The organism is Micromonospora matsumotoense (genome assembly GCF_050951065.1).
GTDB lineage: Bacteria > Actinomycetota > Actinomycetes > Mycobacteriales > Micromonosporaceae > Micromonospora > Micromonospora matsumotoensis.
In genome coordinates this window covers 1,543,856-1,599,648 of the sequence record NZ_CP192025.1, presented here as the reverse complement: position 1 = coordinate 1,599,648, position 55,793 = coordinate 1,543,856, and the positions used below count along the sequence as shown (strand labels likewise).

Below are 55,793 nucleotides of genomic sequence, written 5' to 3'. Positions count from 1 at the left end.
CCGACGCCGAGCCCGAGCCGGACCCAGGCGGCGTCCCGGCAGACCACCCGGGGCGGTGCCATTCCCACCGCGGCGACCACCACCCGGGCCGCGACCAGCGGGGGCGGGGGCAGTCAGGCCCAGCAGGTCGTCGACCTGGTCAACGCCGAGCGGGCCAAGGCCGGCTGCGCCGCCGTCACGGTGGACGACAAGTTGACCCTCGCCGCCCAGCAGCACAGCCAGGACCAGGCCGACCACAAGAGCATGACGCACACCGGCAGCGACGGCAGCAACGCCGGGCAGCGGCTGGACCGGGCCGGCTACTCCTGGCGCACCTACGGCGAGAACGTCGCCTGGAACCAGCAGACCCCGGCGGCGGTGATGAACGCCTGGATGAACAGCTCCGGTCACCGGGCCAACATCCTCAACTGCGCGTTCACCGAGATCGGCGTGGGCGTGGCCAGCAGCAACGGGCCGTACTGGACGCAGAACTTCGCCGCCCCGCGCTGAGCGGGGACGACCTGGCCCCCCGGTGACGACGCGACCGCGTCGTCACCGGGGGGCGTTCGTTTGACCGGGTGAGGCGTGCGGCGGGCACCGCACGGGACCCGGGAGCTGCCGATGCGGATCCGGCTGCCAGCGTCCGCGACGCGCGGTGGACGCTCCGCTGCGCCCGCCCGGCCACCGGGCCGCCGGGTGCTGCCGGCCGCCGTGGCACTCGCCCTGCTGACCCCGGTGTACGCCTGCCGTCCCGACCTCGGGCCACCCGGCGCACCGACCCCCTGGCCGCCCGGCGCGGCCCGGCAGTGGCGGTGGCAGTGGCAGCTCACCGGGCCGGTCGACACCACCGTCGAGGCCGACGTCTTCCTCCTCGACCCGGTCCGGGTGAGCGCTGCCGAGACGGGCGCGCTGCGGCGACGGGACCGGCGGTTGATCTGTCACGTGCCGGTCGGGACGTACGCCGGGAGCGACCCGGACGCCGACCGCTACCCGGCGGCGGTCCGCGGCGGTGTGGCCGGGCGGCCCGGGAGTCGTTGGGTGGACGTCCGGCGGTGGGACCTGCTGCGTCCCGTCCTGGCCGACCGGTTCCGGCTCTGCCGGGGCAAGGGTTTCGGCGCGGTGGCCCTCGTCGACGCCGACGGGTACGCCCACCGGTCGGGCTTCCCGCTCGACTTCGACGACCAGTTGATCTTCAACCGCCGGACGGCCGGGCTGGCCCGCACCCTGGGCCTCTCCCCCGGCCTGGTCGGCGACGTCGCCCAGGTGACCGCGCTGGCCCCGGACTTCGACTTCGCGGTCGACGAGGAGTGCGTCCGGCTGCGCCGCTGCGCCGAGCTGCTTCCCTTCGCCGACGCGGGCAAGCCGGTGTTCCAGGTCGAGTACGCCGGAGACCCGGCGCGTTTCTGCGTGACGACCGTCGGCTACGGCTTCGCCTCGATCCGCAAGAACCGCGCCCTGGACGCCTGGCGGGCACCCTGCCCCACCGCCCCGGGGCCGGCCCCCGGCCCGCCGGGCTGACCCGGACCGCGCGCTGCGGTCCGGGTCAGCCGCGCCGCCGGTCACGGCGCTGCACCACCCGGACGGGCGGTCACCGGCGGCGGGTGGGACCGGCGGTCAGTGCGCCCCGACCAGCTCCGGCGTCGGGTCGGCCGGTGGGGTGGCGGGCCGGCTGCGCGCGCGCAGGAAGCGCGGCGCCCACCAGTTGGCCTCGCCGAGCAGGGTCATCACGGACGGCAGCACCACCGCCCGGATGATCGTGGCATCCAGCAGGATCGCCGCGGCCAGCCCGATGCCGAGCTGCTTCATGTCGATCGTGCTGAGCGAGGCGAAGATCGCGAACACCCCCACCATCACGATCGCCGCGCTGGTCACCACCCCCGCCGAGGAGGTGATGCCGTACGCCACCGCGTCGGCGTTGGACCTGCCGGCCCGGATGCCCTCCCGGATCCGGCTGACCACGAAGACGTGGTAGTCCATGGAGAGCCCGAAGAGCACCACGAAGAGGAACAGCGGCAGCCAGGAGACGATCGCCCCCATCGAGGTGAAGCCGAGCAGTCCCTGCGCCCAACTGCCCTGGAAGACCAGCACCAGCAGGCCGTAGGCGGCCCCCGCGGAGAGCAGGTTGAGCAGGATCGAGGTGAGGGCCACCACGACCGACCGGAACGTCCAGGTCATCACCAGGAAGGTCAGCGCCAGCACGAAGGCCATCACCAGCGGCAGCTTCTCCCGGATGTGCCGGGCGTAGTCCTCGCTGGCGGCCACCCCGCCACCGACGGCGTACTCGACGCCGGGGATGCCGCGCAGCGCGGCCGGCAGCAGGTCGGCGCGGAGTTCGTGCAGCGACTGCACCGCCCGGTCGTCCCGGCTGGCGTACGGGGTGGCCACCTCCAGCACCGACACCCGGCGGTCCGCCGACACCTCGATCTTCGGGCCGTCCGCCTCGACCGGGGCGAAGAGCGGGTCGGCGGCGGCGTCGCGGGCCAGCCCGGTCAGCGCGGCGTGGACCTGGTCGGCCTGTCCGGCCGGGGCCCGGACGGCCACCGTGTGACTGGTGCCGGTGCTCGGGAAGGCGGCGGTCAGCCGGTCGTACGCCTGCATGGCCGGGGTGGTCCGGGGCAGGTCCTCCATGCCGGGGAACTTCAGCTTCATGCCGAGCGCCGGGGCGGCCAGGGCGAGCAGCAGTCCCACCGAGACGATCAGGGTGGCCCGGGGCGCACGCAGCGCGGGCCGCAGCACCGCCGGCCAGAACCGGGGCCGGGCGGGCTGCCCGTGCCGGCCGGTGCGCGGCGCGGTGAGTCGCCAGAGCAGCGGCACCCTGGGCCGGTCCACCCAGCGACCCAGCTTGGCCAGGAGTGCCGGCAGCACGGTCAGCGAGCCGGTCACCGCGACGGCGACCACCAGGATCGAGCCGACGGCCAGGGAGGAGAAGACCACGTCGTCGGCGAGCATCAGGCCGGCCATCGAGATGATCACCGCGAAGCCGGAGACGACCACGGCGTGCCCGGACGTCTCGGCGGCGATCTCCACCGCGTCCAGTCCGGATCGGCCCTTGGCCCGTTCCTCCCGTTCCCGCCGGACGTAGAACAGCGAGTAGTCCACCCCGACGGCCATCCCGATCAGCAGGATCACGCTGGCCGTGGTGTCCGTGGCGGGCACCAGGTGGGAGGCGAGGGTGGACAGTCCCATCGCGGCGGCCACCGAGGAGAGCGCCAGCAGCACCGGCACCCCGGCGGCGATCAACGCGCCGAACGCGACGATCAGGATGGCCAGGGTGACCGGCAGGCTGAGCAGTTCGGCGCGCTTGAAGTCCCGGCCCAGGGTGTCGTCCAGCGCCTGGTTGATCGACGGCCCGCCGACCTGCTCGATCCGCAGCTGCGGGTGGGCGGTCTGGACCCCGGCGGTGGCGTCGCGCAACGGCTGGACCCGGTCGGCGGCGGTCTGCGGGTCGCCGGCCAGGGTGATCGGCACCAGCAGCGCCGCACCGTCGGCCGACGACACCGGGGCACCGACCGATGCCACGCCGGTGAGCTGCCGCAGCCGGTCGGTCGCGTCGGTCGCCGCGGCCTGCGCGGCGGCCCGGTCCAGGGTGCCGGTACGCGGGGTGATGAGGATGTTCTCCACCGCCGGATCGGTGAACTTCCCGTCGGTGACGATCACGTCGGCGTGACCGGACTCGCCGATCGCCTGGTCCGCGCCGGTGGCCTCGTTCAGGCCGGCGGCGCTGCCCCCGACGAAACACACCGCCACGAAGACCACCCAGAGCGCGATCGCGCGCCACGGGTGCTCGGCGCTCCACCGCGCCAACCGCACCGTCACCGGTCTGCCGCCCATCTCCGTCGGGCCCCCTTTCCGCCGGCGCCGCGCCGACCGTGCTGACGCTAGGGACGGCGGCGGTGGGGCACATCGGGGAACGGCCCCGGCCCGCCCCCGATGGCGCGGAGGCGGTCGGGCCGGGTCGACCGGGACGACCGAACGGGTGGATCGGCGGAAATCGGGCACCGGCACGGAGTGCCGTCGGCGCGGCACACCGGCGCAACCCCGAACCGGCTCGGGGTCACCCCCTGAGGGCGCCCCGGGGGCGGGGCTGACAACGGGGGCAGCTGTACGACGACCGGTTCATGAACGCCTCCCGGCGGATCGGCGCCCCGCAACGGCGGCAGGGCTCCCCTTCCCGGCCGTAGGCGTTGAGTGACCGGTCGAAGTAGCCGCTCTCCCCGTTGACGTCGACGTACAGGTCGTCGAAGCTGGTGCCGCCCTGCTTGATCGCCTCGGCGAGGACGTCCCGCACGTGCCCGAGCAGCCGACCCGCGGCGGGGGCGGTCAACGCGTCGGTCGGGCGGGCACCGTGCAGCCCGGCCCGCCACAGCGCCTCGTCGGCGTAGATGTTGCCGACCCCGGAGATCAGCGTCTGGTCCAGCAGGGCCCGCTTCACTTCCGTACGGCGTCGGCGCAGGGCGGCGACGAACCCGGCGTCGGAGAATTCCGGGTCCATCGGGTCGCGGGCGATGTGCGCGATCTCGCCGGGCAGCTCGGCCCCACCCTCGCTGACCGCGAGCCCGCCGAACGTCCGCTGGTCGACGAAGCGCAACTGCGGCCCGTCGTCGGCGAACCGGAACCGGACCCGCAGGTGCAGCTCGTCGGCCGCCTCGGCCGGCTGGAGCAGCAGCTGCCCCGACATGCCCAGGTGGCCGACGAGCGCGTCACCGCTGTCCAGCGGTAGCCAGAGGTACTTGCCGCGCCGCCGTACGTCGGTCACCGTCCGGCCGGCCAGCACGTCGGCGAAGTGCGCCGGGCCGGGGACGTGCCGCCGCACGGCCCGGGGGTGGCGCACCTCCACCGTCGAGATCCGGCGGCCGGTGACCCACTGGGCCAGCCCTTGCCGCACCGTCTCGACCTCGGGCAGCTCAGGCACGGCCCAGTCCCGCCTCGGCGGTCTCGTCTCCCGCCGGCTGCCCGGCGTCGGCGGGCCCACCCGGCCGGCCGGCGCCGTTCGACACCGCGGTCCCGTTCGACCCGGGCGACCCACCGGCCCCGGAGTCGAGGTCGGAGTCGGCGGCCGGGCCGGACCCGGCGGAGCCGTCCACCCCGACGGAGCCGTCCACCCCGACGGAGCCGGTCGACGCGGCCGGGGCGAGGGGGTCGGGCTGCGCGGCGTCCGCACGGTCCCGCTCGGCCTGCGCGGTCAGCTCCCGCCAGGCCGCCTCGGCGGCCCGCTGCTCGGCCTCCTTCTTGCTGCGGCCCTCGGACCCGCCGTAACGGTTGCCGGCCACCACCACCCAGGCGGTGAAGGTCTTCAGGTGATCGGGGCCGGTGCCCTCGATCCGGTACTCGGGCACGCCCAACCCCAGCGCGGCGGTCAACTCCTGGAGGCTGGTCTTCCAGTCCAGCGCGGCACCCCGGCCCGCCGACTCGGCCATCAGCGGATCGAACAGCCGGTGGATGACGACCGCCGCGGTGTCCAGCCCGTACTGGAGGTAGATCGCGCCGAGCAGTGCCTCCAGGGTGTCGGCGAGGATGCTCGCCTTGTCCCGTCCGCCGGTGCTCTCCTCCCCCTTGCCGAGCAGCAGATAGGCGCCGAGCCCGTCCGGGCCGAGCCCCCGCGCCACGTCGGCCAGGGCGCGCATGTTGACCACGCTGGCCCGCAGCTTCGCCAACTGCCCCTCGGGCAGGTCCGGGTGGTTGCGGAACAGCGCCGTGGTGATCACCACGCCGAGCACCGAGTCACCGAGGAACTCCAGCCGCTCGTTGGTGGGCAGCCCGCCGTTCTCGTACGCGTACGACCGGTGGGTCAGCGCCCGCTCCAACAGCTCGGCGTCGAGGGTCACCCCGAACGCCGCCTCCAGGTGGCTGGCGGGCGCGCGCCGCCGCTTGTCGTTCGTCATGCTGCTACCTCTGCTTCGTTCCCGCCGGCGGGGTACGCGGGCTCATGACCCGCGCGCCGGGCGACCTGTTCGTTCAGGACTGCGAGGCTGGCCGGCGCACGCCTGGTGCTCATGGCCACCCCTTCGGCTCGCTACGATCTGCCGCGGGGTGCCCGGCGGACCCGGCCAGCGCCTCCCCGTGCTCCTGGTCGGTGCCGTCGCCGGTCGGCAGGCCGGCGATCTGCTCCCGGACCCGGTCGGTGGCCCGGCGACGCCACAGGTGGGCGGCCAGGGCGATGCCGGAGGCGACGTCGTCGGGGGTCGCCGCGCCGTGGCAGACCACCACGGTGCCGGCCACCCCGAGCAGGGCCGCCGCTCGTGGGGCGCCACCGCTGGCCGGTGGGCCCCCGGCCATCGCGTACGCCCCCTCGATGGCCTTGAGCAGCACGTTACCGGTGAAGCCGTCGGTGACCACCACGTCGGCGCGCAGGCCCAGCGTCACGTCGTAGCCCTCGACCAGGCCGACGTAACGGGCGTCGCAGGGCAGTGGGGCGGCGGCGAGCAGGGGGTCGGCGGTGCGGCGGGGGCGGTCCCCCTTGCCGGCCTCGGTGCCGACCGAGAGCAGGCCGACCCGGGGCGCGACGATGGCGTGCGCGACGGCGGCGTAGGCCGCGCCGAGCACGGCGTGCCGCGCCAGGGTGGCCGGGCGGGGTTCCAGCGAGCCGCCGACGTCGAGCAGGATCACCGGCCCGGAGACGGCCGGTAGGCTCGCCACCAGCGCGGGCCGGCGCACGTCGGTCCAGCGGCCGAAGCCGAGGGCGGCGGCGGAGACGGTGGCGCCGGTGGACCCGGCGGAGACGAGCGCGTCGGCAGCGCCGTCGCGGACGGCGGAGACGGCCGCGCGGACGGTGCTGTCGGCGCGCGGCGCATGGTCGGCCGGCCCGGCGGCGGTACGGGTCGCGCGGATCGTGATCCGGGTCCGTTGCGCCGGGGTCAGGGCGTCGACCACCCCGGCCGCGACCTCGGTCGGGCCGACGAGCAGCAGGTGCAGGTCCGGGTCGGCGCGCACCGCCCGCAGAGCGCCGTCAACCACGACGGCGGGAGCTTCGTCCCCGCCGAGGAGGTCAACGGCGATCCGCGCGGTGCCCGGCCCCATCGGGACGCCGGCCGGAGCGGGCCGGCCGACGTCGGAGGGAGCCGGGGCACCGGGCGATCGCCTGGGTGCGCGCGCCACCCGACCTGTGGTCGGGGGTGTCACTCGGTGTCCAGGTCAGACCTCGAGAACCTGGCGGCCGTTGTACGTGCCGCAGACGGAGCACGCCGCATGCCCCAGCTTGGGGGACTTGCACTGCGGGCAGGCCACGGTCGGCACCACGGCCGCCTTCCAGTTCGCCCGGCGGGACCGGGTGTTGCTGCGCGACATCTTGCGCTTCGGGACGGCCACGGTTCCTACTCCTCTGTACGGTTCAGTTGCGACAGGCTCGCCCAACGCGGGTCGGTCTGCTGGTGACTGTGCTCGGCCGGCAGATCGTCCCAGTGCACCCCGCACTCGGGGCACAACCCTGGGCAGTCCTCCCGGCAGAGCGGGTTGGTCGGCAGCGTGAGCACCACCGCGTCCCGCAGCGCCGGCTCCAGGTCGATCAGATCGTCCTGCATCCGGCCCACCTCGTCCTCGTCGGTCGTGTCGTCCGTGGTGCTGTTCGCGTACGCGTACAACTCCTGGACGTTCACGGCCACCGAGTAGTCGATCTCGCGCAGGCAACGGCCGCACTCGCCCTGGACGGGACCGGTGATGGTCCCGGAGACGAGCACGCCCTCGGACACCGACTCCAACCTCAGGTCGAGGTCGAGGTCCGCGCCCACCGGCACGGTGATCAACTCCACGCCGAGGTCTGCCGGTGCCGGCACGACCCGCCGATGCGTACGCAACGCACCAGGGCGACGCGGCAGGTCCCTCGTGTCGAGGACCAGCGGCGCCCTGGGGTTGAGTGATGAAGGCGAGTGTTTGGGCATAGTCAGACTCCGGCCGGTGAGAGGCCGACAAAAAAGGTTACCTGGGCGACCGCCGGATCGTCGAACCGGGGGCGACGCCCGACCCGTCCGTCGGTGCGATGAGGTGCCGCTCAGAAGGGTAGCGGGCGCTCCGCCTCCTCCCCACCGAAGGTGCCGATCTCCCGCAGGGCGTGCATCTTGTCCCGCCCACGCTCGATCGACGCCAGCGCCCGGGTGAGGAACTGCTCGAAGTTCGCCAGCGCGGTGTCGACGTAGTCGTCGACCTCCTCACGCAGCCGCTGCGCCTCGGCGCGGGCCTCCGCGATGATCCGGGCCCCCTCGTGCTCGGCGGAGACCGTGATCTCGTTCACCGACACCAGCCGGGCGTGTTCCGCCTCACCCTCGCTGATGATCCGGTCGGCCTCCCGCTTGCCAGCGTCCATGATCTTGTCCCGCTCCTCCAGGAGGGCGGCGGCGCGGCGCAGGTCGGCGGGGAGGTTGGCGCGCATCTCGTCGAGAGCCGCGATCATCTCGCCCCGGTCGACCATGCAGTTGTTGCGCGACATCGGGACGGAGCGCGCCTGCTCCAGCACGCCGATCAGTTCGTCGATGCGATCGAGCGGGTCCACCGGTACCTCACTCCTGTCGTTCGTCTGCCGACCTACATGATGCGGCCTGCGCCCGACTTCGGCGCTGCACCACATGATGTCGTGCCCCGGCCACCACCGCCGCCACCACCCCGGCCCGACGCGCCGCCCGCGTCCGGCGGGCCGGGTGGACGGTCAGGGGCGCGGAACTGTCAGGCGGGCCTGCAACGCCTGCCGGACGGTGTCGGGAACGTGGGAGGAGATGTCGCCACCCCACTTGGCCACGTCCTTGACCAGGCTGGAGGAGAGGAACGAGTAGAGCGGATTGGTCGGCATGAACAGCGTCTCCACGCCGGCCAGGCCGATGTTCATCTGGGCCATCTGCAACTCGTAGTCGAAGTCGCTGACCGCCCGCAGGCCCTTGATCAGCACACTCGCCTCCTGCGCCCGGCAGAAGTCGACAAGCAGCCCACGGAAGGACGCGACCCGCACGTTGCCGTACGAGGAGGTCACCTCGTGGAGCATGTCGATCCGCTCCTCGACGGTGAACAGGCCGCTCTTCGACTGGTTCACCAGCACGCCGACGATCACCTCGTCGAAGAGCCGACTGGCCCGTCCGATGATGTCGAGGTGCCCGTTGGTGACCGGGTCGAACGAGCCGGGACACACCGCACGTCTCATGATCGGCGACCGTACCAAAGAGTGGTCTCGCCGTAACGCCGGCTGCGTTCGGCGGTGATGCCCTGCACCCAGTCGACCGGTCCGCTGCGGGTGGACCGCTCGACCACCACCAGCGCGTCGGGGGCGAGCCAGGCGTGCTCGACCAGGGCGGCCAGCAGGGCGGCGATCTCGGCATCGGGCACCGCGTAGGGGGGGTCGGCGAAGACCACGTCGTACGGCTCGTCGCCGGGGCCGGCCGCGAGCACGCCGGCCACCCTGCCGGTGACCAGCCGGGCGGCCGGGGCGGCCCGGAGCACGGCGACGTTCTCCCGGATCACCCGGGCGGCCCGGGGATCGGATTCGACCAGCAGCACGTGCGCCGCGCCCCGGGACAGCGCCTCCAGCCCGACCGCGCCGGAGCCGGCGTACAGGTCGGCGAAGCGCGCGCCGACCAGGTCCACCTCGGCGGAGACCGCACTGAACAGCGCCTCCCGCACCCGGTCGGAGGTGGGGCGGGTGCCGGCGCCGGGGGGTGCGGCGATCCGCCGACCGCCGAGCGTGCCGGCCACGATCCGGGTCACCGTCTCCCCCTGTGCATGCGTGTGACGCTACGCGACACGCGCGGCGGGCGGACAGCGCGGTGCACCCCGCCCCGGTGTTCAGATGATCACTTACGGTACATCAAAGATTTCAGATGCATAACAACACCCCTGGTGCCAGCTGTGCGCTATGTCCGGGTCGGCAGGCCCATTAGGGTCGGCCCGGTGCCGGCGCCGCTCCGCCGGCCGGTACGCCGCACGGCGCCGTCGCGGCGCTCCACACGCCCGCCGCGACCCGGCAACGCCGTCCTCGCCGCACCCTGACGCACCCTCACCCCGGGAGTACGCGTGATCCGTCCCCAGCTGTCGCTCCGGCGACCGCTCGCCGTGACCGCCGCCGCCCTGGCCGGCCTGGCCACGGTCCTTGCCTGCACCGCCCCGGCGAGCGCCAGCCCGGCCTCGCCGTCCCCCACGGCCACCACGGCGGTGCCGACGCCCAGCGCGACGGCCACCACCCCGCCGAGCGAGCAGCCCACGCCGTCCTGCGTCGCCGCCGCCGACGCGCGTTACACGCACACCTTCGACGGTCCGGCGGGCCGCGCCTCGATCACCCTGACCAACGGCCCGCTCTGCCGGGGCGAGGAGCAGGAACTGGCCCTGGTGTCGTACGTGACGCCGTCGGCGAAGTTCGCCGTGCCGCAGTACGTGCTCGACAAGTCGATCAAGAAGTTCACCGGGGTCGCCCCGGGCGAGCTGGGGGTGGCCACCCTCGACTTCGCCGTCGAGGTGCCGAACTGCTACACCCAGGTCGACTTCGTCTTCGGCAGCAAGCTGATCGACCCGCTGACCGACACCAGCGACCGGTACGGCGACCGCAAGGTCGGTAGCCCGTCCGGCATCGGCGCCCGCTCCACCGGCCCGCGCGCCTGGTTCAACGGCGGCTCGGGCACCTGCTCGGCGGCGCCCGAGGTGATCGTCGAGTCCGACTGCGACGGCAACGTCGAGCTGACCCTGGTCAACCGCAGTGGCAACGCCGCGGCGACGTTCACCATCACCGGCAGCGGCGGCTTCACCGAGAAGGTGACCGTCCCGCTGCGCAAGATCGAGAAGCAGAAGCTCAGCGCCGGGGAGGCGCAGGAGATCACCGTGACGGCCGCCGGCATGAAGGACTTCACCGGCGGCTGGCAGAAGCCCGAGGACTGCCAGCAGCCCGGGGTCGGCACGCCCGACGCCAGCTACGAGTCCAGCTGCGACAAGATGATCTTCCGGATCAGCAACCCGGAGGACGGCACCCCGCTGACCTCCGTCTTCACCCCCAACAAGGGCGAGCCCAAGAAGCTGACCGTCGAGCCCGGCCGGACCGGCACGGTCAGCTTCCCCGCCCGCAAGGGCCTCACCGTCACCGTCACCGGTGACCTCGACTCCGGCGGCCCGCTCAAGTGGGAGCAGCCGAAGGACTGCCCGTCCACCGGCGGCGGTGGCGGCGGCGACCAGGACGGCGGCCTCCCGGTGACCGGCGCGGCTGCCGGTGCCATCGCGGCCGGCGCGGCCACCCTGCTGGCGGCCGGCGCGGTGCTCTTCGTCGTCGCCCGACGTCGGCGGATCCGCTTCACCGTCTGACCCGCACCACACCCGGGGCGCGTCGACCGACCGGTCGACGCGCCCTCGGCATGTCCGGCTTGACACTGACGCAGCGTCAACCCCGGATGCTGACGCCATGTCAGCCGATCAGTCGACACCGTCGCCGGCCCGCGGGCCCGCCATCCAGGTCCGGGGCCTGGAAAAGTCCTACCAGGAGTTGCACGTGCTGCGCGGGGTGGACTTCGACGTCACCCCGGGCAGCATCTTCGCCCTGCTCGGCTCCAACGGGGCGGGCAAGACCACCGTGGTACGCATCCTGGCCACCCTGCTCAAGCCGGACGGCGGGACGGCCCAGGTGCACGGTCTCGACGTCGTCACCCGGGCGGCGAGGGTGCGGGAGTCGATCAGCCTCACCGGGCAGTTCGCCGCCGTCGACGAGATCCTCACCGGCCGGGAGAACCTGGTGCTGGTCGCCCGGTTGCGGCACCTGTCGGACCCCGGTCGGATCGCGGACGACCTGCTCGGCCGCTTCGCGCTGACCGACGCGGCCGGCCGGCGGGTGTCGACGTACTCCGGTGGCATGCGCCGTCGCCTCGACATCGCGATGAGCCTCATCGGCGACCCGCCGGTGATCTTCCTCGACGAACCGACCACCGGGCTCGACCCGCAGGCCCGGCTGGAGGTGTGGCAGGCCGTCCGGGAACTCGCCCGGCAGGGCACCACCGTGCTGCTCACCACGCAGTACCTCGACGAGGCCGAGCAGCTCGCCGACCGGATCGCGGTCCTGCACCACGGGCGCATCATCGCCGACGGCACGCTGGCCGAACTCCGGCAGCTGCTCCCGCCCGCCACGGTCGAGTACGTCGAGAAGCAGCCGACGCTGGAGGACGTGTTCCTCGCCATCGTCGGCGACACCGGCACCGGCAGCACCGGCAGCACCGGCAGCACCCGCACCGACGCCACCGTGGACGCCGTCCGCCCCGACGGCACGAGCAGCTGAGGACCCCCGATGACCAGACACTTCCTCGGTGACACCGCCACCCTGCTGGGGCGGTCGCTGCGACACATCAGCCGCAGCCCGGACACCATCATCACCACCGCGATCATGCCGATCGCGTTCCTGCTGCTCTTCGTCTACGTGTTCGGCGGCGCGATCGAGACCGGGTCCGACCGGTACGTGAACTACCTGCTGCCCGGCATCCTGCTGATCACGGTCGTCTCGGGCATCTCCTACACCGCGTACCGGCTCTTCCTGGACCTCAAGGGCGGCATCTTCGCGCGGTTCCAGTCGATGCCGATCGCCCGCTCGGCGGTGCTCTGGGCACACGTGCTGACCTCGCTGGTCGCCAACCTGATCTCGCTCGTGGTGGTGGTGCTGGTGGCCCTCGCCATGGGCTTCCGTTCGGGGGCCGGCGTGCTGGGCTGGCTGGCGGTCACCGGCATCATGCTGCTGTTCACCCTGGCGCTGACCTGGCTCGCGGTCATCCCGGGCCTGACCGCCACGTCCGTCGACGGCGCGAGCGCGTTCTCCTACCCGCTCATCCTGCTGCCGTTCGTCAGCTCGGCCTTCGTGCCCACGGACAGCATGCCCGGCCCGGTGCGCGCCTTCGCCGAGCACCAGCCGGTGACCTCCATCGTGAACACCATCCGCGCCCTGTTCGCCGGGCAGCCGGTGGGCGGCCAGGTGTGGATCGCGCTCGCCTGGTGCGCCGGCCTCCTCGTCGTCGCGTACGCGGGCGCGATGGCCGTCCACCACCGCAAGGTCGGTTGACGGTGCTCCCGCGTCGGGCAGGCTGAGGCCATGTTGACGATCGGACGGCTGGCGTCCTACGCCGGGGTGACCATCCGCGCCGTGCGGCACTACCACCAGATCGGGCTGCTCGCGGAGCCGGAGCGCGACGCCTCCGGCTACCGGACGTACGACGCGACCGCGGTGGTGCGGCTGGTCCGGATCCGGACCCTCGCCGAGGCCGGCGTCCCGCTGGCCCGGGTCCGCGAGCTGCTCGACGCCGACCCGGAGGCGTTCGCCGCCGCCACCACGGGGATCGACCAGCAGTTACGTGCCCAGATCCGCGCGCTGCAGGAGCACCGGCGGCGGATCGCCCGACTCAGCGGCGGTGACACCCTCGCCGTCCCCCGGGAGGTGGTCGACTACCTGGACCGGCTCCGGGCCGCCGGTGTGCCACCGGTCGCCGTCGAGGCCGAGCGGGACGTGTGGATCCTGATGGCGGCCCGCTGGCCGGACGCGATCCCGGCGATGATGGCCGACAAGGTGGCCCAGCTGGACAATCCCCAGGTCGTCCAGCTCTACCGGCTGGTCGGTCGGCTCGCGGAGAACTGGCAGGACGAGGAGTTGCTGCGCGAGACGGCCGACCTGATGGCCGAGATGTTCGCGCAGGCGGAGGCGAACGGCGAACTGGAGCTGCAGGACGAGGTCACCCCCGACCCGGCGTTCGTCCGGCTGATGGACTCGTTCGCCGACGCCGCCCATCCCGTCGTCGGACGGCTGCGCACGCTCGTCGCCGACCGGGGTTGGACCGGCTGGACCGTCGTGCAGAAACGCCGGTCCTGAGACGCCCCGCCGGGCCGGTGGGGACATGGTGGCGGCGCCCGATCCGACGGCTGCCGCCCCGACCACCGACCCGGCGTGCTCACCCGACGAGGGTGGTGGGTCAGCCCTTCTCCAGGTATTCCGCGCGCTCCTCGTCGACCAGGGCGGCGACCGAGGCGGCCAACGCCGGGTGCCGCGCCAGCTCCGGGTCCTCCCCGACCAGGGTGAGCGCCTCGGCGCGGGCGTCCCGGATCAGGTCGGCGTCGCGCAGCAGGGACAGCAGCCGCAGGTGCGAGCGGTGGCCGGACTGGGTCGCCCCCAGCACGTCACCCTCCCGACGCTGCTCCAGATCCAGCTCGGCCAGCTTGAACCCGTCGGTGGTGGAGGCGACCGCGTCCAACCGTTCCCGCGCCGACGAGCCCTCGGCCGCCTCGCTCACCAGCAGGCAGAGCCCGGCGGCCGAGCCCCGACCGACCCGGCCCCGGAGCTGGTGCAGCTGGGAGACGCCGAACCGGTCGGCGTCCAGCACGATCATCACGGTGGCGTTGGGCACGTTCACGCCGACCTCCACCACCGTGGTGGCGACCAACACGTCCAGCGTGCCGTCGGCGAAGGACCGCATCACCGCGTCCTTCTCGTCGGCGGGCAGCCGGCCGTGCAGCACCCCGATCCGCAGCCCGTGCAGCGGCCCCTCGGCGAGCAGTGGCGCCACCTCGGTCACCGCCAGCGGCGGACGTCGCCCGTTGTCGTCCTCGCGGGGCGGCTCCTCCTCGGTTGCCGGCCCCTCACCGATGCGCGGGCACACCACGTACGCCTGGTGGCCGGCGGTGACCTCCTCGCGGACCCGCCGCCAGGCCCGGTCCAGAAAGGCCGGTTTCTCCGCCGCCGGCACCACGTGCGAGGCGATCGGGGACCGCCCCTGCGGCAGTTGGGACAGGGTGGAGGTCTCCAGGTCGCCGTAGACGGTCATCGCCACCGTGCGCGGGATCGGGGTGGCGGTCATCACCAGCACGTGCGGCGGCTGTTCGGCCTTGGACCGCAGGGCGTCGCGCTGCTCCACGCCGAAGCGGTGCTGCTCGTCGACCACCACCAGGCCGAGGTCGGCGAAGTCGACCCCCTCGTAGAGCAGGGCGTGGGTGCCGAGCACGATGCCGGCCCGCCCCTCGGCGACCTCCGCGAGGGCCCGGCGGCGGGCCGCCGCGCCCAGCGAACCGGTGACCAGCTCCACCCGGGTCGCGTCGTCGGCCGCGCCCAGCTCACCGGCCTGGGCCAGCGGCCCGAGCAGGTCGAGCATGCCCCGGTGGTGCTGGGCGGCGAGCACCTCGGTCGGCGCGAGCAGCGCCGCCTGACCGCCCGCGTCGACCACCTGGAGCATCGCCCGCAACGCCACCACCGTCTTGCCGGAGCCGACCTCGCCCTGCAACAGCCGGTGCATCGGGTGCGGTCCGGCCAGGTCGGCAGCGATCTCGACGCCGACGTCGCGCTGGCCGGAGGTCAGCTCGTAGGGCAGCCGGGCGTCGAACGCGTCGAGCAGGCCGCCCGCCCTGGCCGGGCGCGGGGTGGCCGGCCAGGATGCCGCCCGCAGCTTGCGCTGCACCAGGGTCAGCTGCACGGCGAACGCCTCGTCCCACTTGAGCCGGCGGCGGGCCCGGTACAGCTCCTCCTTGCTGGACGGCCGGTGGATCTCGCGCAGTGCGGTGCCGATGCCGACCAGTTTCCGGCCCACCCGCAGCCCGGTCGGCAACGGGTCGTCCGGCGGGGTGACGGTGTCCAGCACCACCCGGACGCAGCGGGCGATCACCCAGGTCGGCACGGCCGCGGCGGCCGGATAGACCGGAATCAGCGCCCCGGCGAACTCCTCGACCTCCTCGGCGGCGGCCACCTCGCCCTCGCCGCCCTCGCCGAGCAGGACGTACTCCGGGCCGTTGAGCTGCCGCCTGCCCCGGAACTCGGTGACCTTGCCGGCGAACAGCCCCCACCGGCCGGGGCGCAGCTCCCGTTCCCGCCACGCCTGGTTGCCGAAGAAGGTCAGCGTCAGCGTCCCGCCGGAGTTGTCGCCGACGGTCACCTCCAACAGGTTGCCCCGGCGTTGCCGCATCGGGCGTACCGCCGTGCGCTGCACCTGGGCCAGCACGGTGACCTGCTCCCCGACGTCCAGCGAACGGATGTCGGTGTGCTCGCCGCGCTCGTCGTAGCGGCGCGGGAAGTGGTACATCAGGTCCCCGGCGGTGTGCAGGTCGAGGTGACCGGCGAGTGCCTTGGCGGTCTTCTCCCCCACCAGCTTCTTGAGCGCGGTGTCCACCGTGGCCGGCTCGGCCGTCGTCATTCGACCCCCACCAGGAGCGGATAGTGCGGTTGCCCGCCCGGGTACGCCTGCACCTCGACAAACGGCCAGCGTCGGCTCACGTGCTCCCGGACCGCCTCGGCGAGACCGGCCGGGGCGTCCGCGCCGGTGAGCAGGGTGACCAGCTCGCCGCCGCCGCCGAGCATCCGGTCAACCACGGCGGCACAGGTGTCGACGAGGTCGCTGCCGATCAGGTGGACCTCCCCCTCGACCAGGGCCAGCACGTCACCGGGGCGGCACGGGCCGGCGACGGTCAACGCCTCCCGGCTGGCGTGACAGACCTCGGCGTACCGGCAGGCGCCGGCGGCCTCGGCCATCGCGATGACGTCGTCGACGAACCGGCGCTGCGGGTCCCGGACGGCGAGCGCGGCGAGCGCCTGCACCGGCGAGCGGGTCGGCACCACGCTCACCTGCACCCCGAGCCGGTGCGCCTCCCTGGCGGCGGCGTTCGCCACCGCCTGGGTGTTCGGGTCGTTGGGGAGCACCACCACCCGGGCGGCGGCGGTGGCCCGGATCGCGTCCAGCAGCTCGCCGGTGGACGGGTTGCCCGGCACCACCGTGGCCCCCTCGCCACCGAACAGTTCGGCGATGCCGACACCGGCGGCGACCACCACGGCCGCCCGGCCGTCGGCGGGTTCGGGCCGGGCGGCCGGCGTGCCCTGGTCGGCGAACCGGGTCACCGAGATCCGGTACGGCCGGCCGGCGGCCACCCCGGCCTCGACGGCCGCCCCGACGTCGTTGACGTGGACGTGCACGTTCCAGGTGCCGGACTCGGCGGGTGAGCCGCCGTCGCCCACCACCACCAGCGAGTCGCCCAGCGTGGCCAGTTCGGCGCGCATCCGGGTCACCGCGTCGCGCGGGGCGTCGAGCAGGAACTGCACCTCGTAGGCGTACTCGGTGGAGCCGGTCTCCCGGACGGCGGTCAGCGGCGGGCGGACCGTGCGGGTCACCGGCGTCGGCCCGGGTGGGGACTCCCCCGTGACCACCTCGACCAGCGCGTCGAGCAGCAGGCAGAGCCCCCGGCCACCGGCGTCGACCACTCCGGCGCGGGCCAGTGCGGGCAACTGCTCGGGGGTGCGGGCCAACGCGCGGGCGGCCTCCCCGGCGGCGGCCCGGACCACCGTGCGCAGGTCGTCGCTGTCGGCCTGCTCGGCGGCGGTCGCGGCGGCGGCGGCCACGCTGAGCACCGTGCCCTCGACCGGCCGGGCCACCGCGGCGTAGGCGGCGGTGGTGGCGTCGCGCAGCGCGCCGGCCAGCGCCCGGCCGGCGACGGTGGGCACGACGCCGAGGGCGTCGGCGAGGCCGCGCAGGAGCTGCGAGAGGATCACCCCGGAGTTGCCCCGGGCGCCGAGCAGCGCCCCCCGGGCCATCAACCGCAGCGCGTGGCCGTGTGCGGTGGCGCCGTCCTCCGGCAGGGTGCCGAGCCCCCTCGACAGCGCCTGCTGGGCCGAGGTGAGGGTGAGCACGAGGTTGGTGCCGGTGTCCCCGTCGGGCACGGGGTAGACGTTCAGGTCGTCGATCTCGCCCTGGTGCCGGCGCAGCGCGGCGAGACCGCTCGCGCACCAGCGGCCTACCGCGGCGGCGTCGAGGGTGTCCAGCACGGCCAGAAGCCTACTGGCGGCGGCCGACACCCGCCGGGGTCGGCCGGCGTGTCCCCGCGCCGGCCGGCGGCGACGCCCCCGGGCGGTGACCGGCCCGGTCCGCGCGCCGCCCGGGGCGGTGACCGGATCGCCCGCCGCAGCGGCCCGGAAGGGCCGGTTGGTCGGGCCGGGGGTGCATCGGGTAACCTGGCCAGGTTGTCCGGGCAGCGCCTGCCGGCGACCTCATGAACGTATCAATCTCAGGAGTATCCCGTGGCTAGCGTCTGCGACGTCTGTGGCAAGGGGCCGGGCTTCGGCCACAACGTGTCCCACTCGCACCGGCGGACCAACCGCCGCTGGAACCCGAACATCCAGTCGGTGCGCACCCCGGCCGGTGGCGGCAACACCAAGAAGCTCCAGGTCTGCACCTCGTGCATCAAGGCCGGCAAGGTCACCCGCGCCTGACCAGGTAACACCTCCACCGCTCCAGCTCCGACAGTACCGGCGAGCCGTCCCGGCCCGCCGGTACTGTCGTGTCCCCGCACCCGGTGGCTGACCCGTACGGAGGACGACCGTTGGACCTCGACCTGGGCCGTGACGAGATGATCGTGGTGGGCGCCTCGATCGGCATGCTGCACTGGTTCGCCGAGGAGTTGCCGCCGGGAAGCGTGGTGCTCGTCGAGGAGCCGGAGATCATCGCCCGGCGGGACGTCGCCGGCACGGTGGCCCGCCTGCCGGTGGTCTCCCGGGTGGTGGCGGCCCGCTACCAGACCGGCCTGGACGTCGAGGAGTTGCTGGCCCGCGAGCCGGGACTGGCCGTCGCCCGGCTGGTGATGCCCGGCCTGGAGTACGCGGTCGGTGCCGCCGCCCGGCTCGCCGAACGGCTGGGCCTGCCCGGGGCCGGCCCGGAGGCCGCCGACGTCTTCTCCGACAAGCACCGGATGCGGCAGCTGGCCGACCGGGCCGGGCTGGCCAATCCGGCCTACGAACTGGTCGACTCCCCGCAGCGGGCGGCGGCGTTCGCGGCCCGGTTCGGTGGACGCTGCGTGTTGAAGCCGACCCGTCGCTCCGGCAGCCTCGGCGTACAACTGATCACCGAAACCGACGACGTGTCGGCGGCCTGGTCGGCGACCGCCACCCCGGAGGAACCGGTGGAGGCGGCCACCGACCTGCCCACCGAGGTGCTGGTCGAGCAGACCCTGGTCGGTCCGGAATACAGCGTCGAGCTGCTGGTCTCCGACGGCGAGGTGTGCTTCGGCAACGTCACCGACAAGCGGGTGCTGCCGGGCCGACGCCCGGTGGAGACCGGCCACACGGTGCCCTCGGCCCTACCGGCGGCCGGCCGCGCGGAGCTGGTCGGGGCGGCCACCCGGCTGGCGGCGGCGGCCGGTTTCCGCACCGGCGTGCTGCACAGCGAGTGGATCGTCGCCGACGGGGTGCCCACGCTGGTGGAGTGCGCCGCCCGGCTGCCCGGCGACATGATCGCCGCGCTGGTCTCGGTGGCGTACGAGTGCGGTTTCATCGACGCCTACCTGCGGACGCTGCGCGGTGAGCGGCCCCGGCTCCCGGCCCGCCCCTCCGGGGCGGCGGCGGTGGAGTTCCTGCTGCCACCGTCGGGGACGCTCACCGCGGTGGACGGGCTGCGCGACGCCCGTCGGGTGCCCGGCGTCCTCACGGTGCAGCTCGACGTGGCGGTCGGCGACCGGGTCGGCGAGGTGACCTCGTCGGTGCGCCGCAGCGGGCACGTGCTGGCCTGGGGCGCGGACCCGGCCGAGGCGACCGCCGCCGCCCGCGCCGGTGCCGGCCGGCTCCGCTTCACCGTCGGCTGACCGTCGCCCGGCCGCCGGGCGCGGGTCAGAGCACCCGGCCGAACGACAGGCAGCCGGGGGCGTCGGCGTAGTAGCCGAAGTTGGCGATCCGCTCGTACCCCGCCGAGGTGTACAGGGCGACCGCCTCGGGCTGCCGGTCGCCGCACTCCAGGACGATCCGCTTGCGCCCGTGCCGCCGGGCCGACTCCTCGACCGAGGCGAGCAGGGCACGGGCCACCCCGCGCCCCCGGACGGCCGGCACGGTGTACATCCGCTTCAGCTCGGCGGCGTCCTCGCCGTGACTGCGCCACCCCGCGCAGCCGACCGGACCGCCGTCGAGTTGGGCGACGAGGAAGTCGCCGTGCGGCGGGACGAACTCGGTCGGGTCGATGGGGGTCTCGTCGCCACTGCCGCCGTAGCGGACGCCCAGGTCGGCCAGGGTCGCCCGGATCAACGTCTGCGCCACCGGCGAGTCGAAGCCCTGCGGCCGGATCTCGATCTCACTCACGGGTGAAGGGTACGACCGCTCCTTACCGGAAGTGCTCCCAGCCGACCGGTCCGTCATATGCGTCACCATCGACGGTCACCCCGACGCCCTCGACCACCCGGCCCACCGTCCGCCACGACGGCGGCAGGGCCACCGCCGGGGGGAAGGTCGCGACCAGAGCATGGTCGTCGCCACCGGCCAGAATCCAGGTGTACGGGTCGACGCCGAGCGCCTGGGCGGCGTCACTCATCTGCCGGGGCACCTCGAAGCCGTCCCGGCGCAGGTCGACGCCGACGCCGCTGGCCTTGGCCAGGTGGCCCAGATCGGCCAGCAACCCGTCCGAGACGTCGATCATGGCGGTGGCGCCGAGTTGGGCGGCCTCCGGCCCGGCCGGATAGGGCACCTCCGGCCGCCGGTACGCCTCGACCAGCAGGCGCGGGGTGCGGAACCCCCGGGAGAGCACGGTCAGCCCGGCGGCGGCCCATCCGGTCCGGCCGGCCAGGGCCACCACGTCACCCGGCCGGGCGCCGGAGCGGACCACCGGTGGCCGGCCGTCCAGGTCACCCAGGGCGGTCACCGCGATGGTCAGGGTGGCGCTGGCGGACATGTCCCCGCCGACCACGCCCGCGTCGACCAGCGCCGCCTCGGCGGCCAGCCCGTCGGCCAGCTCCTCCGCCCAGGCGGTGTCCAGGTCGGCGGGGATGCAGAGGGCCACCAGCAGGGCGGTCGGGGTGGCGCCCATCGCGGCGATGTCGGCGAGGTTGGCCGCCGCCGCCCGGTGCCCGACGTCCCGGGCACTCGACCAGTCCCGCCGGAAGTGCCGCCCCTCGACCAGCACGTCGGTGGAGGCGACGACCCGCCGGTCGGGGGCGGCCACCACGGCGGCGTCGTCGCCCGGCCCGAGCAGGCAGGACGATCCGTACGTCAGCCGGGCGGTCACCCGGTCGATGAGGCCGAACTCGCCCACGTCCGCGACACCCATGTCTTCCTTCCGACACGCTCGCTAGCTGCTTGACCTCGACCACCGATAGGGATCGCCCCTGCTCCGTAGGGTATTTTCACCCTTCGGGCCGCCCCTGGGCGGCGACGGACGGAGGTCGAGTCGTGGTACAGGCGTACATCCTCATCCAGACCGAGGTGGGCCGGGCGCGGGACGTGGCCGGTCTGATCGCGGACCTTACCGGCGTGGTACGCGTCGACGCCGTCACCGGGCCGTACGACGTGGTCGTCCTCACCGAGGCGAACACCGTCGACGAGCTCGGCAAACTGATCGTCAGCAACGTGCAGATGGTGCCCGGCATCACCCGCACCCTCACGTGTTCGGTGGTGCGCCTGTAAGTGGACGAGAAGACTTCCTCCCCAGAGACCCCGACCGACGCCGTACCCACCACCGGCCCGGCTGCCGGGCGGCCCTCCGCCGGCCCGGCGACCGACCGGGCCGCTGCCGGTTCCGCTGCCGACCGGCCCGGGGCCGGTGCCGCCGACGGCCGACGGGCCGGTTGGGACCGGTCGACCCGCCGGGCCGCGCTCTTCGCCAGCCTGGTCGCCGTCCCGGTGACGGTGGCCGTGGCGGGCTTCACCTTCGCCAAGCTGTCCCCGGACCCGCCGGCCGCCGCGCCGAGCGCGTCGCCGACCACCCTGCGCGGCCAGTCCAGCACCCCGGTCGAGATGGCCGCCCCGGCGCTGGCCCAGCGGCCCGGTGTGGTGTGCCTGGCGCTGGTGTCGCAGTTGCCGGCCACCGTCCGGGAGCTGGCCCAGCGCCCGGTGACCGCCGGGGCCGAGCAGAACGCCGCGTACGGTGACCCGGCGTTGACCGTCGCCTGCGGGGGTCCCGAACCGACCGTGGACGCCACCGCCGACGTGTGGACCGTCAACGGGGTCTGCTGGTATGCCGCCGAACGGTCGGACGCCACCGTGCTCACCACGCTCGACCGGGAGACCGGGGTCACGGTGACGGTGCCCCGGGCGTACGAGGGGCCGTTGCAGTGGCTCACCCCGATCTCCGACGCGGTGGTCGCGTCCGTGCCGTCCGCCGGCGACAGCCCGTCCGGCTGCCGGCGCTGAGGTCCCCGCCGCCGCCCGGTGGCGGGGTCCCGGCAGCCGCCCGGTGGCGACCACGACCAAAAATCGTTTGACGGCACCGATAATCTGATCCTCCGTACCTGCGGCTGACCGCGGGTGGCGAGGGGGCCCTGCCCCCTCGCCACCCAGGAGCCGTCATGCGCCGGGCACCCGCCCTCTCGTTCCTCCTCGTCACCGTCTTCCTGGACATGCTCGGGCTCGGCCTGGTCGTGCCGATCATGCCGGCTCTGCTGAGCGCCGTCACCGAGGACGCCGGCGCCGCTGTCCGCTGGTCCGGCCTGCTCGGCTCGGTCTACGGCCTGTTGCAGTTCGTCGTCTCGCCGCTGCTGGGCCGGCTCTCCGACCGGTACGGCCGGCGGCCGGTCCTGCTCGTCTCGCTGAGCTGCCTCGGCGTCGACTGGCTGGCCCACGCCATCTCCCCCGGCCCGTGGACGCTGCTGCTGTTCCATGCGCTCGCCGGTGCCTGCGCGGGCACCTACACCGTGGTCAACGCGTACCTCGCGGACGTCACGCCACCCGAGGCACGGGCCCGCGCGTACGGGTTGGTCGGTGCCGCGTTCGGGCTGGGCTTCGTCGCCGGCCCGACCATCGGCGGTCTGCTCGGCGCCGTCGACGTCCGCCTGCCGTTCCTCGCCGCCGCCGCACTGTCCCTCGCCAACGTCGGGTACGGCTGGTTCGTGCTGCCCGAGTCGCGGCCCGGGGACCGGACGACCCCGTTGACCCTGCGGACGGCGAACCCGGTCAGCGCCATCGCCGTCGTCCTGCGTCGACCGGTGCTCGGCCGGCTCGGGTACGCCCGGCTCTGCGCCGACGTCGCCCGGATGACCCACCAGTCGACCTGGACGTTCTTCCTCACCCACCAGTTCGCCTGGGGCACCGCACGGGTCGGCGCGGTGCTGGCGGCGGGGGCGCTCGCCGGGGCGCTCTTCCAGGCCAGGGCCGTCGGGCCGATCGTGCGCCGGCTCGGGGACAAGCGGGCCGCGGTGGCCGGCGGGGTGCTCGGCGTCGCCGCGCTGGCGGGTACGGCGTTCGCCACGACGTCCTGGCTGCTCCACCTGCTCCAGGCGGTCGGCGTGCTCGCCTCGGTCGGTGGGGCCGCCGCGCAGTCGTGGCTCTCCCGGGCCGTCCGCGCCGACGAGCAGGGCACCGTGCAGGGGGCGCTGACCGGGATCGATGCCGCCGCCGAGACCGTGGTGCCGGTCCTGGCCGGCACGGCGTTCGCCTGGTCACTGACCCACGCGGCACCGGGCCTGGTCTTCGCCGCAGCGGCCGTCTTCGCGGCCGGGTCGACGCTCCTGCTGGCCACGACCCCCGACCTGCGACGGCCCTGAGCGCAGCGGCCGCGCCGCCGGGTCGGCCACCGTCGGCCGGCGGGCCGGACAGAAGAGACCGGGCCGGTGGAAATGCGGCGGGTCGGCGGTGGTGAGCCGCCTCCGCCGACCCACCGCAAGGGCCGTGATTGGGATGACCCGGTCCGGTGCCTGCCTTTTCATCCGGCCCCGTAGATGGGCACAGACCGCGCACATCCACTCCTGCATTTGCGTCCCGTGGAAGTTCCACGAAACCGGTGGGGCACCCCAAAACGATTTGGCCCATGCATGCTGATAGATGAAACAGCAGACCGATTCCATTGGCTGGGAATGGGCAACTCCTGGCGCTGGGAAAGGCAACCGCCGGCACTGGCCGACCCCGCGTTCACCGCTGCGGTATTCGCCATTTCCAGCCGGATTCACCCGACGGGTCGGTCGAAGAACTCAACATTCTCCGCGATCCATAGTGGATCAAGCGATTGCCCTACAAAAGGCGCGCACAGCACCCCGCCGGCGACGATCAACATGACCTCCACCTGCAGAAACACCGGAACCTCGCTACCTCGGCCCGCCCCGGACCGGGCAACATCGACCCGATCGACCGAAGGGATGGCCCGACAGTCGGCTGATCGGCGGACCAGCATGGACTGATCGGCCAATTTTGCCGCACGTCGATTGCCGTACCCGGAGCGAATGGCCGATGCGCCACCCCGTCCACACCCGACCGAGGACAACATTCTGGCCCCCGTCGGCTACAACCCTGTGAAGTGAACGTGAATGACATGTTTCGGCATCCCCGGAAAAGAGCACGTCAACACGGCTGACGCCGAGGGAACTCACCGTCAAGATCGGCGAAAACCACGTTACCGGAAGTTGAATCCGCGAGCTGGCCGCTAACACCCGACCCTGCTTGCGTCAATGCTCCACATGCGACAGGATTGAGCGCGGAATCCGCACGAACAATTGCTAGCCTTCGATAGCAACCCCGCCGTCCATACAGGACAGGCGGCATTGTTCGTCTCCTCATCGGAGGTCACCACATGGTCCCCACCGGACCTACGCGCCGTCGCGCGAACCGATTCGCCCTCGCCGGGCTGACCGCGCTCACGGTCCTGCTCGGCACCCAGGCTCCGGGCCTCGCCCAGCCGCCGACCGCGCCGGGCACAGTGGCCCAGCCGCCGAGCGCACCCGGCCTCGGCCAGATCGCGAGCAAGAAGGAGGCCCGACCCGGACCGCTGCCCACCCGGTCCGGCACCGTCAAGGTCACCAAGCCCTCGTCGGGTGCCCGCAGCGGCGGCGTGGGCACCCAGGCGATCAACGACAAGGTCGCGCTCCGGACGCTGATCCTGGCCACCGACCCGACGGACTTCGGCGTGGCCACGCTCACCACCACCCTGAACCGGGTCGGCGCGAGCTACGACATCCTCTACACCACCACCCAGACGGTCTCGGCGAGCACGCTCGTTGACGGCAACGGGGTGGGCAAGTACAACGCGGTCATCCTCACCAACAGCATGCAGCTCTACGAGTCGGGCGGTAGCTACCTCAGCGGCCTGACCAACACGGAGTGGAACACCCTCTGGTCCTACGAGCGCAACTTCGAGGTGCGGCAGGTCGCCCTCTACACCAGCTACGGCACCTGGCCGGAGGACTACTGCCTCAACTCCGCCGGTGAGGGCGCGGTCGGCGAGACCCCGCTGCCCGTCTCGCTGACCAGCAGCGGCGCGGCGGTCTTCGACTACCTCAAGAGCACCGCCCAGATCCCGATCACCCAGTCGTACGTCTACCGCACCTCGATCCGGGCCGGCTGCAACGCCGAGGCCCTGATGACCAACGGCTCCGACGTGCTGGCCGTGAGCACCACGTCGCCCGACGGCCGGGAGCGGATCGCGCTGACCTTCACCGCGAACCAGTACCTGCTCCACGCGGACCTGCTGGTCTACGGCCTGTTCCGGTGGGCCACCAAGGGCCTGTTCCTCGGTGAGCAGAAGCACCACCTCAACGTCGACATCGACGACTGGTTCGCCGCCTCGGCCCACTACATGGACGACGGCACCGTCGACTACGGCCCCGCGATCCGGACCACCGGGCACGACGCGGTCAACCTCGACGCGAAGCAGACCGCGCTGCGCACCGCGCACCCGCTGGCCTCGGGCTTCACCTTCAACATCCCCTACAACGGCGCGCAGATCGACCCGTTCGCCGGCAACACGTGCAGCCCGAACGGGGACGCCAACACCCTCACCGCCACCACGAAGTGTCTGAAGAACAACTTCCGGTGGATCAACCACACGTTGAGCCACCCCGCGCTGAACACCACGGACTACGCCACCAACCACGAAGAGATCACCGAGAACCAGAGCGCGGGCACCGCCATCGGGCTGAACCCCCCGGCCACCGTGCTCAAGACCCCCGAGTACTCCGGTCTCGGCGTCTACAACAACTCCAGCGGTGTGCTCACCGACCACGGCCTCACCGCGTCCAACCCGGACCTGATCGAGGCGGCGGCGGATCTCGGCATCACCACGCTGGCCGGCAACATGTCGTTCGCCAGCCACGTGCCGGCGAATTTCAACGGGTCCACCGCGCACCCGCTGGACCCGAGCATCGCGGTGGTGCCGTGCTGGCCGACGAACATCGCGTACCACACCACCAACCAGGCGGAGGAGGCGCACTTCTACAACTCCTTCTACGGCCCGACCGGCGTCTTCCCGTACTGGCCCACCGACCGCACCTACGCCCAGGTCCTGGACTACGAGTCCACGGTGGGGCTGCAGCACGTGTCGTCCGGCTCGATCTACTCGCACACGTTCCACATCGCCAACGTGCGTGACTACGGCTCGGGCAACACGCTGCTCACCGACTGGGTCGACGCCGTGCTGACCAAGTACGACTCGCTCTACTCGGTGCCGCTGCTCAACTCGGCGTGGACCGACATCGCCGCCTACACCAGGGCCCGGACGGCCCACTTCGCGGCGCTGGGCGCCGGGGCGTCGGCGATCTACGACCGGACCACCGGGGAGATCACGGTGACCTCGCCGGCCGCCGGCTCGCTGCAACTCGGTGGCGTGACCGCGGCCACCACGGGTGCCGGCACGTACGGCTCCGACGTCACCGTGCCGGTGACGCTGGCGGCGAACACCGCAGTGACGTTCAACGCCGCTCCCCGCGCGTAGCGCGGGACGGCTCAGCCAAGCACAGAGGAACGGGGGGGAACCGGTGCGGATCGCGCTGGTCTCGGAGGGCACCTACCCATACGCGATGGGTGGGGTGAGCATCTGGTGCGAACAGCTCATCCGAGGAATGCCGGACTACCGGTGGGAGGTCGTGGCGCTCACCGTGGACGGCACCGAGGAGCCGGTGTTCGACCGGCCGGCGAACCTCGACCGCGTGCACTCGATCCCGTTGTGGGGCGGCCGGCCGACAGGCCGCCGCCCCCGGCGGGGGGTGCTGGTCCCCTCCGGGCGACCCGGCGCGGAGTTCATCGAGTCCTACGAGGTGTTCCTGCGGGCGCTGGTCACCCCCCTGGAGTCGACCCGCTCCCAGGCCGGCGCGGTCAACCGCAGCACCTTCCTGCTCGCCCTGCGGGGCATGTTCGAGTACGCCTCCGGCGGCGGCGACCTGGGCGCGGCCCTGCTGTCCAACGAGGCGCTGCGGATGATGTTGGAGGCCTGGCACACCCTGCGGGTCGAGGAGACCGGGCCCGCGCCCACCGTCGCCGACGCGCTGGAGGCGGCCTGGCTCATCTCGCACATGCTGCGGCCGCTGAGCGCGCCACCGGTGCGCGCCGACATCGTGCACTCGTCGATGAACGGTCTCTCCACGCTCGTCGGGATGGCGGCCACCTGGACGTACGGCACCCCGCTGGTGCTCTCGGAGCACGGCATCTACCTGCGCGAACGCTACATCTCCTACCTGCACGACGACGCGCCGCACCCGGTCCGGGTGCTGGTGCTGAGCTTCTTCCGCTCGCTGGCCGGGGCGGCCTACCTGATCACCGGCGCGCTCGCGCCGCACTCGCAGTACAACCGGCGCTGGCAACTGCACAACGGCGCCGACCCCGAGCGGATGTGGACGATGTACAACGGCGTCGACCCGGACGAGTTCCCGCCGGCAGCCGGCGAGCCGGACGTGCCGACCATCTCGTTCATGGGCCGGATCGACCCGCTCAAGGACCTGCACACCCTGATCCGGGCGTTCGCGCTGGTCCGCGAGGAGATCCCGAACGCCCGGCTGCGCATCTTCGGCGGGACGCCGGCCGCCAACAAGGTCTACCACGAGAGCTGTGCGGCGTTGATCGACGAGCTCGGGCTGACCGGGCACGCGGTCCTGGAGGGCCGGGTCGGCAGTGCCGTCGAGGCGTACCACGCGGGCAGCCTGGTCGCGTTGACCAGCATCTCCGAAGGCTTCCCCTACACGGTGGTGGAGGCGATGGCGTGCGGCCGGCCGACGGTGTGCACCAACGTCGGCGGGGTCGCCGAGGCGGTCGGTGACACCGGCTTCGTCGTCGCGCCGCGGGACGTCCCCGCGATCGCCGCCGCCTGCGTACGGATGCTCAACGACCGGGAGCTGCGGCTGCGCCTCGGGGCGGCCGCCCGGGACCGGGTGCTGGAGCGGTTCACCCTGCAACGCTCGTTGCAGGCGTACCGCGACATCTACGAGGGACTCGCCACGCCCCGCACCTCCCCCGCCCCGAAGCGGTTGCGTGGTCAGGCCCAGGGCTGGGTCCGCGTCCCGAACCGCACGACCCGTCCCGGGGTGGCGTCCGTCGCCGCCCGCCCCGCGCCGACCCCGGTCGCCGCCCGACCCGAGGCGGTGCCGGTCGCCGCCCGACCCGAGCCGACCCCGGTCGCCGCCCGACCCGAGGTGATGCCGGTCGCCGCCCGACCCGAGCCGACCCCGGTCACCGTCCGGCCCGAGGCGGTGCCGGTCGCCGCCCGGGTGCCCCGCCAGCGGGGGCCCGAGCAGTACTCGTCCGCCGCCTACCGGACCCGCCACGACCCGAACTCGTCCGGGTCCGAGCTGCCGCAGCCCGCCGTAACCCCGCCCGCCGGGGCGCACCCGGACGACGAGCCGACGGTCGGCATCCTGCGCGCCACCGGCGGCCGCTGATGGCCGACGCCAACGACCCGGACGTCACCGACCCGTTGTTCCGGCCCGTGGCCACCATGACCACCGAGGCGGGGCCGACCGCCGACGACCGGGCGGACGGGCCCGAACGCACGATCCTGCTGCCCCGGATCTCCACCGACCCGGTCGACGACCTGGTCGAGCGGGTCCGGCCCCAGCTGACCCGGGCGGTGGACGCGCTCCAGGTCGCCGCCGCCCTGGAGGCCGACGGGCACACCGACCGGGCCGCCCAGGTCGAGTACGGCTACCGGGACGTCTTCGTCCTCGCCCTGGAGGTGTTCCGGCGGTTGGGGCCGATCCCGGAGGCGGTGGACCGGCCGCGCACCGCGTCGACTTCCCACCCGGACCGGTGGGCTGACCTGCGGACCATCTCGCACGGCCTGCTCTACGTGCTGCCGAGCGCCGCGTTCCCGGCCGTGTTGTCGGTAGTGGGGCGACCGGGCCTGGTGGTCGGCCTGATTCTCGCCGGGACGGTCGGCTGGATCTGGTCGGGGATGGTCGCCTACGCGGCGTTCCGCCTGCTCGGCCTCGGTCGGGCCCGCTCGGCCAGCCGGGTGCTGCGGATCGCCGCGCTGGCCGCGCCCCTGCTCGGCCTGGCCGCCGGTGCGGTGATGCTGCCCTACGGCGGCCTGCCGCTCGCCGCGATGATGCTCGGCCAGCTGACGTACCAGTTGGCCAGCACGCTGTTGATCTTTTACCGGCGGGAGGGCTGGCTGGCCGGGGCGATGGTCCCGGCCGTGCTGGGCAGCGCGGTCTTCCTGACCACCGGCGGTGCGACCGCGCGGCGCTGGGCGGTGGGCGCGGCGGCCCTCGGCGTGCTGGCCGCCTTCGCCGCCGGACTCTGGGCCACCCGGGCCGCCGCGCGGGCCGGGGAGCCGACGCCCCGGGACCCGCTCTGGCCACCGGCGTCCACCCTGCTCGGCGTCGCCGGTTACGGGCTCTGTTCGGCGGCGTTGCTCTTCCACGCGCAGGCGCCGTACCTGCTGGGCCAGTGGGACGTCGCGGCGTCGGCGGTGCCGCTGATCCTGTCCATGGGGTTCGTCGAGTGGCGGACCAGCCGGTTCTGGGCGGGCGGGGTGGCGCTGTCCCGGCGGGCCCGGCTCCCGCGCAGCTTCGTCGTCGGAATCTGGCAGGCCATCGGCCGGGAGGTCGCGGCGTGCCTCGCGGTGCCGGCGGTGCTGGGGGTGCTGCTGCTCGCCGCGCTCACCGGGCTGGGCGTGCTCTCCACCGCCGGAGTGGTGATGACGGCCGCGCACGTGGCCCTCGCCGGGGCGTACTACCTGGCCTTCCTGCTCGCCGGTCAGGGCCGGTACGGCTGGCTGTGCCTGTCCATGACGGTCGTGATCGTGCTGCACGTCGGCCTGGGGGCGCTGCTCGGCGTCGCCCCGCTGCTCGGGCAGGGCGGCAGCCCGGTCACCGACACCTCGCTGTACCTGGGCAGCGTGCTGCTGCTCCAGGCGCTGTTCGCGCTCGGTCTGTTTCCGGTGATCGGGCAGGTTCGGCACTACCGATAGTCCACTCGAGACCTATGGGGAGGTCCGGTTGCACGCGGTGATCCTTGCCGGCGGCAAAGGGGTGCGGCTGAAGCCGTACACCACGACGCTGCCGAAACCCCTGATGCCCATCGGGGACAGCCACTCGATCCTGCAGATCGTGCTCGACCAGCTCGCCTCGCGCGGGTTCACCTCGGTGACCCTGGCGATCAACCATCTCGGCCCGCTGATCCGGGCCTTCGTGGGCGACGGCAACAGGTGGGGCCTGACCATCGACTACATCGAGGAGGACCGGCCGCTGTCCACGGTCGGCCCGCTGTTCGGCCTGAAGGACCGGCTGCCCGACGAGTTCCTGGTGATGAACGGTGACGTCCTCACCGACCTGGACTACGGCGACCTGCTGCGCAGCCACCAGCTCTCCGGGGCCGGCCTGACCCTGGCGACCTCCGAACGGGTGCACCGGATCGACTTCGGCGTGCTCGACGTGGAGGCCGGCCGGGTGGTCGGGTTCCGGGAGAAGCCGTCGCTGCACTACCCGGTCAGCATGGGCGTCTACGGGATGTCCCGGCGGACCCTGGAGCCCTACCCGGCCGGGCTGGCCCTCGGCTTCGACCGGTTGGTGCTGGACCTGCTCGCCGGTGGTGACCCGCCGATGACGTACCCGTTCGACGGGTTCTGGCTGGACATCGGCCGGCCGGAGGACTACGACGAGGCGAACCGCTCGTTCCCCCAGCTCAAGCCGATCCTGCTGCCCAGCCGACCGGGGCCGATCGAGGTCGCCGTCGGCGACGGGGCCGAGCCGCTGGCCGTCGCCGCCCTGCCGGGCGTCGCGGACCTGCCGGGCGTCGTGCGGGCCGGGGAGCTGACGTGACGCGGGTGCTGCTCTTCGGGGCGTCCGGCTTCATCGGCGGGCACGCCCGCGACGCGCTGGCGGCGGACCCCCGGGTGGCCGAGGTGATCTGCCCGGGGCGGGCCGCCCACGACCTGCTCGACGGCACCTCGGCCGCGCTCGCGGGGCTGCTGCGCGAGGTCGGCCCCGACGCGGTGGTCAACTGCGTGGGCGCCCTCACCGGCTCCGCCGCCCAGTTGGTCACGGCGAACACGTTGGTCGCGGCGAAGCTGCTGGCGGCCACGGCCGAGGCGGCGCCGCAGGCCCGGCTGGTCCGGCTCGGCTCGGCCGGGGAGTACGGGCCGGTGCCGGACCGGGTGCCGGTCACCGAGGAGGCCCCCGCCCGACCGGTCAGCGAGTACGGCGTCAGCCACCTCGCCGGGACCCGGCTGTTCCAGCTCGCCGGGGAGGCCGGCCAGGTCGACGCGGTCTCGCTGCGGGTCTTCAACCCGATCGGTCCGGGCATGTCGCAGGAGAACCTGCTCGGTCGGGCGGCGGCCCGGTTGCGGGCCGCGCTGGCCGACGGGGCCACCGAGATCACCCTGGGGCCGCTGTCGGCGTACCGGGACTTCGTCGACGTGCGGGACCTCGCCACGCTGATCGTCGCGGCGACGCTCACCCCCGGACTGCGGCACCGGGTCGTCAACGCCGGCAGCGGCCGGGCGGTCACCGCCCGGGAGGCGGTCGGGTTGCTGGCCGGTGCGGCGGGCTACGACGGCCGGATCCGCGAGGCCGGCGTCGGGCCGCAGCGCTCGCAGGCGGTCGACTGGATCCAGGCCGACATCGGCCGGGCCGGCGAGCTGGGCTGGTCGCCCGTGCGTGACCTGGAGACATCGATCAAGGACATCTGGGCCGCCGGCGAGGCGCGGTGAGCCGCGCGGACCGCTCCCCCATCACGACACACCCGCAAAAAACGAGAGGACACCGCATGAGTACGAAGATCGGGGTCGTGGGCCTGGGCTACGTGGGGCTCACCCTCACCGCCGCCCTCGCCGACAAGGGCTTCACGGTGTACGGCGCGGACGTCTCGCCGGCGGTGCTGGACGCGCTCTCGCACGGCCGGCCGCACATCTTCGAGCCCGGCATCGAGGACGTCTTCGCCGCCCACCTCGGCAAGAGCATCCACGTCGCCGCCGACCTGCCGAAGGACACCGTCGACGTGGCGGTGATCAGCGTGTCGACGCCGGTGGACAACATGACCCACCGCCCCAACCTGGCGAACCTGGCCGCCGCCGCCCGGGTGGTGGCCGGCAGCTGCCGCCCGGACACCCTGGTGGTGGTGCGCAGCACCGTGCCGGTCGGCACCAGCCGCCGGGTGGTGCTGCCCGAGTTGCAGGCCGTCTGGGGTGAGCGGGTCCGGCTGGTGATGGCCCCGGAGCGCACCATCCAGGGGCAGGCGCTGCGGGAACTCGTCGAGCTGCCGCAGGTGGTCGGCGGCCTGGACGACGAGAGCCTCGCCGCCGGGATCGAGTTCTTCAACGGGCTGGCGCGCACCGTCGTCCCGGTCTCCGGGTTGGAGACCGCCGAGCTGGTGAAGCTGTCGAACAACTGCCACACCGACCTGATCTACGCGTTCGGCAACGAGATCGCGCTGATCGCCGAGCGGCACGGCCTCGACCCGCTGGAGGTGATCCGGGCGACGAACGTCGACTACCCGCGCCCGGATCTGGCCAAGCCCGGGTACGTGGGCGGCGGCTGCCTCTCCAAGGACCCGTACATCATGATCGACAGTGCGGGTGACCGCCGGCCGTTCCTCGTCGGCAAGGCCCGCCAGCTCAACGAGTACCTGCCGATCCACGTCGGCGAGACCGTGGTCCGGATGCTGGTCGAGGCGCGCGGGCGCAGTCTCGGTGCCCGGCTGGCGGTGCTCGGTTGGGCGTACAAGGGCTGGCCGGCGACCGACGACATGCGCGGCACTCCGATCGAGCCGATGATGCGGGTCTTCTCCGCCGCCGGGGTCACCGTCCTCGGCCACGACCCGATGGTCACCGACGACGTGATCCGGCAGTACGGCGGCGAGCCGGTCAGCCTGGACAAGGCGTTCACCGAGGCGGACGCCGTACTGATCATCAACGACCACCCGGACTACCGGGCGCTGCGGGTGCCGGAGGTGCTCGGCGCGACGCCGCCGGCCTTCGTCTACGACTCGTGGCGGGTGCTCGACGGCGACGCGGTCATGGCCGCCGGGGTCCGCTACGCCGGACTCGGCTACCTGCCACCCGCGCCGACCGGTCCGGGCGACGACGGCGGTGCGGTCGGCGCCGCTGCCGGTGCGGGCGCGTCGGCCGCCGGGGCGGTGTCCGCATGAGGGCCCTGCTGCTCGGCGGTGCCGGCTTCATCGGCCTGCACCTCGCCCGCCGCCTCGTCTCCGACGGTCACCAGGTGACGATCGTGGACGACTTCTCCCGGGGCCGGGACGACGCCGACCTCGACCTGCTGCGCGCCGATCCGGCCGTGCAGGTGGTCTCCGGCGATCTGACCAGCCCGGACACCTGGGCCGCCCTGCCCACCGGCTGGGACCAGATCTATCTGCTCGCCGCCGTCGTCGGGGTGCGCAACGTGGAGCAGGACCCGGCCCGGGTGATCCGGGTCAACACCCTCTCCGCGCTGCACCTGCTCGACTGGGTGGCCCCGGGTGAGCGGGTCTTCTTCGCCTCCACCAGCGAGGTCTACGCCGGGGGCGTGACGGCCGGGGTGGTGCCGGTGCCGACGTCCGAGGCGGTGCCGACGATGATCTCCGACATCGCGGCCCCCCGCTTCGCGTACGCGGCCAGCAAACTGCTCGGCGAGGCCGCGTTCCTGCACACCGCGCGGGCTCGGGGCTTCGAGACCGTGGTGGGCCGGTTCCACAACGTGTACGGCCCCCGGATGGGTGCCGACCACGTCATCCCGGAGATGTCCCTGCGCGCCCTGCGGGGGGCCGATCCGTTCCCGGTCCCCGGCGCCGACCAGTACCGGGCGTTCTGCCACGTCGACGACGCGGTCGAGGCGATGCTGCGGCTGATGGGGGCACCGGCCGCCGCCGGTCAGATCGTGCACATCGGCAACGACCGGGAGGAGACCAACATCGGCGACCTGGCCAAGCTGGTCCTGCGGGTGGCCGGGGTGAGCCCCGCCATCGCGCCCGGGACCGCGCCGCCGGGATCGGTCGCCCGCCGCTGCCCGGATCTGTCCCGGCTGCGGGAGCTGACCGGTTACGAGCCGAGCGTCAGCCTGGAGGAGGGCGTCCGCAGCACGTTCGCCTGGTACCGGGAGCACGGGTGGGCGTGATGAGCCGACGCCCCATCTGCTTCTACTACGGCGACGGCCGCCTGCCCGAGCTGTCCCGGTACGTGCGGGTGGTCCTGCAACCGGACTTCTACCGGTCGGCCGAGCTGCGCTACCTCGCGGAGCAGGACGTGCAGACCCTCGGCTACCTGTCGCTGTCGGAGGACCAGGGGCCGCCCGCGCCCTGGCAGCGGCAGGAACGCAACCCGGACTGGGGCGGCGCGTTCGTCCACGTCGACCACCCGGACTGGGTGGCGCACGTGGTCGGGCAGGCCAAGCAGGCGATCGCGCAGGGCTTCGCGGGGCTCTTCCTGGACACGCTCAACGTCGAGCTGACCTTCCCGGAGGACGTGCCGCACCTGCTCACCCTGGTCGCCGCCATCCGGGAGGAGGCCCGGCCGGCGTACCTGCTGGCGAACCGGGGTTTCGGCATGCTGCCCCGGCTGGCCGAGATCGTCGACGGGATCGTCTTCGAGTCCTTCTCGGCCCGGTGGACCGACCAGGGCTACGCGCCGTGGCCGCCCGACGTGCTGGAGTTCCACGCCCAGATCGCCGAGCAGCTGCTCCAGTTGGAGCTGGACCTCTACAGCCTCGACTACGCCGACAGCCAGGGGCTGACCGACTTCGCCGAGCGCCGGGCCCGCCAGTTCGGGCTCCAGTCCTCGGTCAGCGACCGCGCCCTGTCCCGTACCTGACCACCCCAGCCGGGGCGGCCACCCCGCCGGGTCGGGTCTGGTCCGGGCCCGACCCACCTCGAACACCCGCCCCCGCCGGGCCGGGACCGGATCGCGCGTCGGCACCACGCGCGACCGTCTCCCACCCGACGGGGGCGGGGTTGCGGGTGGCAGGCGAACGGCGGGTCAGGGCTTCGCGGCGTCGAGCGCGGGGGCGAGCGGCAGCAGGGCGGCCCGGACGAGGTCCGGCAGCGGCCCGGACGGCACCACGAAACCGGCCATCGACGGCACCTCGGTCGTGCCGTGCAGCCACTGCCGGAGCGCCACCCTGGCCGCCGCGCCGACAGCGGCGGCGAGCACCTGGGCGGCCAGGGGTCCGATGCCTGGACAGCGGGCGGTGACCGCTGCGGCGAGCGGCTCCTCGAACGTGGTGAGGGCCTCGACGTAGCAGGCGCGCAGCGCGGGGCTGGCGGCGATCATCAGCAGCGTGGCGGGCGGGTGGTCACCGGGGTCGGTGTACAGCCCCGCGACGGCGTCGATGACCGTGTCGCCGAGGCCGACCCCGGCGGGCCGGGCGAGCACGGCCGCCGCCACTGCCGCCGCACGGTCCGCGGCGACCCCGGCGACGATCGCCTGTTCCCGGCTCGCGAAGTAGTTGTTGTAGGTCCGGGGCGACACGCCGGCCGCCTGGGCGATCTCCTCGACGCGGACGTTGTCCGGCCCCCGTTCCAGCGCCAGGCGCAGCGCCGCCGACTGGAGCGCCTCCCGGGTGGCCCGCTTCTTTCGTTCCCGCAGGGTCGATGGACCGGTCACGGTGCCACTGTCGCACACACGGTGCGTGCACGCAAAATTGCGTGCACGCAATAATATGCTACGGTCCCCCGCACTCCTGGAGCACCACGACCGAAAGGGACCGACATGCGCGCCAAGGGCATGGCCTACGACACCGGCTTCGTCACCGACGGCGTCAGGTCGGTGCCGCGCTGGGACCCCGAGGTGGTCCGGCGGGAGCTGGCCATCATTCGGGACGACCTGCACTGCACCGCCGTCCACCTGGTCGGCAGGGATCCCGGGCGGCGGGAGTCCGCCGCCCGCGCCGCCGCCGAACTCGGCCTGGAGGTCTGGTTCTCGCCGTATCCACTGGAGCTGGAACCCGACCTGATCCGCGCGCTGTTCCTCGACTGCGCCGAGCGGGCCGAGCAGCTCCGGGCGACGGGGGCCGAGGTCGTGTTCGTCACCGGCGCCGAGCACTACTCGCGCCAGCCTGCGGCTGACCGGCACGGCTGAACGGACGCGGTCCACCCGAGGGTGCGGTGCCCGGGATGCCGGACACCGCCCCTCACCGCAGGCGCAGCCCCGCGACGAGGAGCCCGACCATGCGGCGGGCGTCGTAGTGGGGGGCGCGGCCGGCGCAGAGGTTGCCGACGGCGAACAGCAGTTCCTCAGCGTTGGTGTCGGGACGGATCTCGCCGGCCTCGGCGGCGGCGTCGAGCAGGTGGGCACACGCGGGGACGAGGTGGTCGAGGAAGTACCCGTGCAGCGTCTCGAAGGCGGCGGAATCGGAGTTCAGCACCTCGGCGAGGCCGTGCTTGGTGGTGAGGAAGTCGACGAAGAGGTCGATCCAGGCGGTCAGGGCGGCGTGCGGCGTACCGCTGGTGGCGAGCAGGGTCGGCGCGGCCTCGGCGCACGCCTGCACCTGGTGCCGGTAGACGGCGACGATGAGGTCGGCCCGGGTCGGGAAGTGGCGGTAGATCGTGCCCACGCCGACGCCGGCCCGGGCGGCGATGTCGCGTACCGGTGCATCGACTCCGGCGGCGAGGAAGGCTGCGGCGGCGGCCGCCAGCAGGGTCGCCTCGTTGCGCCGGGCGTCGGCCCGCTTACGCGGGGTCGATGTCCCCGAACCGCGGTCGCTGCCAGCCACCGTGCCCGCACCCCCTTGGCAAACGGAACATCGTTCCGTATATTCCTTAGCGGAACGCGGTTCCGCTTGACCCCATGATGCCAGAGCCCCCGGCTGGGGACCAGGCCGCGTCACCATCCACCTGCCCCCATCCCGCCCGGAGGAACAGTTATGCACTACCGCCCCCTCGGCCGCACCGGCGTGCAGGTCAGCACCCTCGCGCTCGGCGCGATGAACTTCGGTGCCATCGGCCGGACCAGCCAGGACGAGGCCACCGCGATCATCGACGCCGCCCTGGCGGGCGGGATCAACGTGATCGACACCGCCGACCGGTACAGCCAGGGCGAGTCGGAGGAGTTGGTCGGCCGGGCGATCGCCGGCCGCCGCGACGACATCGTGCTGGCCACCAAGGCGACCATGCCGATGGGCGACGAGCGCAACCACCAGGGCAGCTCCCGACGCTGGCTGGTCACCGCGCTGGACGACAGCCTGCGTCGGCTCGGCGTCGACCACGTCGACCTCTACCAGATCCACCGGTGGGACCCGACGACCAGTGACGAGGAGACCCTGTCCGCGCTGACCGACCTCCAGCGGGCCGGCAAGATCCGCTACTTCGGCTGCTCGACGTTCCCGGCGTACCGGCTCGTGCAGGCGGAGTGGGCCGCCCGGGAGCACCACCTGGGCCGGTACGTCACCGAGCAGCCCAGCTACTCGATCCTGCAACGCGGCATCGAGGCGCACGTCCTGCCGGTCACCGCGCAGTACGGGCTGGGCGTGCTCGCCTGGAGCCCGCTCGCCTCCGGCTGGCTGTCGGGCGCGGTCCGCGCGGGCCGGGAGATCAGCACCCACCGCGCGGACGTCCTGCCGCAGCGCTTCGATCTCACCATCGCCGCCAACCGGGCCCGGCTCGACGCGGTCGAACAGCTGGCCGAGGTGGCCGACGGGGCCGGGCTGACCCTGATCCAGCTCGCCCTCGGGTTCGTCACCGCGCATCCCGCCGTGACCAGCGCGATCATCGGTCCCCGCACGATGGACCACCTGCGGTCCCAGCTCGCCGCCGCCGACACCGTGCTCACCGCCGACGTGCTCGACGCGATCGACGCGATCGTCGCCCCCGGCGTCGACCTCGCTCCGGACGAGAAGCACGACACCCCGCCCGCCCTGCTCGACCCGGCGCTGCGCCGACGTTGAGCGCCGACACCGGGCGGTCGGTGCGCCCGCCCCGCCGGCCCCCGACCGCCGTGGCCCAGCTCCGCTCCGCCCGGGGGTACGCCGTGCCCACCGGCGTGGCCCGACGCCGTGGCCCGACGACCGTTGGACGAGCCCGGCGGGGGCTGGCCGGCCCTCGCCGGCCGGAACCGACGGCTACGCCGTGGCCGGTCAGCTCACGCAGAACACGTTGCCTTCCGGATCGTGCATCGTGACGTAGTAGAAGAGGTCGGCCGGGTCGTCGCCCCGGGTCCGGCGCTGGACGGTCGCGCCGATGGCGACCAGCTCGGCCACCTTCGCCTCGACGATCTCGATCCGCTGCGCCTGGGGCAGGGCGTCGTCCCGGCCGGTGGGGTAGATGTCCAGGTGGAGCCGGTTCTTTCCGGCCCTCGCCTCCGGCACCCGCTGGAACCAGATCGGTGGGCGCAGCCCGGCCGGGTCGAACAGCCGATCCTCGAATGCCGCTTGCCCACCCAACCGGCTGTGGAAGTGCGCGTGCCAGGTGGTCTGCGGCGGCGTCGGCGGCGTCGACTGATAGCTCAGCGCCTGCGCCCAGAACCGGGCCAGCAGGGACGGGTCGTTCGCATCGATCGTCAGCTGCCAGAACACCATGTCCCACCCTAACCGTGCGGCAGACGACGTCCGGCAGCGAGAGCGCCGGTGCCCGGCACAGGTCGGCTCGGGCGGGTCCGCCACCTGTGGTCCTGCCGGCGCACCCGCCCCGGGGCCACCTACCGGGTGGGCTGGGCGGCAAGGGGGAAGGTGACGCCGGTCAGTTCCTCGGAGACCGTCCACAGGCGACGGGCGACGTTGCCGTCCCGGGCGGCCTTCGACCGGCCGACGAGCTCCGGCGCACCGCGCCCTTCGAAGAAGCCGTCCGGCCCGGCGTAGCTGCCGCCCGGGACGTCGGCCACCGCCGCGTAGAGGGTGGGCAACGCGCCGTCGTCGCCGCTCTGCGCGAAGCGGTTGACCAGTGTCGTCTGGAGCCGTTGCCGCAGGGAGCGATCGTTGGCGAGGTGCCCGAGCAGGTTGGTGGCGGCCAGGCCGGGGTGGGCGGCGGTCGCCAGCACCGGCGAGCCGACCTCGGCGAGGCGGCGGTGCAGTTCGGCGGTGAACAACAGGTTCGCCAGCTTCGACTGGGCGTACGCGGGGAACGCCCGGTAGGGCCGGTGCTCCCAGTTGGGGTCGGCGAGATCGATCTTCCCGGCCCGGTGCGCGGAGGAGGCGACGGTGACCACCCGCCCCCGGATCTGGGGCAGCAGCAGGTTGGTGAGCGCGAAGTGCCCGAGATGGTTGGTGCCGAACTGAAGCTCGAAACCGTCGGCGGTACGGCCGAGCGGCGGGATCATCAGCCCGGCGTTGTTGATCAGCAGGTCGATCGGCCCGACGCAGCCCTCGGCGAACGCGCGCACCGAGGCGAGGTCGGCCAGGTCGAGCCGCCGCACCTCGACGTCGCCGGTCATGCCCGCAGCGGCGGCCCGACCCTTGGCGAGGTCGCGGGCGGCGAGGACGACGCGGGCACCCCGGGCGGCGAGCGCCCCGGCGGCGACCCGGCCGATGCCGCTGTTCGCGCCGGTGACGATGACGGTACGGCCGGTCAGGGTGGCGATCTGGGCGGTCGTGAATGTTGTCATGGCCAACAATGTATACGGCGACAACAATGTCGGCAACGGCGACATCTTTCCGGCTACCATGACCGTCGTGCCCGCGTACCACCATGGAAACCTGCGGTCGACGCTGCTCGCCGCAGCCGAGAGCAGCCTGCGCCAACACGGCGCGGGCCAGCTCTCGCTGCGCGAACTGGCCCGGGAGGTCGGCGTCAGTCACGCCGCGCCGCGCCGGCACTTCCCGGACCGGCAGGCGCTGCTGGACGCCCTCGCCGAGGCCGGGTTCGCCCGGCTGCACGCGGAGCTGCACGCGGCGCTCACCGCCGCCGGGCCGGACTTCGGACCGCGCCTGCACGCCATGGCCGCCGCCTACCTGCGGTTCGCCACCGAGGACGCCGCCCTGCTGGAGCTGATGTTCACCGCCAAGCACCGGGAGGGGGCCGACCATCTCGTCGTCGCCGCCGCCGGGCCGTTCGGGCTGATGCACGAGTTGATCGCCCAGGGGCAGGCCCAGGGCGTGCTGGAGCCCGGGCCCCCGGAGCACGCCGGCATCGTGCTGTTCGCCACGTTGCAGGGCATCGCCACCCTGGTCAACGGCAACCTGGTGGCAGCAGAACTGCTCGACGGGATCACCCAGACCGCCGTCAACCAGTTCATGCGGGGGTCCCGCCCCCGTTAGCGGGCGACGTCAGCCGCCGAGCGGCGAGATGCGGGTCACGTTCGGACGTGTCACCGGGCGGTGGGCTGCCCCGTCTCAGGGGTGTAGCCATGAACGACCGCAGAGGAGCACATCATGGACGCCCGACTGAACTTCCTCGCCGCCCCGACCGCCGGCAGGGCCCTCAAGCACATGATGTCGGCGGGCAAGGCGTTGAAGGAGTCACCGCTGCCGACCGCCACCCAGGAGTTGGTGGCGCTGCGCGTGAGCCAGATCAACGGCTGCGCCGTCTGCGTCGACATGCACACCAAGGACGCCGCTGCGGCGGGCGAGACGTCGGTGCGGCTGAACCTGGTCGCGGCCTGGCGGGAGGCCACGGTGTTCACCGAGGCCGAGCGGGCCGCGCTGGCACTGGCGGAGGAGGGAACCCGGGTGGCGGACGCGGCCGGCGGGGTCAGCGACGAGGTGTGGACGCACGCCGCCAAGCACTACGACGACGAGCAACTGGTCGCGCTGGTGTTCCTGATCTCGTTCATGAACCTGGCGAACCGGATGAACATCATCACCCGGCAGCCGGCCGGCGCCTACCAGCCCGGACAGTTCCACTGAACGCACCACGGCCACCGGCTCGGGGGCTCTTTGGCGGACCCCGGGCCACCGGGCCGGAAGCCCGTTCCGGCGCGGACGGGTGCCCCGGGTGGGTCGGTCAGGCCAGGCTCACGAGGACTTCGGTCAGCTCGGACGGGGTGCCGTGGAGGCGGCACATCTGGTCGACGTCGAGTGCGCGCAGCGGCGTCTGCCCCGCCTCTATTCGGCACATCTTGGGGCGTGGCCACTCCAGGTCGGACGCGGCGGCCCCCAGGCCGAAACCGGCCACTTCCCGGGCCTGTCGTAGCAGTCGGCCGAGCTACCTTCCCGGCACGGTCGAGCCGATCTCCGTCCCGGACACCATCCTTCCTGTCTCACCACGACACGTCATCAGGCACGCCGTGCGACGCTTTCGCTTCGTCGCCCACAAGGTGCGTCATACGGGCGAATGTCTCACCTGGAGCATTGCACGGGTCGCCGCTGTTCTCGGATCGTGGCTGGCAGAGCGCCTGTCGACGAGCAATGGAGGTGGCGCGTGGCCCGATGGAAGTGGTTCCAGCGAAAAGGTCATCCGATCGATGTCGTCGGTCATCCGCCCCCGCGCGACACGCCGACCCGCCCGAATCACCGGCCAGAGTAGACGGATCGGCCGGACCAGGCCGACCGCGATCTGACCTGGGGCGAAAATGCGGTATCGCCGCGCCGGGAAACCGCAATATCGGCTCAGGTGAGTCGATCACGCCACGCCGCCTGCCCGGCACACCCTGCGGGGAGGGCGGGACGGGGCGGCCGGCGTGGAACAGCCCGATGGTGATCTTCGCGCGGGACTGGCCACTGATGACCCCGGCCGCGCGGTGGCGGGCCCGGCACGCGGTCGAGGAGCGCCGCCGATGAGGCCATCGCCCCGGCGCACCCCGGCGAGCGGGGACGAGGATCGACGCGTCCAGCGGGGCACCCGCGATGCGTGAGGGGCGACCCGAACCGCCGTTCCGCGTCCTGATGGTCGGCTACGTGGTCGACTTCCGCCACCGCAACGCCTGCCCCCGCTGCCGGCCCGACGGCTCCTGCCGCCGCCTCACCTCAGCTGCCGAGACCCTCCGCGCCTGGCGCGACCGACCCGGCCGCCCACTTCCCCACCACACCACACCGCCCCGCCCTCGGTGCCGGTGCCGGTGCCGGTGCCGGTGCCGGTGAGCGGCAGGGGCCGGCCGCGCCGTGAAGCCCGGTGACCTGCTGCTGATCACCCGGGCGGCCAGTGTGCAGTTCATCCGCCCGATCCGGTGCCGGCTGATCCGCATCGACGCCCGGCCGACGTACGACGGGTGGGTGTGGCTCGACGTCTACCAGCTCGACGCCCGGGACCGGGCGGTGGCCCGGCGGAGCATCTTCGTGCAGCGCGCCGGGGTACGGCAGGCCGGCCAAGGGACATCAGCCGCCGTAGCCTGCGGTCCAGCCCAGGCACGTCCAGCCTGAATCCCGGGACAGTTCTTCTCCCGAGAACCAGTCTGGTAATTGCACTCGGCGACAGCGCCCCGGCCGGCGGCCGGGGCGCTGTCGTGGGGAGAGGGATCAGGCCGGAGAGCCGGCTTCTGCGTAGTCGTACAGGCTCTTGATGTCGTCGTCGTAGTACGGGCCGTCGAATTGCCCGTTACCCGGATTGTCGCCGTGGCTGACGGTGCTGTTGATGTATCCGGCACCGATCGAGTCGTTGTATTCCTGCAACCAGGGGCCGCCGCTGGAACCGTAGGTCATGTTGCAGTACATCCGGATCTGCTGGCCGCCGGCGTCCCAGGTGGTGCCCTGGCAGTATTGCTGGCTCTCACCGCCGCCGAGGTTGGACGGGTAGCCGAGGGCGGTGACCGCGACGCTGTAGCCCCAGTTCCACCGGAGCCCGTTGCCGCCGACGGTGTCGACGACCTTGGCGTTGTAGATGCCGCCGTTGGACATCACCGCGATGCCCATGTCCTCGGCGTAGCTCGACGAGCTGGCCCACGCGCCACGGGTGGAGAGGGTGTACGCCACGAAGGTGCCGAACGGCCGGACGCCGTTGCGGTACCGGGGGACGAACTGCCAGTTGGTGTACCACCCACCGCCGGCGCCCTGGTGAACGCAGTGGCCGGCGGTCACCACGAGCCGCCGCTTGGCGCTGGCGACCGTGCTGGCCGAGCAGGAGGCGGTGCCGCCGCCGGGGACGGTGAAGTAGACCTTGCCCACGGTCACCGCCTCGTTCAGCAGCGTGCTGGGGCCACCGGCGATGCGCGGCGTCACCGGCGCGACCGAACCGGCCGGCCCGGTCGGCCTCGGCGCGCGGCCGGTCGACTGGGTGGCGGACGCCGACTTCGGGAAGTCCAGGTCGACGGCGGACGCCATGCGCGCCGGGGTCCAGAAGTCGGTCACCTCCTTGGCGATTTTCTCGTTGGTGATCGCCCGGCCGTCCAGCGTACGGGCAATCGCGGTGATGTTTCCTTTCTGGTCGACCGTGGTGGAATTCGCCTCGGCTGCCGGCGCACCGGTCAGGATCAGGGTAAATGCCGTACCGGCACTCACAGTCCAACGCAGAGCGGATTTCAAGAGGACCTCCTTATGCCCCTTGCACCATCCAGGCTCCGGAAGCATATTGAGGTTGAACTATTGATCACAACGTCGGACATTGTCAGGAATCCGTGCCACCCGAGGCGTGACCGACTCACGACAACGTCGACTTTCTTACCGATGGGATGTGCCCGCGCAATGGTCACGGCCCGATGGGGAAAGCAACGACCGCAGGACGGTAAGGGACCACCCGGATCAGGGGCCGAAGACGTGGTCGACCGACGTCGGGAGAACACGCCGGTCTGTGGGGCGGCCGACCGTCGCCGGCGGGAAGGTCAGTGCCGCTGCACGGCCGTCCGGATCAGCCGGTTGACCAGCTTGGGGTATTCCAACCCGCTGGCCGCCCACATCCGGGGGAACATCGACGTCGGGGTGAACCCGGGCATCGTGTTGATCTCGTTGAGATAGACGTCCAGGTCGGGGGTGACGAAGAAGTCGACCCGGGCCAGGCCGGCGCAGTCCAACGCGGTGAAGGCGCGGGTGGCGTACTCCTGGACCTGGCGGGTGACCCGGTCGGGCAGGCCGGCGGGGACGTCGTACTCGCAGACCTCGTCGGCGAAGAGGTACTTGGCCTCGAAGTCGTACCACTCGCGGTCGCCGACCATCCGGACCTCGGCCAGCACGGACGCCTCCGGCGCCCCACCGGCCTCGCCCTCCAGCACGCCGCACTCGATCTCCCGGCCGACCACCGCGGCCTCGACGAGCACCTTGGTGTCGATCTCACGGGCGGTGGCGACGGCGGCGTCGAGCTGCGCCCAGTCGTCGACCCGGGTGATACCGAACGACGAGCCGGCCCGGGACGGCTTGACGAAGACCGGCAGGCCCAGCCGCTGCTTGTCGGTCTCGCTGAGCGTCATCCCGTTGCGCAGCACCGCGTACGCCCCGACCGGGATGCCCTCGGCGGCGCAGAGCTTCTTGGTGAACTCCTTGTCCATCGCGGCGGCCGAGGCGAAGACGTTCGCGCCGACGTACGGGATGTCGGCCATCTCCAGCATGCCCTGGATGGTGCCGTCCTCGCCGTACGCGCCGTGCAGCACCGGGAACACCACGTCCACGTCGGCGAGCGCCCGGGGCCCCTCGGTCGGGTCGAGCACCAGCAGGCCACCGGCGGTCGGGTCGGCCCGGAGCACCACCTCGACGCCGGCCCCGGCGGTGATCTCCGGGAGCTTGCGCGCCCGGATCGCCAGCTCGCCCGGGTCCCCACTGGTCAGCACCCACTGGCCCTGACGGGTGATGCCGACCGGCACCACGTCGTACTCGTCGGGGTCGAGCGCGCCGAGCACACTGCCGGCGCTGACGCAGGAGATGCCGTGCTCGGGGCTGCGACCGCCGAAGACGATCGCCACGCGGGTCTTGCCTGGGGTGGTCACTCGGGTCACCTCTCGGTACGCGACTGCGGAGCCGTCAGTTGCGCTCACCCGACTGACCTTACTGTGGGTGGCGACGCGCCGATGGTGATACCCGGCAGGACGCGAGCCACCCTCGCGAACGGTCATCTGCCCCGATACGGTACGTGACGGTCAGGCCCGGTCGGCGGGTGGGACGCGCCGCCGCCGCCCGACGGCGATCACCTTCACCCGCTGCCGCCCGGCCCGCACCATGCCCAGCGCGGCGAACGCCCCGGCGATCCGGTCTGCGGCCTCCCGGCTGTTCGCGCCGACCACCTGGCGGCGGCGCTCGGGGCAGGCCCGCTCGTCGCGCACCTGGGCCTCCACCGGCCGGACGTCACTGAGGACCACCAGAAACCGCGTCATCGCCGTCATCAGGCCTCTCACACTCCGAAGTCCCTTCCCGACGATGGATGGCGGCGGCGGCACGTGGCGATCGGGAACGGGGGAGTAAACCCGATCGCCACGCGCCTCATCCCCTCCGGTCACTCACCATCGCCGTCGCCACGACAACCGTTGGTGAGGACTCCGTTACAGAGTGACAGGTGGACAGGCGTGAATGCAACTCTCATCGACGTTCTCTCATGCACGACTTCCCAGAGAGATATGCCACCATCAACGTATGGCTCCGAAGACCGCCCGGGCGCGCCGCCTGGGCATCGCCCTGCGCACCCACCGGGAAGCGGCCGGCCTCACCCTGGAGGCCGCCGCCGACGAGATCAACAGCACCCGCAGCACCCTGAGCCGGTACGAGAACGCGCAGACCCTGGTCAACCCGGCCACCGTCCGCGCGCTGCTCAGCCTCTACGGGGTCCGACCCGAGGAGATCGCCGCAGCGGTCCAACTCGCCAAGGACACCCGCAAGCCCGGCTGGTGGGTGCCCTACTCACACCTGCTGGACAAGCGCACCATCGACTTCATCGCGCTGGAGGCCGAGGCCACCGCGATCGCGAACTTCGAACCCTCGATCGTGCCGGGTCTGCTCCAGACCGCCGACTACATCCGGGGCGTGATGCGGGGCGGGCCGCACACCCTCACCGACGACCAGGTCGAGCAGCGGGTCAAGCTCCGCCTGGACCGGCAGCAACGGATCACCGCCGCCGAACCACCGATCTTCGACGCGATCATCGACGAGGGCGCGCTGCTGCGCCCGGTCGGCGACCGCACGGTGATGGAGGCACAGCTGAGCCACCTGCTCAAGACGGCGGAGCTGCCGAACGTCACCGTCCAGGTGATTCCGCTCTCCGCCGGCTACCACCGGGGCACCCGGGGCTCGCTGCACATCCTGGAGTTCGCCGACCCCGAGGACCCGCTGATCGCCTCGGTGGAGACCGTCGCCGGGCAGATGGTCCTGGACCGACCGCACGACCTGCGTACCTGCACCAAGATCATGGAACACCTGCGGACCGTCGCGCTCAGCCCGACGGACAGCCGCGATCGACTTCTGCAACTGATGAAGGGACGGTAGGAGACCGATGACACCGACGAGCGACGAGGCCCTGTCCGGGGCCGCCTGGCGCAAGAGCAGCCACAGCGGCGACGAGGGGGCCTGCGTCGAGCTGGCGTCGCTGCCGGGCCGGGTCGCGATCCGCGACTCCAAGGACCCGACCGGCCCGGTGCTGATCTTCCCGCCCGCCGCCTGGGCCGCCTTCGCCACCGCCCCGCCGCCACCTCCGCCCCACCGCTGATCCCGCACCGCGCCGCCCCCGCACCGCCGCTGACGCGGTGCGGGGGCGGCCGGACGGTTCGGCCGGGACCGCAGGGCGACCGGGACGGCAGGCCGGCGGGTGGCCCGGCCGCACGAGGGGGCGGCCGGGTCAGTCGATCAGGACGGCGGGCGGGATGGCGGCCGGCCGGACCGCCTCGGCCGCGGCGATGGCCACCCCGCGCGCCCCGGCCATGTCCCGGTCCGGCACCAGGGCGAAGGTGGCCAGCGCGGCCTGCTCCTCCCGGAGCACGGTGTGCGCCCGGACGGTGTCGAGAAACCAGTCCCGGAACTCCGACGTCGCCTCCACCACCCCGCCGCCGACGAAGTACGCGTGCGGGTCGGTGAAGTTCGCGGCGATGGTGAACAACCGGCCGAGCGCCGCCGCCTGCTGGGCGAAGACCTCCCGGGCCAGCGGGTCACCGCGCTCGGCGTACCCCCGCAGCAGCTTGGCGGCGCGCGCGGGCGGCTCCTGCGCCAGCGGGTGCCCGGGATTTCCGGCCAGCCGGAACGGCAGCAGGTTGCGCCCGATCGCGGTCAACGAGGCCACGCTCTCCGCGTCGCCGACGAAGCCGCAGGCGCACTGCGGTTCGGGCTGGCCGGGGGCGAGCAGCCCGGCCAGCGGGATGTGCACGTGGCCGAACTCCCCGGCCATCCCGGCCGCACCGGTGACCACCCGGCCGTCGATCACCACCCCACCACCCAGACCGGTGCCGACGATCGCCGCCACCGAGGACCGGGTCGTCGCGTCAGCTCCGAAGTGGACGTGGTGGGCGTAGAGCGCGGCGGCGTTGCCGTCGTTGTGATAGATCACCGGCAGGCCGAGACGTCGCTCCAGCGCCCCCCGCACGTCGAAGCCGTGCCAGGCGGGCTGGGCGAAGTTCGTCGACCCCCGGGACGAGATGACCCCGCTGGCGCTGGCCGGACCGGGGGTGTCCAACCCGACCGCGCGGACCCGGTCGCGGGGCACGCCGGTGTGGGCCAGCACCCCGTCGAACGCGCGGGCCAACGCCTCGATCGCCACCTCCGGCCCGGCGGTCACCTCGCTGGGGGTCTCCACCAGCCCGTCCACCAGGAACCGGCCGTCCAGGCGGAGCACCGTGGCGTTGTTGCTGGTGCCACCGTTGTCGAGGCCGACCACCACCGGCACGTCCACGTCGACCATCCGCCACCTCCACCTGGGCCTGCTGCGAGGTTAGTTCCCGTTCCCGCCGCCCGTCACGCCCCCGGCCGGCGGGCGAGCACCCCGGTGGCCTCCCACTCCTCGGCGCGCAGCACCGTCGGCAGCAGACCCAGCCCGGTCATCGCCTCGCACAACGCCTCGGCCTGCCCGGCACTGACCTCCACCACCAGGTGACCACCGGGCCGCAGCCAGTCGACCGCACCGGCCGCCACCCGGCGCAACACGGCCAGCCCGTCGCTGCCGCCGTCCAACGCCACCGACGCCTCGTGCAGCCGCGCCTCCGCCGGCATCAGCGCCACCGCCGGGGTGGGCACGTAGGGGGCATTGGCGACCACCACGTCCAACCGGCCCCGCCAGTGGAGCGGCAACGGGTCGTACAGGTCGCCCTGCACGACGGTGACGTCCCGGCCCGCCAGATTACGGCGGGCGCAGGCCACGGCGGCCGGGTCCACATCGACGGCGGCGAGCCAGCGCGGGGCGAGCCGGTCGATCAGCGCGACACTGATCGCGCCCGATCCGCAACAGAGGTCGACCAGCGCCGGGGTCGGCCCGGCGACCGACGCGGCGGCCTCCACCAGCAGCGCGGTCCGGGCCCGGGGTACGAACACCCCCGGGTCGACGGCGACCCGACGGCCGCAGAACTCGGCCCAGCCGAGCAGGTGCTCCAACGGCTCACCGGCGACCCGACGGTCGGCCAGGGCGGTCAACGCCTGCGGCGAGTCGGTGGCGGCGGTGAGCAGCGCGGCCTCGTCCTCGGCATAGACGCAGCCAGCGGCGCGCAGCCGGGCGACGAGCACGGCGTGGTCGTGGGGAAACAGATCGGATGCCATGGTGATGCCTTTCGGGAGCGCACGTCGGCGCTCCCGCCGTCGCTACCGCAGCGACGGAGACTCGACGGGGAGCGCCGGTCCTGATGTCTGGTGGATCGGACTCACCTCCTCCGGTCGGGGCCCGTACGGGCCGGCATCATGGTAGCGGACCGGCTGCCCCCGCGCTGTTCAGCGCCGCAGCCACGTCGGCGACCAGGTCGGCGGTGTCCTCCACCCCGCAGGAGAGCCGGACGAACCCGGGCGCGGTGTCGTCGCCCCACTGCGCCCGCCGGTCGGCGCTGGTGTGCAGGCCGCCGAACGAGGTCGCGGCGGTGACCAGCCGGGACGCGACGATGAACCGGGCCACCCGCTCCGCGTCACCCAGGTCGAACGAGAGCACCCCCGGCATCCGCCGCAGCTGCCGCGACGCCACCGGGTACGCCGGGTCCTCCGGCCGCCCCGGCCACCGCAGCCCGGTCACGTCGTCCCGGCCGGCGAGCAGCTCGACCAGCGTCGCCGCGTTGGCGGACTGGCGGGCCAGCCGCAGGTCCAGGGTGGCCAGCGAACGGTGCGCCAGCCAGGCGTCGAACGCCCCGGGCACCGCCCCGGTGGTGGTCCGCCAACCGGTCACCGTCTCCAGCAGCTCCGCCGACCGGGACGCCACATAGCCGAGCAGCAGATCCGAGTGGCCGGTCAGCGCCTTGGTGCCGGAGGCGACCACCAGGTCCGCACCGAGGTCCAGCGGGCGCTGCCCGAGCGGGGTGGCGGTGGTGTTGTCCACCGCGAGCAGCGCACCGGCCGCGTGCGCCGCCCCGGCCAGTACGGCGATGTCGGCCACGTCCAGGCCCGGGTTCGCCGGGGTCTCCAGCAGCACCAGCCGTACCCCGTCGAACGACGGGTACGGCCCGGCGGTGGGCACGAAGTCGACCCGTACCCCCATGCCGGCGAGGGTGGCGGTGGCGAACGCCCGGACCGGGAAGTAGCCGTCGGCGGGCAGCAGCACGGTGTCGCCGGGGCGCAGCACCGCCAGCAGCAGCCCGGTGATCGCGGCCTGCCCGGAGGCGAAGACCCGGCAGTCGCCCCCCTCCAGCTCACCGATCGCCGCCTCCAGCAGCCGGCGGGTCGGGTTGTCCGGGCGGCCGTAACCGTTCACGGCCCCGGCCGGCCCCTGCCACGGGTCGAGGTGGTACGGCGCGGCGAACACCGGACCGGGCAGGAACGGCTGGCCCGGCGCCGGCTCGGGCAGCCCGGCGTGCACGCACCGGGTGCCGTCGTGCCAGTGCGGGTGACCGGCGGGCGGGACCGGCTGGCCGCTCATTCGTACGACTCCGGCTTGGCGGTCCGGCTCATCAGGGTGTCCACCGCCAGTCTCGGGTCCATTCCCTCGTGGCAGATCCGTTCGATCTGCTCGGTGATCGGCATCTCCACCCCGTGCGCGCGGGCCAGGTCCCGGATGGCCAGGCAGCTCTTCACGCCCTCGGCGGTCTGCCGGGTGGCCGCCTGCGCCTGTTCCAGGGTCTCCCCCCGGCCCAGGTGCTCGCCGAAGGTGCGGTTGCGGGCCAGCGGCGACGAGCAGGAGGCCACCAGGTCACCCATCCCGGCCAGGCCGGCGAAGGTGATCGGGTCGGCACCGAGCGCCACGCCCAGCCGGGCGGTCTCGGCCAACCCCCGGGTCATCAGCATCGCCCGGGTGTTGTCGCCGAAGCCCATCGCGGTGGCGATCCCGTACGACAGGGCGATCACGTTCTTGACCGCCCCACCCAGCTCACAGCCGATCACGTCGTCGTTGGTGTACGGCCGGAAGTACGGGGTGCGGATCGACTGCTGCACCAGCTCGGTGCGACGGGCGTCGGTGCCGGCGACCACCGTCGCGGCCGGCTGCTCGACGGCGATCTCAGGGGCCAGGTTGGGGCCGGAGACCACCACCACCCGGTCCGGGGTGACCCGGGCGGTCTCCACGATCACCTCGCTCATCCGTCGGGTGGTGCCCAGCTCGATCCCCTTCATCAGGGAGACGAGGGTGGCGTCCGGGGCGAGGTGGCCGGCCCACTCGGCGAGGTTGCCGCGCAGCGTCTGCGACGGCACCGACAGCACCACCAACTCGGCGCCGGAGATCGCCTTGGCCGCGTCGCCGGTCGCGGTGACCCGGTCGGGCAGCCGCAGCTCCGGCAGGTAGTCGGGGTTGCGCCGGTGGGTGCGGATGGCGTCGACGACCTGCTCCCGCCGGGCCAGGATCGTCACCTCCCGACCGGCGTCGGCGAGGATCTTGGCGAACGCCGTCCCCCAGGAACCGGCCCCCAGCACCGCCACGTGACCGCTCATGCTCCTGCCGTCCCTGCGTCGTGCCGGTCGATCCACTCGCTCATTCGGTCACCTCGGGAGTACGCGGACGGACGGGACGGTCCCACAACGGCGGCGGTGTCCCGCCCCGGATGCCGGCGAGCAGGTCGCGCAGGGTCAGCATGATCTGGTCGGTCATCTCCTCCAGCACCACCCGGCTGGGGGTGGCGCCCGCCCACCGGCTCAGGTCGACCGGCGGACCGGCCACCACCGTCACCGGGGTCCGGGGCCGCAGGCCCACCCGGCTGGTACGCGGGTCGAAGAGCCGCTCCGGCCCCCACATCGCCACCGGGACCACCGGCGCGCCGGTGGCCAGCGCCAGCCGGGCCGCCCCGGTCTTGCCCCTCATCGGCCAGAGCTGCGGCTCCCGGGTGATGGTGCCCTCCGGGTAGATGACCACCGCGCCGCCCGCGTCCAGCGCGGCGACCAGCCGGTCCAGCGACTCGACCGCGACGGCGGTCTCCCGTTCCACCGGGATCTGCCGGCAGCGGTGCAGGATCCAGCCGACCACCGGGATCCGGAACACGCTGGCCTTGCCGAGGAACTGCGGCCACCGGCCGGCGTCGTAGATGAAGTGTGCGCAGACCAGCGGATCGGTGTGCGAGAGATGGTTGGGAACGATGATGATGCCGCCGTCGGTGCGCAACTGCCCGACCCCGTGCCAGGTGCGCCGGGTCCAGACCAGCATCACGGGCTTGACCAGCGCCACGGCGAACCGTGGCCAGAAACCCAGCCTGTGCCGTGTCACCCCTGCCTCCTCGTCGCCCCGCCCGCGCCGCACCCCCACCGTTGCGTGCCCGCAGCGGAAATCATGCCTGCTCGTCCCGGGTACGGCCAGTGAGGGTACCGCCGTCGACGCTGGCAGGATTGCCGACGTGGGCCAGGCGAGGTGGGTGGTGGTGGTGCCGGTGAAGCGGCTCCGTGCGGCCAAGAGCCGGCTGCGGGGCGCGCTACCGGTCGTACCGCACGGGGAGCTGGCGCTGGCGCTGGTGGCCGACACGGTCGGTGCGGCGCTGGCCTGCCCGGCGGTCGCCGAGGTCCTGGTGGTCACCGACGACCCGCAGGTGACGGCGACGGTCGGCCCGGCGGGCGCCCGGGTCGTGCCGGACCGCCCCGACGCCGGGCTGAACGCCGCCCTGCGGCACGGCGTCGAGGTGGCGGTCACCGACGGTGATTCCCGGACCTGGGTGGCGGCCCTCACCGCCGACCTGCCGGCGCTGCGCCCGGCCGAGCTGGCCGCCGCGCTGCACGCGGTCCGCACCGGCCCGGCGGGGGTACGCCGGTTCGTGGCCGACGCCCCCGGCACCGGCACCGTGCTGCTCGCCACACCGCCCGGGGTGCCGCTGGACCCCGGTTCGGGGTCGACTCGGCCGCCGCCCACCTGGCCTCCGGGGCGGTGCCGCTGCGCGGCGGCTGGCCGAGCCTGCGGCGCGACGTGGACACCGCCGCCGACCTGGCCGACGCGGCCCGGCTCGGCCTCGGCCCGGCCACCGGCGCGCTGACCGGTGTCGCCCCGGCGGGCCCCGGCCGACCCGACTGAACCGGTCGGCGGGCCCGGACCGACCACCCACCCCGGCCGACCCACCGGTGTACGGTGCTGGCATGCAGGGCACCGTGGCGACCTTCGACACACAGACCCGCACCGGTGTGCTGCTCCTCGACGACGGCACCGAGCTGCCCTTCCCGGCCCGCGCCTTCGACGCCTCCGGGCTGCGCCTGCTCCGCCTCGGCCAGCGGCTCAAGGTGGAAACCGATCCGGACGGCGGGGTCGTCCGGGTGACGTTGCCGACGATGGCCTGAACAACCCGGCCCAAGTTCATTTTGCGTTAACCAGAATCGGGTGATTATGAGCGGGTGAGCACCCCTCGCGAGCACCCCACCAGCCCGTCCGCCGCCACCGACCCGACCCGCAACGGCACCCGCCGCCGGGGCGGTTCCCGCACCCGCCGCGCCCCCGAGGACGTCGCCGCCACGGCGCCCGACTCCCCCGCCGCCAGCGCCGCCGGGGCCTCCGCCGGCCTGGACGAGGTGCTCGACACCGGCGACCGGCCCACCGCCGACGGCGGGTCCACCCCCGGAGGACCGGGCGCGGCCGACGGGCCGCCCGCCGTCGAGCCGCTGCCGGCCGACCGGTTCCTCAACCGGGAGCTGTCCTGGCTCGACTTCAACGGCCGGGTGCTGGCGCTGGCCGAGGACCCCCGCACCCCGCTGCTGGAACGGGCCAAGTTCCTGGCCATCTTCGCCAGCAACCTCGACGAGTTCTACATGGTGCGGGTGGCCGGGCTCAAGCGCCGGCTCTCCGCCGGGCTGCCGGTGCGCGGCGGGGACCGGCTGCCGCTGCGTACCCAGCTGGAACGGATCACCGAGTGCGCCGCCGGACTGGTCGCCCGGCAGGCCGCCTGCTTCGTCGACGACCTGCTGCCGAAGCTGGCCCGGGAGGACATCCGGATCCTGCGCTGGGCGGAGCTGGACGACCCGGAGCGGGAACGGCTGCGCACCTACTTCCGGGAACACATCTTCCCGGTGCTCACCCCGCTCGCGGTGGACCCCGCGCACCCCTTCCCGTACATCTCCGGGCGGTCGTTGAACCTGGCCGTGGCGGTACGCGACCCCGACGGCGGCTCGGAGCTGTTCGCCCGGGTGAAGGTGCCCAACAACGTGCCCCGTTTCGTCCGGGTGGCCCGGGACCAGCCGGGGCTGCGGATGCTGCCCGTCGAGGAACTCATCTCGGTGCACCTGGGTCAGCTCTTCTCCGGCATGCAGGTGGTCGAGTGCCACCTGTTCCGGGTCACCCGCAACGCCGAGGTCGAGGTCGACGAGGACCGCGACGAGGACCTGCTCCAGGCGCTGGAACGGGAACTGGCCCGCCGGCGCTTCGGCCCCCCGGTGCGGCTGGAGGTGGCCGCCTCCATCTCCGACCACATGCTGGAGTTGCTCGTCCGGGAGCTGGACATGGACGGGCACGACGTGCTGCGGGTGCCCGGCCTGCTGGACCTGTCGGCGCTGTGGCAGCTCTACGGCGAGGCGGACCGTCCCGACCTCAAGGACAAGCCGTTCGTGCCGGCCACCCATCCCCGGCTGGCCGAGGGCGAGGTGCCCCGCAGCGTCTTCGCCACCCTGCGCGACGGCGACGTGCTGGTGCACCACCCGTACCACTCGTTCGCCACCAGCGTGCAGCGCTTCGTCGAGCAGGCCGCCGCCGACCCGAACGTGCTGGCCATCAAGCAGACCCTCTACCGCACCAGCGGGGACTCCCCGATCGTCGACGCGCTGGTCGACGCCGCCGCCGCCGGCAAGCAGGTGGTGGTGCTGGTGGAGTTGAAGGCCCGCTTCGACGAGGTGGCGAACATCGGCTGGGCGCGCACCCTGGAACGGGCCGGCTGCCACGTCGTCTACGGCCTGGTCGGGTTGAAGACGCACTGCAAGACCGCCCTGGTGGTGCGCCAGGAGGGCAACCAGATCCGCCGGTACTGCCACATCGGCACCGGCAACTACCACCCCAAGACCGCCCGACTGTACGAGGACTTCGGCGTGCTCACCGCCGATCCGGAGATCGGCGCCGACCTGACCGACCTGTTCAACGTGCTCACCGGCTACAGCCGGCAGACCGCGTACCGGCGGTTGCTGGTCGCCCCGCAGGGCATCCGTAGCGGCCTGATCGAACGGATCGACCGGGAGATCGCGCACGTCCGGCTGGGCATGCCGGGGCTGGTGCAGTTCAAGGTGAACTCGCTGGTCGACGAGGAGATCACCGACGCGCTCTACCGGGCGTCGCGGGCCGGTGTGCACGTGGACCTGCTGATCCGGGGCATGTGCACGCTGCGGCCGGGGGTGCCGGGGCTGTCGGAGAACATCCGGGTCCGCTCGATCCTCGGCCGGTTCCTGGAGCACTCGCGGATCTTCCGGTTCGGCAACAGCGGCGACGCCGAGTTCTGGATGGGCTCGGCCGACCTGATGCACCGCAACCTCGACCGCCGGGTGGAGGCGCTGGTGCAGGTCGGTGACCCGATCGCCCGCGCCGAACTGGACCAGGTGATGACCACCGCGATGAGCCCGGACGTGGACGCGTTCGAGCTGGCCGCCGACGGCAGCTGGACCCGGCGTACCGGCACCGCCGAGGAGCCCCTGCACGACCTCCAGGAGCTGCTGCTGCGCCGGGTGGGCAGCTCCGCCAGCTGATCGGGGGGGGACCGTCCGGCGAGCCGGACGAGCGACCGGTACGACGGATCCTTCGGACGTAGGGTGACCAGATGGTGGACGAGGAGCCGGCCGGCATCCGGGCGGCCGGTGGGGTGGCGTGGCGGCCCGGCGGCGACGGCGGGATCGAGGTCTGTCTGGTGCACCGGCCCCGCTACGGCGACTGGTCGCTGCCCAAGGGCAAGCTGGAGCGCGGCGAGCATCCGCTGCTGGCCGCCGTCCGTGAGGTGGCCGAGGAGTCCGACGTGCAGGCCGTGCCGCAGGTCCGGCTGCCCACCGTGCGGTACCGCAGCGAGGGCCAGTCGAAGGTGGTCGACTACTGGTCGATGCGGGCCGTGGCCACCGGCGGCTTCCAGCCGGACACCGAGGTCGACGACGTGTGCTGGCTCGACGTCGACGCGGCGGTCCGACGGGTCAGCTACCCGCACGACGCGCAGGTGCTGGCCGCGTTCGCCGCCCTGCCTGCGGTCACCGGCACGGTGACGCTGGTCCGGCACGCGCACGCCGGTAAGCGGGCGACCTGGTCCGGGCCGGACACCGGCCGGCCGTTGGACACCGAGGGGACGGCCCAGGCGCGGGCGCTGGCACCGCTGGTCGCCCTGGTCCGTCCGGTCCGGCTGCTGTCGGCCTCGCCCCGCCGCTGCGTGCAGACCCTGGACCCGGCGGCCGCCCTGCTGGACCTGCCGATCGAGGTGTGCGGGGACTTCGACGAGCCGCAGCCGGGTCAGCAGGTCGACGAGTGCGCGCTGGCCGCCGCCGGCCGGTTGAGCGAGCTGGCCGCCCTGGGGCAGCCGGTCGGGGTG

The 55,793-nt window shown here is 73.2% G+C and carries 55 protein-coding genes and 2 pseudogenes (2 of these 57 running past the window's edge); 30 read left to right on the top strand and 27 right to left on the bottom strand.

Annotated features, from left to right (window positions below; translation table 11 throughout):
* A protein-coding gene (locus tag ACQP1S_RS07355) for a CAP domain-containing protein (protein ID WP_432904489.1) crosses the window boundary here: on the top strand, positions 1-489 show its 3' portion. Its footprint begins 1,104 nt before the window's first position; 489 of the gene's 1,593 nt are visible here — the last part of the coding sequence; the start codon falls outside the window, past its left edge; it ends in the stop codon at positions 487-489.
* A gap of 111 nt (positions 490-600) precedes the next feature.
* Entirely contained in the window at positions 601-1,497 is an 897-nt protein-coding gene (locus tag ACQP1S_RS07350) for an endo alpha-1,4 polygalactosaminidase (RefSeq protein ID WP_432904486.1), read from the top strand.
* A gap of 96 nt (positions 1,498-1,593) precedes the next feature.
* Here the strand turns inward: ACQP1S_RS07350 and ACQP1S_RS07345 are convergent, their stop codons facing one another.
* The 9 genes and pseudogenes from ACQP1S_RS07345 to rsmD all read right to left on the bottom strand — a co-directional run bounded on the left by ACQP1S_RS07345 (position 1,594) and on the right by rsmD (position 9,660).
* Complete coding sequence (locus ACQP1S_RS07345) at positions 1,594-3,810, bottom strand: MMPL family transporter (protein WP_432904483.1); 2,217 nt, start codon at positions 3,808-3,810, stop codon at positions 1,594-1,596.
* A gap of 223 nt (positions 3,811-4,033) precedes the next feature.
* Positions 4,034-4,891, bottom strand: a complete 858-nt coding sequence (mutM, locus tag ACQP1S_RS07340) for a bifunctional DNA-formamidopyrimidine glycosylase/DNA-(apurinic or apyrimidinic site) lyase (protein ID WP_357887374.1) — start codon at positions 4,889-4,891, stop codon at positions 4,034-4,036.
* Positions 4,892-5,129: 238 nt separating this feature from the next.
* A pseudogene (rnc, locus tag ACQP1S_RS07335) lies at positions 5,130-5,861 on the bottom strand (ribonuclease III); the annotation flags it as partial.
* A 109-nt stretch (positions 5,862-5,970) separates the two neighbouring features.
* Complete coding sequence (locus tag ACQP1S_RS07330) at positions 5,971-6,996, bottom strand: phosphate acyltransferase PlsX (protein ID WP_432904480.1); 1,026 nt, start codon at positions 6,994-6,996, stop codon at positions 5,971-5,973.
* A 114-nt stretch (positions 6,997-7,110) separates the two neighbouring features.
* Entirely contained in the window at positions 7,111-7,284 is a 174-nt protein-coding gene (rpmF, locus tag ACQP1S_RS07325; protein WP_091245808.1) for a 50S ribosomal protein L32, read from the bottom strand.
* Between the two features lie 5 nt (positions 7,285-7,289).
* Positions 7,290-7,853, bottom strand: a complete 564-nt coding sequence (locus ACQP1S_RS07320) for a YceD family protein (protein ID WP_432904477.1) — start codon at positions 7,851-7,853, stop codon at positions 7,290-7,292.
* A gap of 110 nt (positions 7,854-7,963) precedes the next feature.
* Positions 7,964-8,461, bottom strand: a complete 498-nt coding sequence (locus tag ACQP1S_RS07315; RefSeq protein WP_091245801.1) for a hypothetical protein — start codon at positions 8,459-8,461, stop codon at positions 7,964-7,966.
* A 153-nt stretch (positions 8,462-8,614) separates the two neighbouring features.
* Positions 8,615-9,100, bottom strand: coding sequence for a pantetheine-phosphate adenylyltransferase (gene coaD, locus ACQP1S_RS07310; RefSeq protein WP_357887362.1), 486 nt, complete (start codon positions 9,098-9,100; stop codon positions 8,615-8,617).
* Entirely contained in the window at positions 9,097-9,660 is a 564-nt protein-coding gene (gene rsmD, locus ACQP1S_RS07305) for a 16S rRNA (guanine(966)-N(2))-methyltransferase RsmD (protein WP_091245793.1), read from the bottom strand. Before rsmD ends, coaD begins: the two co-directional genes overlap by 4 nt.
* A 306-nt stretch (positions 9,661-9,966) precedes the next feature.
* On the opposite strand from rsmD, the gene ACQP1S_RS07300 reads away from it, so the two are divergent.
* The 4 genes from ACQP1S_RS07300 (at position 9,967) to ACQP1S_RS07285 (ending at position 13,771) form a co-directional block, all read left to right on the top strand.
* Positions 9,967-11,238 carry a hypothetical protein gene (locus tag ACQP1S_RS07300; RefSeq protein WP_432904472.1) on the top strand — a complete coding sequence of 424 codons (1,272 nt, stop codon included), beginning with the start codon at positions 9,967-9,969 and terminating at the stop codon, positions 11,236-11,238.
* A 97-nt stretch (positions 11,239-11,335) separates the two neighbouring features.
* Positions 11,336-12,199, top strand: coding sequence for an ABC transporter ATP-binding protein (locus ACQP1S_RS07295; RefSeq protein WP_432904469.1), 864 nt, complete (start codon positions 11,336-11,338; stop codon positions 12,197-12,199).
* Between the two features lie 9 nt (positions 12,200-12,208).
* Positions 12,209-12,970: an ABC transporter permease gene (locus ACQP1S_RS07290; protein ID WP_432904466.1), complete on the top strand. Its 762-nt coding sequence runs from the start codon at positions 12,209-12,211 to the stop codon at positions 12,968-12,970.
* A gap of 30 nt (positions 12,971-13,000) precedes the next feature.
* A complete protein-coding gene (locus ACQP1S_RS07285; RefSeq protein ID WP_432904463.1) occupies positions 13,001-13,771 on the top strand; it encodes a MerR family transcriptional regulator in 771 nt (256 codons plus the stop codon).
* 100 nt (positions 13,772-13,871) lie between these two features.
* Here ACQP1S_RS07285 and recG read toward each other — a convergent pair whose 3' ends face one another.
* Positions 13,872-16,076, bottom strand: coding sequence for an ATP-dependent DNA helicase RecG (gene recG / locus ACQP1S_RS07280; RefSeq protein WP_091245767.1), 2,205 nt, complete (start codon positions 16,074-16,076; stop codon positions 13,872-13,874).
* Positions 16,073-17,695: a DAK2 domain-containing protein gene (locus ACQP1S_RS07275; protein WP_432904460.1), complete on the bottom strand. Its 1,623-nt coding sequence runs from the start codon at positions 17,693-17,695 to the stop codon at positions 16,073-16,075. Before ACQP1S_RS07275 ends, recG begins: the two co-directional genes overlap by 4 nt.
* Before the next feature lie 252 nt (positions 17,696-17,947).
* Between ACQP1S_RS07275 and rpmB the strand changes: the two genes are divergently transcribed.
* Both rpmB and ACQP1S_RS07265 read left to right on the top strand, forming a co-directional pair.
* Positions 17,948-18,139: a 50S ribosomal protein L28 gene (rpmB, locus tag ACQP1S_RS07270; RefSeq protein ID WP_007456456.1), complete on the top strand. Its 192-nt coding sequence runs from the start codon at positions 17,948-17,950 to the stop codon at positions 18,137-18,139.
* Between the two features lie 110 nt (positions 18,140-18,249).
* Positions 18,250-19,503 carry an ATP-grasp domain-containing protein gene (locus ACQP1S_RS07265; RefSeq protein WP_432904456.1) on the top strand — a complete coding sequence of 418 codons (1,254 nt, stop codon included), beginning with the start codon at positions 18,250-18,252 and terminating at the stop codon, positions 19,501-19,503.
* A 25-nt stretch (positions 19,504-19,528) separates the two neighbouring features.
* Here ACQP1S_RS07265 and ACQP1S_RS07260 read toward each other — a convergent pair whose 3' ends face one another.
* Together ACQP1S_RS07260 and ACQP1S_RS07255 are read right to left on the bottom strand one after the other, a co-directional pair.
* On the bottom strand, positions 19,529-19,990 hold the full coding sequence (locus ACQP1S_RS07260; RefSeq protein WP_091245759.1) for a GNAT family N-acetyltransferase: 462 nt from the start codon (positions 19,988-19,990) through the stop codon (positions 19,529-19,531).
* Between the two features lie 22 nt (positions 19,991-20,012).
* A complete protein-coding gene (locus tag ACQP1S_RS07255) occupies positions 20,013-20,951 on the bottom strand; it encodes a thiamine-phosphate kinase (protein WP_432904452.1) in 939 nt (312 codons plus the stop codon).
* A 122-nt stretch (positions 20,952-21,073) separates the two neighbouring features.
* Here ACQP1S_RS07255 and ACQP1S_RS07250 point away from each other — a divergent pair, with 122 nt between their 5' ends.
* The 3 genes from ACQP1S_RS07250 (at position 21,074) to ACQP1S_RS07240 (ending at position 23,382) form a co-directional block, all read left to right on the top strand.
* Positions 21,074-21,307 (top strand): Lrp/AsnC ligand binding domain-containing protein, encoded by a 234-nt coding sequence (locus ACQP1S_RS07250; RefSeq protein ID WP_067305404.1) that lies wholly within the window; start codon positions 21,074-21,076, stop codon positions 21,305-21,307.
* Complete coding sequence (locus ACQP1S_RS07245) at positions 21,308-22,033, top strand: DUF3515 family protein (RefSeq protein WP_432904449.1); 726 nt, start codon at positions 21,308-21,310, stop codon at positions 22,031-22,033.
* A gap of 155 nt (positions 22,034-22,188) precedes the next feature.
* Complete coding sequence (locus tag ACQP1S_RS07240; RefSeq protein ID WP_432904446.1) at positions 22,189-23,382, top strand: MFS transporter; 1,194 nt, start codon at positions 22,189-22,191, stop codon at positions 23,380-23,382.
* A 398-nt stretch (positions 23,383-23,780) separates the two neighbouring features.
* On the opposite strand, the gene ACQP1S_RS07235 is transcribed toward ACQP1S_RS07240, so the two are convergent.
* Positions 23,781-23,909 (bottom strand): hypothetical protein, encoded by a 129-nt coding sequence (locus tag ACQP1S_RS07235; protein ID WP_432904444.1) that lies wholly within the window; start codon positions 23,907-23,909, stop codon positions 23,781-23,783.
* A gap of 492 nt (positions 23,910-24,401) precedes the next feature.
* On the opposite strand from ACQP1S_RS07235, the gene ACQP1S_RS07230 reads away from it, so the two are divergent.
* Genes ACQP1S_RS07230 through ACQP1S_RS07195 form a run of 8 tightly spaced genes read left to right on the top strand, consistent with a single transcriptional unit; the run spans position 24,402 to position 34,835 of the window.
* Entirely contained in the window at positions 24,402-26,537 is a 2,136-nt protein-coding gene (locus tag ACQP1S_RS07230) for a hypothetical protein (protein ID WP_432904442.1), read from the top strand.
* 43 nt (positions 26,538-26,580) lie between these two features.
* Entirely contained in the window at positions 26,581-28,473 is a 1,893-nt protein-coding gene (pelF, locus tag ACQP1S_RS07225; protein WP_432904439.1) for a GT4 family glycosyltransferase PelF, read from the top strand.
* Positions 28,473-30,005, top strand: a complete 1,533-nt coding sequence (locus ACQP1S_RS07220) for a hypothetical protein (RefSeq protein ID WP_432904436.1) — start codon at positions 28,473-28,475, stop codon at positions 30,003-30,005. The genes pelF and ACQP1S_RS07220 overlap by 1 nt, the downstream gene beginning before the upstream one ends.
* 37 nt (positions 30,006-30,042) lie before the next feature.
* Positions 30,043-30,855 (top strand): sugar phosphate nucleotidyltransferase, encoded by an 813-nt coding sequence (locus ACQP1S_RS07215; protein WP_432907849.1) that lies wholly within the window; start codon positions 30,043-30,045, stop codon positions 30,853-30,855.
* Positions 30,852-31,745: an NAD-dependent epimerase/dehydratase family protein gene (locus ACQP1S_RS07210; protein ID WP_432904434.1), complete on the top strand. Its 894-nt coding sequence runs from the start codon at positions 30,852-30,854 to the stop codon at positions 31,743-31,745. The genes ACQP1S_RS07215 and ACQP1S_RS07210 overlap by 4 nt, the downstream gene beginning before the upstream one ends.
* Positions 31,746-31,801: 56 nt before the next feature.
* Positions 31,802-33,181, top strand: coding sequence for a nucleotide sugar dehydrogenase (locus ACQP1S_RS07205; protein WP_363667104.1), 1,380 nt, complete (start codon positions 31,802-31,804; stop codon positions 33,179-33,181).
* Entirely contained in the window at positions 33,178-34,143 is a 966-nt protein-coding gene (locus ACQP1S_RS07200; RefSeq protein ID WP_432904431.1) for an NAD-dependent epimerase/dehydratase family protein, read from the top strand. The genes ACQP1S_RS07205 and ACQP1S_RS07200 overlap by 4 nt, the downstream gene beginning before the upstream one ends.
* Entirely contained in the window at positions 34,143-34,835 is a 693-nt protein-coding gene (locus tag ACQP1S_RS07195; RefSeq protein ID WP_245722509.1) for a hypothetical protein, read from the top strand. The genes ACQP1S_RS07200 and ACQP1S_RS07195 overlap by 1 nt, the downstream gene beginning before the upstream one ends.
* A gap of 165 nt (positions 34,836-35,000) precedes the next feature.
* Here the strand turns inward: ACQP1S_RS07195 and ACQP1S_RS07190 are convergent, their stop codons facing one another.
* A complete protein-coding gene (locus ACQP1S_RS07190; RefSeq protein WP_432904428.1) occupies positions 35,001-35,627 on the bottom strand; it encodes a TetR/AcrR family transcriptional regulator in 627 nt (208 codons plus the stop codon).
* 105 nt (positions 35,628-35,732) lie between these two features.
* Here ACQP1S_RS07190 and ACQP1S_RS07185 point away from each other — a divergent pair, with 105 nt between their 5' ends.
* Positions 35,733-36,101: a hypothetical protein gene (locus ACQP1S_RS07185; protein ID WP_432904425.1), complete on the top strand. Its 369-nt coding sequence runs from the start codon at positions 35,733-35,735 to the stop codon at positions 36,099-36,101.
* 52 nt (positions 36,102-36,153) lie between these two features.
* Here the strand turns inward: ACQP1S_RS07185 and ACQP1S_RS07180 are convergent, their stop codons facing one another.
* A complete protein-coding gene (locus ACQP1S_RS07180) occupies positions 36,154-36,735 on the bottom strand; it encodes a TetR/AcrR family transcriptional regulator (RefSeq protein WP_432904422.1) in 582 nt (193 codons plus the stop codon).
* A gap of 150 nt (positions 36,736-36,885) precedes the next feature.
* Between ACQP1S_RS07180 and ACQP1S_RS07175 the strand changes: the two genes are divergently transcribed.
* Positions 36,886-37,905 carry an aldo/keto reductase gene (locus ACQP1S_RS07175; protein WP_432904420.1) on the top strand — a complete coding sequence of 340 codons (1,020 nt, stop codon included), beginning with the start codon at positions 36,886-36,888 and terminating at the stop codon, positions 37,903-37,905.
* Between the two features lie 189 nt (positions 37,906-38,094).
* Here ACQP1S_RS07175 and ACQP1S_RS07170 read toward each other — a convergent pair whose 3' ends face one another.
* A complete protein-coding gene (locus tag ACQP1S_RS07170; protein ID WP_432904418.1) occupies positions 38,095-38,535 on the bottom strand; it encodes a VOC family protein in 441 nt (146 codons plus the stop codon).
* Between the two features lie 119 nt (positions 38,536-38,654).
* Positions 38,655-39,557, bottom strand: coding sequence for an oxidoreductase (locus ACQP1S_RS07165; protein WP_432904415.1), 903 nt, complete (start codon positions 39,555-39,557; stop codon positions 38,655-38,657).
* Between ACQP1S_RS07165 and ACQP1S_RS07160 the strand changes: the two genes are divergently transcribed.
* Both ACQP1S_RS07160 and ACQP1S_RS07155 read left to right on the top strand, forming a co-directional pair.
* The gene (locus ACQP1S_RS07160) at positions 39,556-40,209 is read left to right on the top strand and encodes a TetR/AcrR family transcriptional regulator (protein ID WP_432904413.1); all 654 of its coding nucleotides are present in this window, start codon (positions 39,556-39,558) and stop codon (positions 40,207-40,209) included. The two genes, ACQP1S_RS07165 and ACQP1S_RS07160, sit on opposite strands and share 2 nt — an antisense overlap.
* Positions 40,210-40,323: 114 nt before the next feature.
* Positions 40,324-40,797 (top strand): carboxymuconolactone decarboxylase family protein, encoded by a 474-nt coding sequence (locus ACQP1S_RS07155; protein ID WP_091245708.1) that lies wholly within the window; start codon positions 40,324-40,326, stop codon positions 40,795-40,797.
* A gap of 97 nt (positions 40,798-40,894) precedes the next feature.
* On the opposite strand, the gene ACQP1S_RS07150 is transcribed toward ACQP1S_RS07155, so the two are convergent.
* A complete protein-coding gene (locus ACQP1S_RS07150; protein ID WP_432904411.1) occupies positions 40,895-41,065 on the bottom strand; it encodes a helix-turn-helix domain-containing protein in 171 nt (56 codons plus the stop codon).
* A 926-nt stretch (positions 41,066-41,991) separates the two neighbouring features.
* Between ACQP1S_RS07150 and ACQP1S_RS07145 the strand changes: the two genes are divergently transcribed.
* Positions 41,992-42,249, top strand: a complete 258-nt coding sequence (locus tag ACQP1S_RS07145) for a hypothetical protein (RefSeq protein ID WP_432904409.1) — start codon at positions 41,992-41,994, stop codon at positions 42,247-42,249.
* A 96-nt stretch (positions 42,250-42,345) separates the two neighbouring features.
* On the opposite strand, the gene ACQP1S_RS07140 is transcribed toward ACQP1S_RS07145, so the two are convergent.
* The 3 genes from ACQP1S_RS07140 to ACQP1S_RS07130 form a co-directional block, all read right to left on the bottom strand.
* Positions 42,346-43,392, bottom strand: coding sequence for a trypsin-like serine peptidase (locus ACQP1S_RS07140; RefSeq protein ID WP_432904406.1), 1,047 nt, complete (start codon positions 43,390-43,392; stop codon positions 42,346-42,348).
* Between the two features lie 251 nt (positions 43,393-43,643).
* Positions 43,644-44,738: a D-alanine--D-alanine ligase family protein gene (locus ACQP1S_RS07135; RefSeq protein ID WP_363667127.1), complete on the bottom strand. Its 1,095-nt coding sequence runs from the start codon at positions 44,736-44,738 to the stop codon at positions 43,644-43,646.
* 150 nt (positions 44,739-44,888) lie between these two features.
* Positions 44,889-45,122, bottom strand: a complete 234-nt coding sequence (locus tag ACQP1S_RS07130) for a hypothetical protein (RefSeq protein ID WP_432904403.1) — start codon at positions 45,120-45,122, stop codon at positions 44,889-44,891.
* A 256-nt stretch (positions 45,123-45,378) separates the two neighbouring features.
* Here ACQP1S_RS07130 and ACQP1S_RS07125 point away from each other — a divergent pair, with 256 nt between their 5' ends.
* Positions 45,379-46,224 (top strand): helix-turn-helix domain-containing protein, encoded by an 846-nt coding sequence (locus tag ACQP1S_RS07125; RefSeq protein ID WP_357779064.1) that lies wholly within the window; start codon positions 45,379-45,381, stop codon positions 46,222-46,224.
* A 7-nt stretch (positions 46,225-46,231) separates the two neighbouring features.
* Complete coding sequence (locus ACQP1S_RS07120; RefSeq protein ID WP_432904400.1) at positions 46,232-46,444, top strand: DUF397 domain-containing protein; 213 nt, start codon at positions 46,232-46,234, stop codon at positions 46,442-46,444.
* A 129-nt stretch (positions 46,445-46,573) separates the two neighbouring features.
* On the opposite strand, the gene ACQP1S_RS07115 is transcribed toward ACQP1S_RS07120, so the two are convergent.
* The 5 genes from ACQP1S_RS07115 to ACQP1S_RS07095 all read right to left on the bottom strand — a co-directional run bounded on the left by ACQP1S_RS07115 (position 46,574) and on the right by ACQP1S_RS07095 (position 51,541).
* Positions 46,574-47,626, bottom strand: a complete 1,053-nt coding sequence (locus ACQP1S_RS07115) for an ROK family protein (RefSeq protein ID WP_432904397.1) — start codon at positions 47,624-47,626, stop codon at positions 46,574-46,576.
* 53 nt (positions 47,627-47,679) lie between these two features.
* On the bottom strand, positions 47,680-48,474 hold the full coding sequence (locus tag ACQP1S_RS07110; RefSeq protein ID WP_432904395.1) for a putative protein N(5)-glutamine methyltransferase: 795 nt from the start codon (positions 48,472-48,474) through the stop codon (positions 47,680-47,682).
* A gap of 136 nt (positions 48,475-48,610) precedes the next feature.
* Positions 48,611-49,771 (bottom strand): cystathionine gamma-lyase, encoded by a 1,161-nt coding sequence (locus tag ACQP1S_RS07105; protein WP_432904392.1) that lies wholly within the window; start codon positions 49,769-49,771, stop codon positions 48,611-48,613.
* Positions 49,768-50,775 carry an NAD(P)H-dependent glycerol-3-phosphate dehydrogenase gene (locus tag ACQP1S_RS07100; protein WP_432904390.1) on the bottom strand — a complete coding sequence of 336 codons (1,008 nt, stop codon included), beginning with the start codon at positions 50,773-50,775 and terminating at the stop codon, positions 49,768-49,770. The genes ACQP1S_RS07105 and ACQP1S_RS07100 overlap by 4 nt, the downstream gene beginning before the upstream one ends.
* Before the next feature lie 40 nt (positions 50,776-50,815).
* A complete protein-coding gene (locus ACQP1S_RS07095) occupies positions 50,816-51,541 on the bottom strand; it encodes a lysophospholipid acyltransferase family protein (RefSeq protein WP_432904387.1) in 726 nt (241 codons plus the stop codon).
* A 127-nt stretch (positions 51,542-51,668) separates the two neighbouring features.
* On the opposite strand from ACQP1S_RS07095, the pseudogene cofC reads away from it, so the two are divergent.
* From cofC to ACQP1S_RS07075, 4 genes and pseudogenes are all read left to right on the top strand, one after another.
* Positions 51,669-52,333 (top strand): annotated as a pseudogene (gene cofC, locus ACQP1S_RS07090) (2-phospho-L-lactate guanylyltransferase).
* Positions 52,334-52,395: 62 nt separating this feature from the next.
* A complete protein-coding gene (locus ACQP1S_RS07085) occupies positions 52,396-52,593 on the top strand; it encodes a cold-shock protein (protein ID WP_091246217.1) in 198 nt (65 codons plus the stop codon).
* 219 nt (positions 52,594-52,812) lie between these two features.
* Positions 52,813-54,972, top strand: a complete 2,160-nt coding sequence (locus ACQP1S_RS07080) for an RNA degradosome polyphosphate kinase (RefSeq protein WP_432907846.1) — start codon at positions 52,813-52,815, stop codon at positions 54,970-54,972.
* 71 nt (positions 54,973-55,043) lie between these two features.
* Positions 55,044-55,793, top strand: the 5' portion of a protein-coding gene (locus tag ACQP1S_RS07075) for an NUDIX hydrolase (protein WP_432904383.1). The gene runs 135 nt beyond the window's last position; only the first 750 of its 885 coding nucleotides appear in the window; the start codon lies at positions 55,044-55,046; the stop codon falls past the right edge of the window.

Bases quoted from the DNA above. Each gene is read 5' to 3' on its own strand.
- ACQP1S_RS07350 (WP_432904486.1), top strand. From the start codon at position 601: ATGCGGATCCGGCTGCCAGCGTCCGCGACGCGCGGTGGACGCTCCGCT.
- ACQP1S_RS07105 (WP_432904392.1), bottom strand. From the start codon at position 49,771: ATGAGCGGCCAGCCGGTCCCGCCCGCCGGTCACCCGCACTGGCACGAC.
- ACQP1S_RS07115 (WP_432904397.1), bottom strand. From the start codon at position 47,626: ATGGTCGACGTGGACGTGCCGGTGGTGGTCGGCCTCGACAACGGTGGC.
- ACQP1S_RS07085 (WP_091246217.1), top strand. From the start codon at position 52,396: ATGCAGGGCACCGTGGCGACCTTCGACACACAGACCCGCACCGGTGTG.
- ACQP1S_RS07140 (WP_432904406.1), bottom strand. From the start codon at position 43,392: ATGCTTCCGGAGCCTGGATGGTGCAAGGGGCATAAGGAGGTCCTCTTG.
- ACQP1S_RS07175 (WP_432904420.1), top strand. From the start codon at position 36,886: ATGCACTACCGCCCCCTCGGCCGCACCGGCGTGCAGGTCAGCACCCTC.
- ACQP1S_RS07330 (WP_432904480.1), bottom strand. From the start codon at position 6,996: ATGGGGCCGGGCACCGCGCGGATCGCCGTTGACCTCCTCGGCGGGGAC.
- ACQP1S_RS07320 (WP_432904477.1), bottom strand. From the start codon at position 7,853: ATGCCCAAACACTCGCCTTCATCACTCAACCCCAGGGCGCCGCTGGTC.
- ACQP1S_RS07130 (WP_432904403.1), bottom strand. From the start codon at position 45,122: ATGACGCGGTTTCTGGTGGTCCTCAGTGACGTCCGGCCGGTGGAGGCC.
- ACQP1S_RS07185 (WP_432904425.1), top strand. From the start codon at position 35,733: ATGCGCGCCAAGGGCATGGCCTACGACACCGGCTTCGTCACCGACGGC.
- ACQP1S_RS07200 (WP_432904431.1), top strand. From the start codon at position 33,178: ATGAGGGCCCTGCTGCTCGGCGGTGCCGGCTTCATCGGCCTGCACCTC.
- ACQP1S_RS07155 (WP_091245708.1), top strand. From the start codon at position 40,324: ATGGACGCCCGACTGAACTTCCTCGCCGCCCCGACCGCCGGCAGGGCC.
- recG (WP_091245767.1), bottom strand. From the start codon at position 16,076: ATGACGACGGCCGAGCCGGCCACGGTGGACACCGCGCTCAAGAAGCTG.
- ACQP1S_RS07160 (WP_432904413.1), top strand. From the start codon at position 39,556: ATGGCCAACAATGTATACGGCGACAACAATGTCGGCAACGGCGACATC.
- ACQP1S_RS07205 (WP_363667104.1), top strand. From the start codon at position 31,802: ATGAGTACGAAGATCGGGGTCGTGGGCCTGGGCTACGTGGGGCTCACC.
- ACQP1S_RS07230 (WP_432904442.1), top strand. From the start codon at position 24,402: ATGGTCCCCACCGGACCTACGCGCCGTCGCGCGAACCGATTCGCCCTC.
- ACQP1S_RS07345 (WP_432904483.1), bottom strand. From the start codon at position 3,810: ATGGGCGGCAGACCGGTGACGGTGCGGTTGGCGCGGTGGAGCGCCGAG.
- coaD (WP_357887362.1), bottom strand. From the start codon at position 9,100: ATGAGACGTGCGGTGTGTCCCGGCTCGTTCGACCCGGTCACCAACGGG.
- ACQP1S_RS07110 (WP_432904395.1), bottom strand. From the start codon at position 48,474: ATGGCATCCGATCTGTTTCCCCACGACCACGCCGTGCTCGTCGCCCGG.
- ACQP1S_RS07295 (WP_432904469.1), top strand. From the start codon at position 11,336: ATGTCAGCCGATCAGTCGACACCGTCGCCGGCCCGCGGGCCCGCCATC.
- ACQP1S_RS07100 (WP_432904390.1), bottom strand. From the start codon at position 50,775: ATGAGCGGTCACGTGGCGGTGCTGGGGGCCGGTTCCTGGGGGACGGCG.
- ACQP1S_RS07290 (WP_432904466.1), top strand. From the start codon at position 12,209: ATGACCAGACACTTCCTCGGTGACACCGCCACCCTGCTGGGGCGGTCG.
- ACQP1S_RS07125 (WP_357779064.1), top strand. From the start codon at position 45,379: ATGGCTCCGAAGACCGCCCGGGCGCGCCGCCTGGGCATCGCCCTGCGC.
- ACQP1S_RS07170 (WP_432904418.1), bottom strand. From the start codon at position 38,535: ATGGTGTTCTGGCAGCTGACGATCGATGCGAACGACCCGTCCCTGCTG.
- ACQP1S_RS07195 (WP_245722509.1), top strand. From the start codon at position 34,143: ATGAGCCGACGCCCCATCTGCTTCTACTACGGCGACGGCCGCCTGCCC.
- ACQP1S_RS07240 (WP_432904446.1), top strand. From the start codon at position 22,189: ATGCGCCGGGCACCCGCCCTCTCGTTCCTCCTCGTCACCGTCTTCCTG.
- ACQP1S_RS07255 (WP_432904452.1), bottom strand. From the start codon at position 20,951: ATGGGTGTCGCGGACGTGGGCGAGTTCGGCCTCATCGACCGGGTGACC.
- ACQP1S_RS07220 (WP_432904436.1), top strand. From the start codon at position 28,473: ATGGCCGACGCCAACGACCCGGACGTCACCGACCCGTTGTTCCGGCCC.
- ACQP1S_RS07165 (WP_432904415.1), bottom strand. From the start codon at position 39,557: ATGACAACATTCACGACCGCCCAGATCGCCACCCTGACCGGCCGTACC.
- ACQP1S_RS07285 (WP_432904463.1), top strand. From the start codon at position 13,001: ATGTTGACGATCGGACGGCTGGCGTCCTACGCCGGGGTGACCATCCGC.
- ACQP1S_RS07120 (WP_432904400.1), top strand. From the start codon at position 46,232: ATGACACCGACGAGCGACGAGGCCCTGTCCGGGGCCGCCTGGCGCAAG.